Annotated in this window: 45 protein-coding genes and 1 tRNA gene (1 of these 46 running past the window's edge); 37 read left to right on the forward strand and 9 right to left on the reverse strand. The window is 69.0% G+C overall.

Going from position 1 to position 57,671, the window contains the following annotated elements; genetic code table 11:
• Positions 1–730 precede the first annotated feature (730 nt).
• From NQ036_RS10085 to NQ036_RS10100, 4 genes are all read left to right on the forward strand, one after another.
• The gene (locus tag NQ036_RS10085) at positions 731–1,738 is read left to right on the forward strand and encodes an amidohydrolase family protein (RefSeq protein WP_257058662.1); all 1,008 of its coding nucleotides are present in this window, start codon (positions 731–733) and stop codon (positions 1,736–1,738) included.
• A 282-nt stretch (positions 1,739–2,020) separates the two neighbouring features.
• The gene (locus NQ036_RS10090; RefSeq protein ID WP_257048033.1) at positions 2,021–2,755 is read left to right on the forward strand and encodes a hypothetical protein; all 735 of its coding nucleotides are present in this window, start codon (positions 2,021–2,023) and stop codon (positions 2,753–2,755) included.
• 13 nt (positions 2,756–2,768) lie between these two features.
• Positions 2,769–3,668, forward strand: coding sequence for a Sir2 family NAD-dependent protein deacetylase (locus tag NQ036_RS10095; protein ID WP_257047919.1), 900 nt, complete (start codon positions 2,769–2,771; stop codon positions 3,666–3,668).
• A gap of 9 nt (positions 3,669–3,677) precedes the next feature.
• Positions 3,678–4,229 carry a maleylpyruvate isomerase family mycothiol-dependent enzyme gene (locus NQ036_RS10100; protein WP_257047920.1) on the forward strand — a complete coding sequence of 184 codons (552 nt, stop codon included), beginning with the start codon at positions 3,678–3,680 and terminating at the stop codon, positions 4,227–4,229.
• Positions 4,230–4,289: 60 nt separating this feature from the next.
• On the opposite strand, the gene NQ036_RS10105 is transcribed toward NQ036_RS10100, so the two are convergent.
• Positions 4,290–4,976 (reverse strand): DUF1707 domain-containing protein, encoded by a 687-nt coding sequence (locus NQ036_RS10105; RefSeq protein WP_257047921.1) that lies wholly within the window; start codon positions 4,974–4,976, stop codon positions 4,290–4,292.
• Between the two features lie 54 nt (positions 4,977–5,030).
• Here NQ036_RS10105 and NQ036_RS10110 point away from each other — a divergent pair, with 54 nt between their 5' ends.
• The 7 genes from NQ036_RS10110 (at position 5,031) to NQ036_RS10140 (ending at position 15,051) form a co-directional block, all read left to right on the forward strand.
• Positions 5,031–8,705, forward strand: a complete 3,675-nt coding sequence (locus NQ036_RS10110; protein WP_257047922.1) for a DNA polymerase III subunit gamma and tau — start codon at positions 5,031–5,033, stop codon at positions 8,703–8,705.
• On the forward strand, positions 8,702–9,307 hold the full coding sequence (gene recR, locus NQ036_RS10115) for a recombination mediator RecR (RefSeq protein ID WP_306427583.1): 606 nt from the start codon (positions 8,702–8,704) through the stop codon (positions 9,305–9,307). The genes NQ036_RS10110 and recR overlap by 4 nt, the downstream gene beginning before the upstream one ends.
• A gap of 246 nt (positions 9,308–9,553) precedes the next feature.
• The gene (locus NQ036_RS10120) at positions 9,554–10,891 is read left to right on the forward strand and encodes an aspartate kinase (RefSeq protein WP_257058665.1); all 1,338 of its coding nucleotides are present in this window, start codon (positions 9,554–9,556) and stop codon (positions 10,889–10,891) included.
• Positions 10,888–11,925, forward strand: a complete 1,038-nt coding sequence (locus tag NQ036_RS10125; RefSeq protein WP_257058668.1) for an aspartate-semialdehyde dehydrogenase — start codon at positions 10,888–10,890, stop codon at positions 11,923–11,925. Before NQ036_RS10120 ends, NQ036_RS10125 begins: the two co-directional genes overlap by 4 nt.
• Positions 11,926–12,196: 271 nt before the next feature.
• Complete coding sequence (locus tag NQ036_RS10130) at positions 12,197–13,240, forward strand: metal ABC transporter solute-binding protein, Zn/Mn family (RefSeq protein WP_257058670.1); 1,044 nt, start codon at positions 12,197–12,199, stop codon at positions 13,238–13,240.
• 54 nt (positions 13,241–13,294) lie between these two features.
• Positions 13,295–14,143 (forward strand): ABC transporter ATP-binding protein, encoded by an 849-nt coding sequence (locus NQ036_RS10135; RefSeq protein WP_257058672.1) that lies wholly within the window; start codon positions 13,295–13,297, stop codon positions 14,141–14,143.
• The gene (locus NQ036_RS10140; protein ID WP_257047930.1) at positions 14,140–15,051 is read left to right on the forward strand and encodes a metal ABC transporter permease; all 912 of its coding nucleotides are present in this window, start codon (positions 14,140–14,142) and stop codon (positions 15,049–15,051) included. The genes NQ036_RS10135 and NQ036_RS10140 overlap by 4 nt, the downstream gene beginning before the upstream one ends.
• 205 nt (positions 15,052–15,256) lie before the next feature.
• Here NQ036_RS10140 and NQ036_RS10145 read toward each other — a convergent pair whose 3' ends face one another.
• Complete coding sequence (locus NQ036_RS10145) at positions 15,257–16,033, reverse strand: nitroreductase (RefSeq protein WP_257058674.1); 777 nt, start codon at positions 16,031–16,033, stop codon at positions 15,257–15,259.
• Between the two features lie 190 nt (positions 16,034–16,223).
• Between NQ036_RS10145 and NQ036_RS10150 the strand changes: the two genes are divergently transcribed.
• The 6 genes from NQ036_RS10150 to NQ036_RS10175 all read left to right on the forward strand — a co-directional run bounded on the left by NQ036_RS10150 (position 16,224) and on the right by NQ036_RS10175 (position 22,457).
• A complete protein-coding gene (locus tag NQ036_RS10150) occupies positions 16,224–17,141 on the forward strand; it encodes a metallophosphoesterase (protein ID WP_257058677.1) in 918 nt (305 codons plus the stop codon).
• Between the two features lie 172 nt (positions 17,142–17,313).
• Entirely contained in the window at positions 17,314–19,662 is a 2,349-nt protein-coding gene (locus tag NQ036_RS10155) for a transglycosylase domain-containing protein (RefSeq protein ID WP_257058680.1), read from the forward strand.
• Positions 19,663–19,837: 175 nt separating this feature from the next.
• Positions 19,838–19,996: a hypothetical protein gene (locus NQ036_RS10160; RefSeq protein WP_257047937.1), complete on the forward strand. Its 159-nt coding sequence runs from the start codon at positions 19,838–19,840 to the stop codon at positions 19,994–19,996.
• 89 nt (positions 19,997–20,085) lie between these two features.
• A complete protein-coding gene (locus NQ036_RS10165) occupies positions 20,086–20,565 on the forward strand; it encodes a RidA family protein (RefSeq protein ID WP_257058681.1) in 480 nt (159 codons plus the stop codon).
• 36 nt (positions 20,566–20,601) lie between these two features.
• Entirely contained in the window at positions 20,602–21,663 is a 1,062-nt protein-coding gene (locus NQ036_RS10170) for a hypothetical protein (RefSeq protein ID WP_257047939.1), read from the forward strand.
• 41 nt (positions 21,664–21,704) lie between these two features.
• Positions 21,705–22,457 (forward strand): MBL fold metallo-hydrolase, encoded by a 753-nt coding sequence (locus NQ036_RS10175; RefSeq protein WP_257058684.1) that lies wholly within the window; start codon positions 21,705–21,707, stop codon positions 22,455–22,457.
• 85 nt (positions 22,458–22,542) lie between these two features.
• Here NQ036_RS10175 and NQ036_RS10180 read toward each other — a convergent pair whose 3' ends face one another.
• A complete protein-coding gene (locus NQ036_RS10180) occupies positions 22,543–23,220 on the reverse strand; it encodes a Crp/Fnr family transcriptional regulator (protein ID WP_257047942.1) in 678 nt (225 codons plus the stop codon).
• A 268-nt stretch (positions 23,221–23,488) separates the two neighbouring features.
• On the opposite strand from NQ036_RS10180, the gene nth reads away from it, so the two are divergent.
• The 4 genes from nth to NQ036_RS10200 all read left to right on the forward strand — a co-directional run bounded on the left by nth (position 23,489) and on the right by NQ036_RS10200 (position 27,704).
• Entirely contained in the window at positions 23,489–24,352 is an 864-nt protein-coding gene (gene nth / locus NQ036_RS10185) for an endonuclease III (RefSeq protein WP_373566588.1), read from the forward strand.
• Positions 24,349–25,062: a CoA pyrophosphatase gene (locus NQ036_RS10190; RefSeq protein WP_257047945.1), complete on the forward strand. Its 714-nt coding sequence runs from the start codon at positions 24,349–24,351 to the stop codon at positions 25,060–25,062. Before nth ends, NQ036_RS10190 begins: the two co-directional genes overlap by 4 nt.
• A gap of 160 nt (positions 25,063–25,222) precedes the next feature.
• The gene (locus NQ036_RS10195) at positions 25,223–26,758 is read left to right on the forward strand and encodes an MmgE/PrpD family protein (RefSeq protein WP_257058687.1); all 1,536 of its coding nucleotides are present in this window, start codon (positions 25,223–25,225) and stop codon (positions 26,756–26,758) included.
• A 109-nt stretch (positions 26,759–26,867) separates the two neighbouring features.
• A complete protein-coding gene (locus tag NQ036_RS10200; RefSeq protein WP_257058689.1) occupies positions 26,868–27,704 on the forward strand; it encodes a phosphosulfolactate synthase in 837 nt (278 codons plus the stop codon).
• 158 nt (positions 27,705–27,862) lie between these two features.
• On the opposite strand, the gene NQ036_RS10205 is transcribed toward NQ036_RS10200, so the two are convergent.
• On the reverse strand, positions 27,863–28,270 hold the full coding sequence (locus tag NQ036_RS10205) for a phage holin family protein (RefSeq protein WP_257058691.1): 408 nt from the start codon (positions 28,268–28,270) through the stop codon (positions 27,863–27,865).
• A gap of 150 nt (positions 28,271–28,420) precedes the next feature.
• Entirely contained in the window at positions 28,421–30,376 is a 1,956-nt protein-coding gene (gene acs / locus NQ036_RS10210) for an acetate--CoA ligase (protein ID WP_257058694.1), read from the reverse strand.
• A gap of 263 nt (positions 30,377–30,639) precedes the next feature.
• Between acs and NQ036_RS10215 the strand changes: the two genes are divergently transcribed.
• The 8 genes from NQ036_RS10215 to NQ036_RS10250 all read left to right on the forward strand — a co-directional run bounded on the left by NQ036_RS10215 (position 30,640) and on the right by NQ036_RS10250 (position 37,736).
• Positions 30,640–32,688, forward strand: a complete 2,049-nt coding sequence (locus NQ036_RS10215; RefSeq protein WP_257058695.1) for a hypothetical protein — start codon at positions 30,640–30,642, stop codon at positions 32,686–32,688.
• Positions 32,689–32,827: 139 nt separating this feature from the next.
• Positions 32,828–33,841, forward strand: a complete 1,014-nt coding sequence (gene ssd / locus NQ036_RS10220; RefSeq protein ID WP_257047953.1) for a septum site-determining protein Ssd — start codon at positions 32,828–32,830, stop codon at positions 33,839–33,841.
• Positions 33,838–34,983 (forward strand): TadA family conjugal transfer-associated ATPase, encoded by a 1,146-nt coding sequence (locus NQ036_RS10225; protein WP_257058698.1) that lies wholly within the window; start codon positions 33,838–33,840, stop codon positions 34,981–34,983. The genes ssd and NQ036_RS10225 overlap by 4 nt, the downstream gene beginning before the upstream one ends.
• 61 nt (positions 34,984–35,044) lie before the next feature.
• Entirely contained in the window at positions 35,045–35,830 is a 786-nt protein-coding gene (locus NQ036_RS15675; protein WP_373566589.1) for a type II secretion system F family protein, read from the forward strand.
• Positions 35,831–35,839: 9 nt separating this feature from the next.
• Positions 35,840–36,478 carry a type II secretion system F family protein gene (locus tag NQ036_RS10235; protein ID WP_257058703.1) on the forward strand — a complete coding sequence of 213 codons (639 nt, stop codon included), beginning with the start codon at positions 35,840–35,842 and terminating at the stop codon, positions 36,476–36,478.
• 181 nt (positions 36,479–36,659) lie between these two features.
• A complete protein-coding gene (locus NQ036_RS10240) occupies positions 36,660–36,920 on the forward strand; it encodes a DUF4244 domain-containing protein (protein ID WP_257047957.1) in 261 nt (86 codons plus the stop codon).
• 1 nt (position 36,921) lies between these two features.
• A complete protein-coding gene (locus NQ036_RS10245; protein WP_257058705.1) occupies positions 36,922–37,356 on the forward strand; it encodes a TadE family type IV pilus minor pilin in 435 nt (144 codons plus the stop codon).
• Entirely contained in the window at positions 37,353–37,736 is a 384-nt protein-coding gene (locus NQ036_RS10250) for an Rv3654c family TadE-like protein (RefSeq protein WP_257058707.1), read from the forward strand. Before NQ036_RS10245 ends, NQ036_RS10250 begins: the two co-directional genes overlap by 4 nt.
• Positions 37,737–37,835: 99 nt before the next feature.
• Here the strand turns inward: NQ036_RS10250 and NQ036_RS10255 are convergent, their stop codons facing one another.
• Entirely contained in the window at positions 37,836–40,313 is a 2,478-nt protein-coding gene (locus NQ036_RS10255; protein WP_257047961.1) for a DEAD/DEAH box helicase, read from the reverse strand.
• Between the two features lie 36 nt (positions 40,314–40,349).
• Between NQ036_RS10255 and NQ036_RS10260 the strand changes: the two genes are divergently transcribed.
• The 3 genes from NQ036_RS10260 to NQ036_RS10270 are packed head-to-tail and all read left to right on the forward strand — an operon-like array spanning position 40,350 to position 46,781.
• Positions 40,350–42,212 carry an HSP90 family protein gene (locus NQ036_RS10260; protein WP_257058709.1) on the forward strand — a complete coding sequence of 621 codons (1,863 nt, stop codon included), beginning with the start codon at positions 40,350–40,352 and terminating at the stop codon, positions 42,210–42,212.
• Entirely contained in the window at positions 42,205–45,159 is a 2,955-nt protein-coding gene (locus tag NQ036_RS10265; protein WP_257058711.1) for a hypothetical protein, read from the forward strand. Before NQ036_RS10260 ends, NQ036_RS10265 begins: the two co-directional genes overlap by 8 nt.
• Positions 45,159–46,781 carry a class I SAM-dependent methyltransferase gene (locus NQ036_RS10270; protein ID WP_257058713.1) on the forward strand — a complete coding sequence of 541 codons (1,623 nt, stop codon included), beginning with the start codon at positions 45,159–45,161 and terminating at the stop codon, positions 46,779–46,781. The genes NQ036_RS10265 and NQ036_RS10270 overlap by 1 nt, the downstream gene beginning before the upstream one ends.
• Before the next feature lie 7 nt (positions 46,782–46,788).
• On the opposite strand, the gene NQ036_RS10275 is transcribed toward NQ036_RS10270, so the two are convergent.
• Positions 46,789–48,153, reverse strand: coding sequence for a hypothetical protein (locus NQ036_RS10275; RefSeq protein WP_257047966.1), 1,365 nt, complete (start codon positions 48,151–48,153; stop codon positions 46,789–46,791).
• An 85-nt stretch (positions 48,154–48,238) separates the two neighbouring features.
• Between NQ036_RS10275 and topA the strand changes: the two genes are divergently transcribed.
• Positions 48,239–51,121, forward strand: a complete 2,883-nt coding sequence (gene topA, locus NQ036_RS10280; RefSeq protein WP_373456758.1) for a type I DNA topoisomerase — start codon at positions 48,239–48,241, stop codon at positions 51,119–51,121.
• Positions 51,122–51,185: 64 nt separating this feature from the next.
• Here the strand turns inward: topA and NQ036_RS10285 are convergent, their stop codons facing one another.
• Entirely contained in the window at positions 51,186–51,941 is a 756-nt protein-coding gene (locus NQ036_RS10285) for a lipoate--protein ligase family protein (RefSeq protein ID WP_257047973.1), read from the reverse strand.
• Between the two features lie 68 nt (positions 51,942–52,009).
• Here NQ036_RS10285 and tmk point away from each other — a divergent pair, with 68 nt between their 5' ends.
• On the forward strand, positions 52,010–54,721 hold the full coding sequence (gene tmk, locus NQ036_RS15820) for a dTMP kinase (protein WP_257058715.1): 2,712 nt from the start codon (positions 52,010–52,012) through the stop codon (positions 54,719–54,721).
• Positions 54,718–55,878, forward strand: coding sequence for a DNA polymerase III subunit delta' (locus NQ036_RS10295; protein ID WP_257047975.1), 1,161 nt, complete (start codon positions 54,718–54,720; stop codon positions 55,876–55,878). Before tmk ends, NQ036_RS10295 begins: the two co-directional genes overlap by 4 nt.
• 30 nt (positions 55,879–55,908) lie before the next feature.
• On the opposite strand, the gene NQ036_RS10300 is transcribed toward NQ036_RS10295, so the two are convergent.
• Entirely contained in the window at positions 55,909–57,021 is a 1,113-nt protein-coding gene (locus tag NQ036_RS10300) for a M20/M25/M40 family metallo-hydrolase (protein WP_257058717.1), read from the reverse strand.
• 130 nt (positions 57,022–57,151) lie between these two features.
• Between NQ036_RS10300 and NQ036_RS10305 the strand changes: the two genes are divergently transcribed.
• Together NQ036_RS10305 and NQ036_RS10310 are read left to right on the forward strand one after the other, a co-directional pair.
• Positions 57,152–57,224 (forward strand) — tRNA-Thr (locus NQ036_RS10305).
• A gap of 122 nt (positions 57,225–57,346) precedes the next feature.
• Positions 57,347–57,671: the beginning of a universal stress protein gene (locus tag NQ036_RS10310; protein WP_257058719.1), read on the forward strand. Its footprint extends 539 nt past the window's final position; the window shows 325 of its 864 coding nt (coding positions 1–325); it begins with the start codon at positions 57,347–57,349; its stop codon lies off the right edge, out of view.

Consider the following 57,671-nt stretch of genomic DNA (forward strand, 5'->3'; position numbering starts at 1 on the left):
CAACTGGTGGCACCGTGACGACGAACTACACGGTCAACCGGTCACCCCAGCACGCCCCAAACTGAGTCAAGCGGATTCCGGGAAAAATCTACCGAATCGCTTGACAAAGAACATAGGGACACCCCCCCTCGCGCACGGACAGGAATGGCCCGGCAGATGTCGGGTCATTTTTATTTGGCGATCCTCCGCATTTTCTACCCCCAGTCCCTTATCGGGCCCGTCTACGGGGGTGTTAAGGGACCGGGGGTAGAAAATGCGTAGAGCTCCGGCTGAATGCCACCTGGATCGAACTCCGGATGTATTCCCGGAGTCCTCACATTTACGGGCACGTTACGACCTCTGGCATTCCCCGGCGTCCGGCATGTTTCACCCGAGGCGTTTCTCCTTTTCGGTTGAAGTTCCCCGCTGCAGGTGACTGCACATCGACACCCGGGTTGTGGACGTACATCCACCACTTCATCCACCCCTGTGGAAAACTCCCCTGCTGAGGCCCCAGCGTTATGCACAGCGGTGGATAGCGCTGTGGACAGAGGGTGGAAGCACGGTGGACGACGCGCCCGGACACGTTGCGAACAGGTGCTCCGAGGCGCTATTTCCCGGGGTCGATCCAGGATTGTGAATAACGTGGTTTGCGGAAATCCGCTGCTAACAATGTCGCCGCCCCTGACGTATTCGCCACCCACACTCGCTAAGCTCGCAGCAGGCTTCTGTGGAAAAGGAAAGGAATGCGATGGCGGATTCGAGCAACACCCGGAACAACGAGGAGCACAAACCGGAAGGCGCATCGGCGGACCCCCAGAGTCCGCCCATTTCCGACGCGGACATCCCGGCCTGGCTCCACGAACGGGGGATACCGGGAATCGTCGATCTGCACGTGCATTTCATGCCCGAGCGCGTTCAGGCGAAGGTCTGGGACTTCTTCGATCACGTCTCCGAGCACGATCCCGGTGCCCCGCCCTGGCCCATCGCCTACCGCCATCCCGCCCAGCAGCGCGTGCAGATCCTCCGGGATATGGGCGTCACCGCCTATACGACGCTGAACTACGCACACCGACCGGGCATGGCCGATTGGCTCAACGACTTCTCAACCGAATTCGCAGCCGCCCACCCCGACGCCATCCACTCCGGCACCTTCTATCCCGAACCGCCCGGCGCCACCCGGCCGGACCCCACCCGGCCCGGCGGCAAAGCGCCGGTCAGTGCCCGGGCCAGTGTCGCCTCGGCACTGGAAGCGGGGGCGCAGGTCTTCAAAGTCCACGTGCAGGTGGGCGATTTCGACCCGGCCGATCCGCTCCTGGACGAGGCCTGGGACCTGCTGCAGCAGACGGCGACCCCCGTCGTCATCCACTGCGGGAACGGTCCGCACGCCGGCCGCTTCACCGGCGCCGAGCCGATCCGCCGGCTGTTGGTCCGGTTCCCCGAACTGGTGCTGGTGATCGCCCATGCCGGCCTACCCGACTACCTGGAGTTCGCCCGGCTGGCCGCGGAACATCCGCACGTCTACCTGGATACGACGATGGTCGGCACCGACTATATGAATGCCCTGGCGCCGCTGCCCGCGGACTATCCGCGCGTCCTCGCCGGCCTGGCGGGCCGGGTGGTGTTGGGCAGTGATTTCCCGACGATTCCGTATCCCTACAGCCACCAGCTGCAGGCCCTTCAGCGCCCGGATCTGGGCGCCGACTGGCTGCGCGGGGTGCTGTGGACGACGCCGAGGTCCCTGCTGGGACTGGACTGACCGTCGCGCGGGCACAGGGCGCTCCACCTTTTCCACCGGTGTGCACGATGGGCACGGCCGCGCCTGTGGACAACCGGCACGATCCGGCGACTTTACTATGCACAGTTGTGGACACAGCGGTGGAAAACCCGGGTACGTGCACAGTGGGACTCCGTCGGCCAGGGCCTGTGAACAGGTGAGCCGGGCTCTCCTCAGGGCAGACCGTTAGACTTTCCGTATATGTCGAAGTCCGGCCCGACTGCGGTCGGGGTTTCGATGCCGAACCGACCGAAGGAGACAGCAATGTCCACTCCACAGGATCCGAATCAGGGCAACCAGGGATACAACGATTCCGGTGCCGGCTCCGGCAACTATTCGGGCGGCGATTATTCGGGTGGAAACTACGGTTCTGCAACGGATTCGAATGGTGCCGCCTCCGGGCCGCAGCAGTTCGGTTCGCAGAACTACGACTCCCAGAACTACGGCTCGCAGGGCGATCCGAATGCCGCTTACGGCTCACAGAACAATACCTACGGCTCGCAGCCCCAGTACGGCCAGCCCCAGTACGGTGAGCAGCCGGCCTATGGCCAGCAGCCCGACTATGGCTCGCAGCAGGCGTATGGCCAGCCGGGCTACGGCCAGGATCCCTACGGGCAGCCGGCCTATGGCCAGGACCCCTACGGATACGGCCAGCCCTATACGGTGCCCGCCGCGCCGGTCGATCCGGGCCAGACGCTGGGCATCATCTCGCTGGTCGCCTCGCTCGTGGCGCTGGTCGGCATCGGCGTGGGCCCGATCGTCGGCATCATCTGCGGTGTCATCGCCCGGAAGAAGTCGCGCGAGGTCGGCCTGCCGGACAACAACCTGGGTAAGTGGGGCTTCATCCTGGGGATCGTGTTCCTGGCAATCGGGATCGTCCTCATCATCGCCTACATCATCTTCATCATCATCATCGCCTCGGTGAGTAGATCCTCCGACGGCTATTCACAGTACGACTCCCTGCTGACCGGTATCGCCGGCCTGGCCGGCCTGGCCTGAGGCGAAGCCCGCGGTGCCCATCGTCAAGGATCCGCTGGCGGGCATCCCGGCCGCCGCCCCCAGCCATCCCGATGAGGAGATCATCGCGGCCCTGACCGCGCGCCCGGCCCACGACTGGGTCGTGGTGACCGGGGCCGGGTTGAGCACGGATTCCGGGATTCCCGACTATCGGGGCCCTGACGCGCCGCCGCGCAATCCGATGGAGTTCCAGACCTTCGTCGGTTCCGCCGCGGCGCGCGCCAGATACTGGGCCCGCAGCTATGTGGGCTGGCCCGCGATGCGGGGGTCCCGGCCGAATGCCGGGCACCGGGCGCTCGCCGCTATCCGGCCCGGAGCGCTCATCACCCAGAATGTCGACGGACTGCACGAGGCCGCCGGTTCGCACCGGACGATCGATCTGCACGGGCGTTTGGACCGGGTGGTCTGCCTGGACTGCGGCGGGCTCTACGACCGCGACTGGGTGCAGGACGAGCTGACCCTGCGCAATCCGGGGTTCGCAGCCGCCTGCGCAGCCGAGGAACTCGACATCGCCCCGGACGGGGACGTCGAACTCGAGGACACAGCCGGTTTCGAGCCCCTGCCCTGCCCGGTGTGCGGAGGGCCGTTGAAGCCCGATGTCGTCTTCTTCGGGGAGTCGGTGCCCAAACCACGTGCCCAGGCGGCCACCCTGGCCGTCGATGAGGCCGGTGGGCTGGTAGCCGTTGGAACCTCGTTGGCGGTGATGAGCGGCCTGCGGCTGGTACGTGCCGCCGCTCGGGATGGCAAGCCCGTGGTCATCGTCACGGACGGGCCGACCCGTGCTGACGCGCTGGCGGACTACCGATCGGTGAGCCGGGCCTCGGCGTTCCTGAGCGCCTGGGCTGCGGCGATCACAGGTGCACCGGGGCGTGCCAAGACGGCGTTCACGCTATAGCCTGGGTGCATGGTCAACTACGCCCGTGCTGAACGATTGGCCCTGGCGGCTGCGCTGCGCCGTACGGGACCCGACGCCCCGACTCTGTGTGAGGGTTGGGATGCCTCGGATCTGGCGGTGCACCTGGTGGTCCGCGACCGCTATCCCAGCGCATTGCCCGGCAACGCCGCACCGGAACTTGCCGCGCGGGTGCCGCTGCTGGAACGCCGTGCAGCCGCCCGCGAGGCCGAGCTCAAGGCGCTGCCCTGGGATCAGCTGGTGGGGATGGTCGCCGCCGGTCCGAAACGCCGCAGCCTCGCGGCCTGGGGCCCTGTCGATCGCCTGATGAACACCGCGGAGTACTTCGTCCACCACGAGGACATCCGCCGGGCCGCGGACGAATGGGTGCCCCGGGCGCTACCCGCCGATGAGGAGGAACAGCTGGGGCGGATGGTCGGCCTGCTGCGCCGCCGGATGGTCGGCAAGCCGGGTTATGCCGAGGTCGAGGGTCCCAACAGCGAACTGCTGCTGTACTACTTCGGCCGGCAGTCGGTCGCCCTGGTCAAACCGGTCAAGGCCTAGCCGTATTTCCCCGCTGGGTTGTTTCGCCGAGGCCGTGGCCCCGGTGGTTGGGCCATCCGGCTACCCGAGTTTCCTGCGCTCCCAGCGGTTGGGATGACGGACCCGCAGACTCGACATTCCCAGTGAACCGGTGACGACGATGGCAGGCTGTCCAGGTTCTGGCTGCCGGTTCACCGTGCTCTTTTTCGAGCCCCAGCTCTTGGCGACGGCATCGACGTCGACGCCCCAGCCCTCGGGCACCACGATGACGCCAGTGCCCGCTGCGCCCTCGACCTCGATGTCGATGCGGCCCAGCGTGTTGCGGACCCGGGTGAAGTCCAGGTGCACCGTTGAGGCGCTGAGTTTGATGCGCATGAAGGGGACCGTCTTCCAGTCGCCCGTGAGCTCTTGGTCGTTCCAACCCGCGTTCAGAACCAGCGGGTCCGCGGCGGAGTAGCCGGGGGCTCCGGCCTGGCCGGGCATTGGGACCTGCCCGGGAATCCGCTGGGCGGGGATGGAGGGTTGGAGCTGTTGTCCGGCGACCTGTGCTGAGGGCGGTGGGGTGGGCAGATCGGCGACGATCGGATCGAGCTCCAGATATGTCCGCGCTGCGTCCGCGGCTTCGATCCTCTCCTCGAGTTCATCGGTGGTGATACGTCCCTGGCCGGCGGCCTCGCGCAGGGTTTCGATCACCGCATCGCGTTCGGCATAGCCGATGCGCAGCCTGCGGGGATCGCGGGAAACGGGCGGTTCCGGGTTCGAGGACATGGTCCCATTGTGCCGTGTCCGACCCGTGTCAGCCCAGCCCGGTAGCCTAGTACCGTGTCCACAGCTCTTTACCGCAGATACCGTCCCGAAACCTTCGAAGAGGTCATCGGGCAGGAACACGTGACCCGTCCGCTGCAGATGGCCCTGGCCAACGGGCGCGTCAATCACGCGTACCTGTTCTCCGGCCCGCGCGGCTGTGGCAAGACGACGTCCGCGCGCATCCTGGCCCGCTGTCTCAACTGTGCCAAGGGCCCTGCGCCCACCCCGTGTGGGGAATGCGCCAGCTGCCGCGACCTGGCCACCGGCGGCCCCGGTTCGCTGGACGTGGTGGAGATCGACGCGGCCAGCCACAACGGCGTCGACGATGCCCGCGACCTACGCGAACGCGCGGTCTACGCGCCGGCCCGCGACCGCTACAAGGTGTTCATCCTCGACGAGGCGCACATGGTCACTCCCCAGGGTTTCAACGCCCTGCTGAAACTGGTGGAGGAACCCCCAGCGCATGTGAAGTTCATCTTCGCGACCACCGAACCCGAAAAGGTCATCGGCACCATTCGCTCGCGCACCCACCACTACCCCTTCCGGCTGGTCCCGCCGGAGATCATGGCGAACTATCTGGGTGAGCTCTGCGCACGGGAGAACGTCCCGGTTGGCAAGGGCGTGCTGCCCCTGGTGGTGCGCGCCGGCGGCGGTTCGGTGCGCGACTCGCTGTCCGTGCTCGACCAGCTGATGGCCGGCTCCGGTCCAGACGGGATCGACTATCACACGGCGGTGGCCCTGCTGGGCTATACGCCGGAATCCCTGTTGGGCGACATCGTGGACGCCTTCGCCGCAGGCGATGGAGCCGCCGTGTTCAGGGTCATCGACCGGGTGGTGGAATCCGGGCAGGACCCGCGCCGGTTCGTCGAAGACCTGCTGGAGCGCTTCCGCGACCTCATCGTGCTGGCCACGGCTCCCGATCAGGCGACGGCGATGCTGCCGGATGCGCCGGCGGATCGCTTGGAGCGCCTGGTAGCCCAAGCCCAGGCCTATGGGATGGCCGAACTCTCACGGGCCGCGGACCTGCTCAACGTGGGCCTGTCGGAGATGACGGGGGCGACCAGCCCACGGCTGCAACTCGAACTCATGTGCGCACGCGTGCTGTTGCCCGGCGGTGAGAAGACGCGCGGGGCCCTGCTGTCGCGCCTGGACCGGATGGAACGGCGCATCGGCATGGGCGCGGCCGGAAACGTGCCGGGCGCCGCAACCGGTGTGCCGGGCGGTGCGGCGGCTGGCGTGCCCGGCGGCGCTGCGGTGGCCGGTGGCTCCTCGATGACCGGTGGGACCGGGTCCGCACAGCAAGCGGGACGGGCCCAGCCGGCACAGCAGGCGGCGCAGAGCGGACCGGCGCAGAACGGCCCGGTCCAGTCCGATCAGGCACGGCCGCGCGGTGCGCAGGGCGGAGTAGCCGGTCCGGCTCCCTCACACGAGGGCCGGCACTACGATTCGCTGGACGACATCGCCGACTTCGCCGCCATGGCGCAGTCCTTCGCGACCGAGGACCTCGGCGGGTCCGCGCCGGCTCCGGCACCGGAGCAGGGCCGGCCGCAGGAACAGGGCCCGGCCAAAACGGCACAGGCACCGGCAGGACGTGCACCCGGACAACAAGAGGCGCAGCCGGGCCGGCAGCCCGCGCAATCCCGACCGCAGGAACGAGGCGAGCAGCGGGACTCCACCCGCCAGTCCCTGCACCAGTCCGAAGGGCGTGCTGCGCAGCAGCCTCCGTACCAGCGTTCGGCGCCGCAGCCAGGGCAGCAGCCCACACAGCAGGCTGCCCAGCAGGAGCCGCAGCGGCAGCCAGAACCGCCGCGGGTGGACCCCTCGCATCCGCAGGGATCGGCGCCCACCGCCGCACCGGCTGGACGGCCGGCAGCGCCCGCCGCGCCTGCAGCAGAAGCCGCAGTATCCACAGCGTCGGCTGCACCCGCACAAGCAGCTGCGCCCGGCATTCCCGGTGGCAATGAGATCGACGCGATCCGGCGCAACTGGCCCAATATCCTGGACGCCCTGGGTCGGCGCAGCCGTCTGGCCCGCGCGATCCTGAGCAGTAACGCCGTGCCCTTGGCCGTCGCATCCGGAACCCTGCAGCTGGGCTTCAACAATGAGGGATCGGCCCACAGCTTCGATCGCAACGGCAATGACCAGCGACTGGCGGAGGCCATCTTCGACGAACTGGGCATGAGGGTGAGCGTAGCCGTCGGCCAGGTGGGCATCGACCTCGACGCACAGCGTGCGCAGGCCTCCGCCGGCGGGCAGAACACCGGCTCCGGTGCGGGCCAGAACCGGCCGCGCGGTGGGCAGGAATTCGGCCCCGGCGCGGGCTTCGCGGGCCGGGCGGGGGAATCCGCACCCGGCAGCGCGCCCACGGCAGGCCAGCATCGGCCCAGCCAGGACGAGATCGATGCGGTCGTCGGGCCGCGCGCCATGGACCGTGAACCCGTCGACCACGAGAAGTTCTGGCAGACCCCACCCCAGGATGGGCCCTGGGCTCCCGCCTCCGGTCCCGGCACAGTGGACCCGAGTCCAGCCCCCGCCGGCCGGCGGGATCAGCGGCCCCAGCAGCCCGGCGGACCGCAGGCGCCACAGCGCGAAGAGCGGCAGCCCGGACCACACCGTGCCGAGCCCGAGGGCTCCGATCAGGAGGCGGACCCAGCCGGGCCGGCCAGCACGCCTGCGGGACCGGGAAGCCGGGCGGAGGTACAGCCCGTAACTGCCCCCTTCGCCGATGACTTCGAGGTTTTCGGCGAGGTCGAGGACACCCCGGTCGGAACTTTCAACGAGCCGACCACCGAGCCCTCCAACGAGCCGACTGCAGGCACCTTCGACGAGCCCCAGACCTCGGCCGGTTCCGGAGCAGTCGACGTGCCGGCTCTGGTAGTGCCACCGCCGGCGGACGTGGACTTCGAACCGTGGGATGAAGACTATGCGGACGCGGCCTATCCGGATGCTCCCGCGGGCGAACCTGCCAACGAACGGCCTGCGGAGACCCCCGGAGACCAGAGCGCGCCTGCAGCGTCGGCAGTTCCCCCGGCGGACGATCTGGACTTCCTGGGCGCATATGCCGACACCTCGATCAGCTTCACGGGGTATCAGCCGGATGGGGGCACGGCCGGGTGGGACCGGGCCGACAACGGTTTCGCGACCGGGCCGGGCACAGGCCCCGGGGCCGGCGGCGGCCGGGGGAATACCCAGGGCACAGGTGGCGCTTACCCCCAGGGGACTCCTGCGGGCGACCTTCCGGGACAAGCGGAGGATGAGTCCGAATACGGCCGCGACAACGGTTCAGGTGCCGCAGGGTTCGCCCACGGCCGGGGACCGGGGCCGGGCAGCTCGTACGCCTATCGGCACGATCATGCGGGCTCCGGGGGGCCCGGGCAGCAAAACGCGAATCCATTCGCAGACCTCGCCGCCCGGCACGCCAAGGGCAAGCGCTCCGGTGGGCAGCAGGGCGGCTCGCAGGGTCAGTACCCGGGCGACCCCGGCTACACGGGGGACTCCGGATATCCGGGTACCCCCGTGGGGCCGGGCCCCGGCCAGGAGGCACCCGGCGCGGGCTACATCAGCCCCGACGAGGAATATATGAACGTCGACCCGGAGAACGACCTGGACATCAGCGAGACCGGGGAATTCGGGGTCCCGGTGGTTGAACGGCTGCTGGGCGGAGTGGTGATTGAGGAGATTAGAGAATGAGCATGGCGTACGAGGGTGCGCTGGCGGACCTGGTCGAGGAATTCGGCAAGCTGCCGGGGATCGGGCCCAAGTCCGCCCAGCGCCTGGCCTTCCACATCCTGCAGAGCGATTCGGCCGAGGTCGCAGCCCTGGCCCACGCGCTGACTGCGGTGAAGCAGCGGGTCAGTTTCTGCACCATCTGCGGCAATGTGGCCGAAGGGGACACCTGCCTGATCTGTCAGGATCCCCGTCGCGATCAGACCATGATCTGCATCGTGGAGGAGTCCAAGGACGTCGTGGCCCTGGAACGCACCCGCGAATACCGGGGCCTGTACCACGTGCTCGGCGGGTCGATCGATCCGATGCGCGGCAAGGGCCCCGATGATCTGCGGATCAAGGAACTGCTGCCGCGCCTGTCCGACGGCACCGTCACCGAATGCGTGATCGCCACCGATCCGAACCTCGAGGGCGAGGCCACCGCCACCTACCTGATCCGGCTCCTGGGCACGCTGGGCATCAAGGTGTCCAAGCTGGCCAGCGGCCTGCCGGTGGGCGGCGATCTGGAATACGCCGACGAGGTCACCCTGGGTCGGGCGCTGCAGGGCCGGACCGCGGTCGGCTGAGCCGGAGGGCCGCGCCGCCTGCGGGCGGTAGTGCCAGCCGCGCCGTCGGCGGTACCGCCGGCTGCCGATCCCGTCTCGCGGCCACCCGGCAGGAAAATTTCCTGCCGCGGTTCGAGGCGCGGACGGCCACCTCGGCCCCGGCGGGGTGCCCTCATACAATGGACGATGGAATGGACCACGGAGCCATTCCGCACGGGTCCGGGTCCTCACCCCCGGTTCCCCGCTCCCACCTAGGAAAGTGAACGCATGAGCCTAGTCGTTCAGAAGTTCGGCGGATCGTCGGTGGCGGATGCTGCCAGCATCAAGCGCGTCGCCCAGCGCATCGTCGAATACCGCAAGGCCGGGCACGAGGTCGTCGTGGTGGTATCCGCAATGGGTGACACAACCGACGATCTGATCGATCTGGCCCAGCAGGTTTCCCCCATGCCGCCTGCCCGCGAACTGGACATGTTGCTGACCGCCGGTGAGCGCATCTCGATGGCTGTGCTGGCCATGGCGATCGCCAATCTGGGCTTCAACGCGAAGTCCTTCACCGGTTCGCAGGCCGGCATGATCACCGACGAGTCCTTCGGCCGCGCCCGCATCATCGACGTCACCCCCGGACGCATCCGTTCGGCCCTGGACACGGGCAATATCGCGATCGTGGCGGGCTTCCAGGGCGTGTCCCAGACGACGAAGAACATCACCACCCTGGGCCGCGGTGGTTCGGACACGACCGCAGTCGCCCTCGCAGCGGCGCTGAACGCCGATGTGTGTGAGATCTACACGGACGTCGACGGCGTGTTCACCGCCGACCCGCGGATCGTACCGGCGGCCAGCCGGATCGAGACGATCACCTTCGAGGAGATGCTGGAGATGGCGGCCTCGGGCGCAAAGGTGCTGCACCTGCGCGCGGTCGAATACGCCCGCCGCTACAATGTGCCGATCCACTGCCGCTCCAGCTTCTCGCACAACCAGGGAACCTGGGTGACAGACGATCCGATCCCGGCGGAATTCCGTCCCCGCCGCAAACCGGGCGCACTCACCCCGGAAGGTACCGACACAGAAGAAACGGACACCACTATGGAACAGGCAATCATCTCCGGCGTCGCGCACGACCGCTCCGAAGCCAAGCTGACCATCGTCGGCGTCCCGGACATTCCCGGCAAGGCCGCGCAGATCTTCACGATCATGGCCAAGACCGAAATCAACATCGACATGATCGTGCAGAACATCTCCACCCGCGACCCGGGCCGCACGGACATCTCCTTCACCCTGCCCGCCTCCGACGGAGCCAAGGCGACGAGGGCCCTGGAGGACGCGAAGTCCGAAATCGGCTTCGACCATATGCGCTACGACGATCAGATCGGCAAGCTGTCGGTGATCGGCGCGGGCATGCGCAGCCACCCCGGTGTCACCGCCAAGCTGTTCGAGGCGCTGTCGGACGCCCACATCAACATCGACATGATCTCGACCTCGGAGATCCGCATCTCCGTGGTCACCCGCGCGGACCTGCTGGACGAAGCGGTGCGCGTGGCCCATTCCGCCTACGGTCTTGATGCCGAAGAGGTCGAAGCGATCGTATACGGAGGTACCGGACGATGAGCTCACTGAAGATCGGCGTCGTCGGCGCCACCGGCCAGGTGGGTGCCGTGATGCGCACCCTGCTGGCGAACGATCCCGGATTCGACATCGAGCAGATCCGCTTCTTCGCCTCGGCCCGTTCGGCCGGCAAGCAGCTGGACTTCAAGGGCACCCCGATCACGGTCGAGGACGCGGCCACCGCGGACCCGAGCGGGCTGGACGTGGCCCTGTTCTCCGCCGGCGGAGCCACCTCGAAGGCGCAGGCCCCGCGCTTCGCCGCGGCCGGCGTGACCGTGGTCGACAACTCCAGCGCCTGGCGCCAGGACCCGGAGGTCCCTCTGGTCGTCAGCGAGGTCAACCCGGGCGCTCTGGACGACATCCCCAAGGGGATCGTCGCCAACCCGAACTGCACGACCATGGCGGCCATGCCGGTGATGGCGGCCCTGCACCGGGAAGCCGGGTTGAACAGGCTGATGGTCAGCACCTACCAGGCCGTTTCCGGTTCCGGACTGGCCGGTGTGGACGAACTGTACGGCCAGCTGGAAGCCGGACTGCCCGATGCCCGCGGCCTGGTGCACGACGGTGGAGCCGTCACGCTGCCCGCCCCGCAGGTCTACGTCGAGCCGATCGCGTTCAACGTCCTGGCCTTCGCCGGCAATCTGGTCGACGACGGCCTGAATGAGACGGACGAGGAGAAGAAGCTGCGCAATGAGAGCCGGAAGATCCTGGGGATCCCGGAGCTGCGCGTGGCCGGCACCTGCGTGCGGGTACCCGTGTTCACCGGCCACGCACTGTCCGTCCATGCGGAATTCGACCGGGACATCACCCCGGAGAGGGCCCGCGAGGTCCTGGCCCAGGCGCCCGGCGTGGTGCTCGACGAGGTCCCCACTCCGCTCAAGGCCGCCGGTGCGGACCCCAGCTTCGTGGGCCGGATCCGCCAGGACCAGTCGGCCGAGGGCAAGAAGGGCCTGGTGCTCTTCATCGCCAATGACAATCTGCGCAAGGGCGCGGCGCTGAACACCGTGCAGATCGCGGCCCTGCTGGCCCAGCGCTGACGGGATCCGCATTCCGGACTTCAGGGGCCCGCTAAATGATGATCGTGCCTCCACGGCGGCCTCGATCATCATTTAGCGGGCCTCTATTTTATGGTCGATCACGGTATGCGCGGATGTGCATATTTTGATTAGTGCATATGCACCTACATGAGTACGGTGGAACCAACGTCGAACGACGGCCCGCCACCATGCGCAGTGAATGCGCGCGGTGGCGGGCCGTCTGCATTCAGCCGGACCCATAAGCCGGCAGACATATGAGAAAGCAGGTTCCATGAAGGCCTCATCCAGTGCATCCATCCGACTGCGCAAACCAGCCCGGTTCGCGGCCATCGGAGCCCTCAGTGCATCCGCTCTGCTCTTGGCGGCCTGCGGTTCCGCCCAGGCGGGCTCCGCGTCCGGCGGTTCGGCGGACTCCGGGAAGCTCACGGTCGTGACCTCGACGAACGTCTATGCGGACATCGTGAAGAACGTCGCGGGCGACGATGCCGACATCACGGCCGTCATCGACGATCCGAACAAGGATCCGCACGACTACGAGGCGACCAGCGCCGACCAGCTCAAGGTGTCCAAGGCCGACCTGGTGGTTGAGAATGGCGGTGGCTACGACGCGTTCATGACCTCCATGATCAAGGCCGCGAACGTCGACCCGATCGTGGTGGACGCCGTTTCGGTCTCCGGCCTGCCGGGCTCCGACGGCGTGGGCAATGAGGGCCACGACCACGGTGACGAGGGCCATGATGAGGAGGCCCACGAGCACGGCGACGAGCACGGCGAGGAAGGCCACGAGCACGGCGAGTTCAACGAGCACGTCTGGTACTCGGTGCCGACAATGGTGAAGGTGACCGACGCGGTGGCCAAGGCGCTGGGGGAGAAATCCCCGGACAACGCCGCTGCCTTCACCAAGAACGCCGATGCCTACAAGTCCAAGCTGCAGGGGCTGGAGGACAAGGCGGCCACGGTCAAGAAGGACCACAACGGTGCCAAGGCCGCCGCCACCGAACCCGTGCCGCTGTGGCTGTTCGGTGATATGGGCCTGCACAACGCCACGAGCGAGGACTTCCTCGAAGCCGTCGAAGAGGGCGACGACGTGCCGCCGCTGGTGCTCAAGTCGGCTCAGGACCAGATCTCGAAGAAGCAGGTCAAACTGCTGGCCTACAACACACAGGCCTCCAACTCCCAGGCCGACGCTCTCAAGGACTCCGCCGAGAAGTCGAACGTGCCCGTCGTCGACCTGCGTGAAACGATGCCGGCCGACACAGATTACGTGACCTGGATGGGCGGCAACATCGACGCCATCGACAAGGCCCTGGGCTGATCCGCCACGTCCACTGGGACTACGTCCGTGACAACGCTTGGGTACAGTGATCAGGTGAGTGGAAACCAACCCCCTATTCTGCAACTGCACGACGCGCAACTGCGCTTCGGCGAACGCGTCCTGTGGCACGGCCTGAACATCGACGTCCACCCGGGGGAGTTCATCGCGATCCTGGGCCCCAACGGTTCGGGCAAGACCTCGCTGCTGAAGACCCTGCTGGGCCAGTACAGGCTGCATTCGGGCACCGTCGAATTGAACGGACACGAAGTCCATCGCGGGGATCCGGACGTGGGCTATGTGCCCCAGCAGCGGGGAGTCGACCGGGATACCCCGATGCGCGCCCGCGACCTGGTGGGTATGGGCATCGACGGACACCGCTGGGGCACCGGCTGGCCCAGCCGCTCCAAGCGCCGCCAGGTGGACGAACTGCTGGTGGCCGTGGGTGCCCAGGACTATGCGAACGAACCGGTGGGCACACTGTCCGGCGGGGAACTACAGCGTCTGCGCCTGGCCCAGGCGCTGGCCAGCGATCCGAAGATCCTGCTGTGCGATGAGCCGCTGCTCAGCCTCGACATCCCACATCAGCGCCTGGTCGCCCACCTGCTGAACGAACAGCGCAGGCAGCGGGGGACCTCGGTCCTGTTCGTCACGCACGAGATCAACCCGATCCTGCCCTATGTCGACCGCGTGCTTTACATCGCCGGCGGCCACTTCCTGGTCGGAAAACCGGAGGACGTCATCACCACAGAAGCACTGTCGGACCTGTTCCAATCACCCGTCGAGGTCGTGCGCGCGGCCGGGCGGCTCATCATCGTCGGCGGCGAGGACGGGGCACCCGCCGGCGGGGCCGCGGTGGCCGCCGGGACCTCGGCCACGGCCACCGGCACGGGTGGTGCGCGATGATCGACTTCCTATCCACCTTCTTCGCCTCCTTCACCTTCGACGACTACGGCGAACTGGTCCACCTGCTGCGCAACTCGCTGTTCGCCGCCGCCCTGCTGGGGATCGTGGGCGGACTGGTCAGCGTCTTCGTGGTCACCCGCGATATCGCCTTCGCAGTCCACGGCATCTCGGAACTGTCCTTCGCCGGCGCCTCCTTCGCCCTGCTGGTGGGCGCCGATGTGGTCTACGGCTCCATGGTCGGCTCGATGCTGGCGGCCCTGCTGATCGGCGTGCTGGGCGTGCGTTCCTCGGAGAAGAACTCGATCGTCGGTGTGCTCATGCCCTTCGGCCTGGGCCTGGGCATCCTGTTCCTGGCCCTCTACGATGGCCGCGCGGCGAACAAGTTCGGCCTGCTGACCGGGCAGATCGTGGCGATCACCCCGGATCAGGTGCGGGTCCTGGTGATCTGCGCGGTCATCGTGCTGGTGGTCCTGCTGGTCATCTGGCGCCCGCTCATGTTCTCCTCGATCGACCCGCAGATCGCCCGCGCCAAGGGCGTGCCGGTGGGGGCCCTGACGATCGTCTTCATGCTGGTGTTGGGCCTGGCCGTGGCGCTCAGCGTCCAGGTGGTGGGTGTGCTGCTGGTGCTCGCACTACTCATCACGCCTGCCGCCGCCGCCACCCAGGTGTCGGCCAATCCTGTGGTGGTGCCACTGCTGTCGATGGCCTTCGCCCTGGTCTCCAGCGTGGGTGGAATCCTGATCGCCCTGGGCGCGCCCAGCGTGCCGATCAGCCCCTTCGTCACGACGATCAGCTTCCTGATCTACCTGGTGTGCCGGTCGATCGGCGCCGTACGGATGCGCCGCCACACCCGCAAACTGACGGGCCGCCAGGCCGACCTGGACCGCCACCCCTCCCTGGCCGGCTGAACGGAGGCCCGAGCGCGGTCGGGTGTTCCTGAGGGCTGACCCCACCCGCCCCCGCTCCTTCGTCGGGGTCGCGAACGTAGGGCGGTGTCACAAAAGGCAGGCTTTTCGCCGGGTTAGGCGGAAGTTCATGACACCTATCGGCCGTTCGTGCCCGATGCGGCACTCGCAGGAACGCTCAGACACTGTCGAAAGTCCTACCCGACGCTCAACCCACCCAGGTCACCAGTTCGTCGAGCCCCTGCCGCGCGGTCCGGTAGCCGTTGACCGGGGCCTCGGAGTCGGGGAAGCCCAGGGCCACCGCGCACACCACCAGGCGATCGTCGTCGAGTCCCAACTCCCGGCGGATCACATCGGAGTAGCCGGCCGGAGCAGCCTGGGGCACGCCGGCCACGCCGCGCGCCTGGGCCGCCAGCAGGAGCGACTGCAGGAACAGCCCGCAGTCCAACACCCCATAGGTGCCCAGCGTTGCGGTGGTCGTCAGGATCGCCACCGTGGGGGCTGCGAAGAAGTCGAAGTTCTTCAGCATTTCGCGCCCCGAGGCCTCCCGGTCACCCTTGCGCACGCCCACCGCATCGTAGAGCTGCCAGCCGGAAGGACGCCGGCGCTCGCGGTAGACGCCCTCGAAGGACGTGGGGAAGGGGATGTCGGGAGTCTCCGGCAGGCCCTTGGCCAGCCGTTGCCGGGCGGCGGTGGACACCGCACCGCGCAGTTCCCCGGCCGCGGCCCCTTCGAGCACGTGCAGGTGCCAGGGCTGGGTATTGCACCACGATGGCGCATGCGAGGCGGAGGCGATGATCTGGGAGATCGTCTCGTGGGGGACCGGTTCGGGGAGGAACGCCCGGCAGCTGAAACGTTCCGTCAACAGCCGGTCGAGCACCTGGGCGGCATGGTCCCGGACGGCATCTTGCGCGGTGTCGTCCCCGGTGTCGTCGGCAGCCGTGCGGGGGAGGGGATTTAAGGTGCTGTGCTCCATTGCGGTCATGGACCCAAGTCTCATCGACAGCCCGCACAACCGCAATCCGACCTCGGATGGCGGGCGTTTTCGAACATGGGCAGAGGGAATGCGCCAGGACCCCGGCCGGCGGGTGAAGGCTTGAGAGCCGCAGAGCGCGGGCCGAATCCCGTGGGAATGATTCAGCGCCTTCGAATCCCGCCCGGGTACACTCCCGACGGTGAGCACAACCCGAAATCTGCTGGCCGCCGCCGGCACCCTGGCCCTGACCGGCACCGCCGTGGCCGGCTGGTCCCTGTTCGTCGAACCGAACTGGTTCCGCATCCGTCGCTATGAACTCCCCCTGCTGCCGGCCGGGTTCACCGGCACAGACGGCACCGGCACAGTCCGCATTCTGCACATCTCCGATCAGCACCAGACCACCTGGCAGCATTGGAAGCCCCGCTGGATCCTGGGCCTGGCCGATGAGCTCGACCCGCACCTGGTGGTCAATACGGGTGACAACTTCGGCGGCCAGACCCTGGACATGGTGCTGGACTCCCACGCCCGTCTATTGGAGCGCCCCGGCGCCTTCGTGCTGGGGTCCAACGATTACTTCGCCCCGCACTTCAAGAATCCGCTGAAGTATCTGGACGGTCCCTCGAACAAGCGGTCGAAGTATCCGGCTGTGCCCGATCTGCCCGTTGAGGCCTTCGTCGGCGCCTATCGGGACGCGGGCTGGAACCGGCTGGACAATGCCGCAGCCCTGGTCATGGCGAACGGGGCGCGGATCGCCATGTCCGGCCTGGGCGACGCCCACATCGCCCTGGATGCCGACCACGCGCCGGCCTTCGCCCCGGACGCCGATGTCCGCATCGGCGTCACCCATGCCCCCTATCAGCGCGCCCTGGCGAAGCTCTCGGCCGTTGGCTCCCAGCTGATCCTGGCCGGGCACACCCACGGCGGCCAGGTCTGCATCCCCTTCTGGGGGGCGCCCGCGACCAACTGCGATCAGCCGCGCGATCGGGCCCGCGGCCTGTTCCGCTGCCTGGACAGCTGGGTGGAGGTATCGGGGGGAACCGGGGTCTCCGCACTGACCCCGGTGCGCTTCGCCTGCCGGCCCGAGGCCTCGCTCATCACCCTGACCACCGCGGGCTGATGCTCGGGGTCGGCCCGCGACGCGCCAGCCCGCGGCGGTCAGGCGGGTCAGGCCGCGGCACCAGGCGTGCCGGCCCGCGGCCGGGGCACCGGCCGTTTGCCGTTCGCGAACCTGGGTGTGGGCTGCGCACGGGCTCCACGCTGGTTTTTCCGGACTTCGCTAGACTTGCGCCATGGCTTCTTCTGTGTCTGACACCAAAAAGGGTGGGATCCGCGCATTCATGCAGTTCCTGGCCGTCTCGGTGATCGCCGGCGTCGTGTCCGCCGGCCTCGCCATCCCCGTCGTGGGGGTGGGCACCGCCGGTGCCCAGGCCGGGGTGGACGTGTTCAACGCCCTGCCCAGCGAACTGGACCCCCGCCCGCTGGCGGAGAAGTCCACGATCCAGGCGGCTGACGGCTCCACGATCGCGCAGTTCTACTGGAAGAACCGCGAAGAGGTGCCACTGGACAAGATCTCCAAGCCCATGCAGGACGCAACGGTGGCGGTCGAGGACTATCGGTTCTTCGAACACGGCGGCGTCGACCTGCAGGGCATCGGGCGTGCCCTGGTGCACAACCTGGTGTCGACCAATCAGCAGGGTGGTTCGACCCTGACTCAGCAGTATGTGAAGAACGTGCTGACGGAGGATGCGGAGGCCGAATTCGGACCCGATGACCCACGCGTTGCAGAAGCCACCGAGGGTGAGGGCGTGGCCGGCTATGCGCGCAAGCTGCGCGAGGCGAAGCTGGCCATCTCGGTTGAGAAGAAGTTCCCCAAGGAGGACATCCTCAACCGCTATATGAACATCAACAACTACTCCGGTTCCCCGCGCGTCTACGGTGTGGAGGCCGCCGCCTACCGGTACTGGGGCATCGACGCCAAGGACCTGGACGTGGCGCAGGCCGCGACCCTGGCCGGCATCGTGAAGAACCCGTCCCTGTACAACCCGGAGCGCAATCCGGAGGGGACGATCAACCGGCGCAATGTGGTGTTGGGGCTGATGCTTCAGCACGGCAAGATCGACCAGAAGGAACACGATAAGGCCGTCAAGGCCAAGTTGAATCTGAAGCTGCACGAAACTCCCAATGGCTGCACCACCGCCAAACGCGGGATGGGATTCTTCTGTGACTACGTCTCCGAGATCTTCAAGGAGGACCCGGTCTTCGGCAAGACTCCACAGGAACGTGCCACAGTGCTCTCCCGCGGTGGTCTGACGGTCAAGACCTCGATCAACCCGAAGATGCAGAAGGACGCGGTCAAGGCGATTGAAAACCGTGTGCCCACCGGTGACAAGTCCGGTGCCGGCCATACGGTCGTGTCCGTGGAACCGGGGACCGGCAAGGTCCTGGCGATGGCCCAGAACCGCAAGTACACCGCCACCGAGGGTGGGAAGAAGTACACGAAGACGGCCTGGAACTTCAATGTTCCCAAGCAGTACAACGGCATGAGTGGTTTCCAGGTCGGCTCGACTTGGAAACCCTTCGTCTTGAGTGAATGGCTCAAGGAAGGCCATGGCCTGGGCGGTACAGTCAACGCCAACCGGCGTAATTTCCCCGCCGGTTCCTGGAAGTACGAGGGGTGCCGCGGGGCGCAGGCCTCGTGGAACCCGAGGAACGCCGGTGACGGCGAGGCAAGGGCTTCGATGTCGGCTCTGGAAGCGACAAAGCACTCGGTGAATACCGCCTATGCCGCCATGGGCAATCAGCTCAATATGTGTGGCATCCTCAAGACGGCCGAGGACCTGGGCGTCAAGTACGGCAATGGCGATGGGCTGGAGGACGCTCAGAAGCAGTGGGCCATGGTCAATGGCAAGGCCAAGAAGGTCGATACATACCCGGCTATGGGCCCCTCGTCGATTCTGGGCGTGGCGGAAGTCGCCCCGATCGATATGGCCAGCGCTTATGCCGTGTTCGCCTCCGGCGGCACCTACTGCAAGCCCTCGCCGATCGTGTCCATCAAGGACGTCAACGGCAAGAAGGTCGACGCGCCGGACCCCGACTGCCACGAGGCGATGGATCCCCAGGTCGCCAAGTCTGTGGCCTGGGCGCTAACCCAGGGCTTCAGCGGTGGTACCACCCGTGGGCTGGGCATCGGTGTGCCCGCCGGTGCCAAGACCGGTACGACCAACTTCGAGGTCGGTTCGACCTGGCTGTCGGGCTTCACCAAGAAGATCTCTACCTCCGTGTGGACCGGCAACCCGGATGGGGTCAAGGACTGGCGCAAGAACTCTAAGGGCAGTGTGACCGGCCAGATCTTCGGTGCGACGATCTCCGGTAAGACGTGGAAGTCGTATATGAGCAAGGCGGTCAAACACACGTCCGGCAATACCGGTTTCTCCCGCGGAGACATCAGCGCATCGTCCGGGAACGGTGGTGCCAATAATTCCTCCGGCCAGGATGACGAGGACACAGACGACCAGCAGAACGAAGACGATTCCGATCAGGACAAGCCGGACGACAAGGCCAAGCAGGACGACGACAAGTCCGATCAGAAGGACAAGGACAAGAAGCCCGAGGGCGGCTACGGCCTGGGCGGCAACTGACAGCCGTTCGGCGGTCCTTGCCGGGGGGTGGAGTCGCCCAGCAGGTGGCCTCCGATTCCGTGTCCGATGCGTGGTCTAGGATATCGGGTGTAGGCGTCTGGCCCCTGGCCTTGGACGCCGCCAGCACAGCCGGTGCCGCCGTGTGGCCGCCCGCCGACAACGCGAAGGAGAGCCCATGCAGAAGTGGGAGTACGTCACCGTCCCCCTGATGATCCATGCGACCAAGCAGATCCTGGACACCTGGGGCGACGAGGGCTATGAACTGGTCACCGTCATCCCCGGCCCGGACGGCAATGGCCTGGTCGCCTACCTCAAGCGGCCCAAAGAGGCCTGAGCCGGTCCGGTCGTAACTCCGGTCCTGCAGCGGCCCCCGGCCGCGGCCTCGGTCCCGCACCCACAGCCAACCAACCCTAGGAGAATCCCATGAGCCTGGTCGAAGGACGTCTCAAAGCCCTTGACATCACCCTGCCGGAAGTCGCCGCACCCGCCGGCGTCTACGTTCCCGCCAAGCGCGTGGACACGATGGTCTACACCTCCGGCCAGCTGCCCTTCGCAGACGGCAAGCTGCTGCACCCGGGCGTGCTCGGAGCCGATGTGACGGTGGAACAGGGCTACGAGGCCGCCCGCCAGTGCGCGCTGAACGCCCTGGCCGCCCTGAAGTCCGTGATCGGCGACTTCGACCGGATCGAGGACATCGTCAAGGTCACCGGCTTCGTCGCCAGCGCTCCCGGTTTCACCGAACAGCCCGCCGTCATCAACGGTGCCTCGGAGATCATCGGCGAACTGTTCGGCAAACCCGCCGGCGACCACGCGCGTTCGGCCGTGGGCGTGGCCGCCCTGCCGTTGGGCTCCTGTGTCGAGGTCGAGATCCAGGCGCGTTTCCGTATGTCGGCGACGCGCTGAACCGTTCGCGGTCCACACTGAGGCGCTGAGGCGACCATGCCGGCCCGGGAGTTCCCGATCTCCACCGAACTACGACAGGTGGTCGATCTGTTCTCCCGGGCCGGCGCGCGTCCGCACCCCGACACCCCCAAGCCCTATGCCGGCGCCGTGCTGCTGCGCGACACCCCGGATGGGCTCGAGGTCTTCGTGACTCGGACGCAGACCGACCCCGGTATCGCCGATCCGGGGCGCTGGTCCTTCCCCGTCGCCCCCACCAGGGCAGGCGACGCCGTGCGCGCGCCCCTGTCCGCTTGGAACGCCGCCGACTGTGCGCGCGCCCTGCGGGTGGACAACCAGGCCAGAGCACTGAGCTACTTCACCGCGGCGGCCCGCGTCCTGCTCATGCGCATGGGCGTTCTGTTGGCGGCCCTGCCCAGTGGCCGCCTGGCGACCGCGGAGGACTTCCCCTGGTTGGAACGGGGCCGGACGGCAGTGGAGGACCGCAGGCAGAAGTTCATCGGCCTGCTGCGCAGCCAGTCGATGACACTGCGGCTGGACATGCTGCACCCCTGGCTGCGCTGGGTCAACACCGAATGGCAGTTGCGGCGGATGGACACCGTCTACTTCACCCTGGCCCTGCCCCATGGCCAGCGCGTCCGCTTCCGACCCGTGGGCGATGCGTGGGGCGGGTGGCTGTCCCCGGCCGAGGTCCTGGCCCGGGCAGATGCCGCCGCCCAGGAGGCCGGCGCCGGACCCAACGAGTTCATCTCCCTGCCGACCCGACTGATCTGCGAATCCCTGTTGGACACCCGAACAGTGGGATCGGCGATGCTGCGCGTGCGCGATCTGACTCCGGTGCGACCCGGGCTGGTGCACCGCGGCAGCGAGTGGCTCATCACTCTGGACCCGCCGGCCGACCCCAGCGACCGCGGGGCACTGCGCTCCTTCGAGCCGGTTGACCCCACCGGTACGGGAGCCGAGGAGGACGATGACGCCGCGACCCTGACCGGCGGCGATGAGTTCGACGAGGAGGAGCCCTTCGCCGACGATGAGGCCGCGGAACTGGAGGCCGAGGCCGACGACGCGGACCGTGCCAACTCGCAGACCTCCGAGGACTGATATCCCGGACCGCTCAGGTCACCTGGCGTAGTCTGGGACACATGCGGATCACTGCCGATAACCCCACGCCGATGACCCTGGACGGCACCAATACCTACGTCCTGTTCGCAGACGACGACGCCTCGGCGCTGTTGATCGACCCGGGACCGGAACTACCGGCGCACAGGGACGCCTTCCTGGCCGCGATCGGCGGGCGCAAGCTGGTCGGCATCGTGCTGACCCACCAGCACTGGGACCACTCCGACATGCTGGCCACCATCGACCAATGGGCCCCGGATGTCCCCGTCTACGCGGGGCTGCGGCGTTTCGCCCGGCACACCGCGCCGGTGACCGACGGACAGCAGGTGCGGTTCGGACCCGGTCGCGGCGACACCGTCGAACTCATCGCCACCCCGGGGCACACCGCGGACTCGATCAGCGTGCTGCACGGGGACACTCTGTACTCCGGTGACACCGTGTTGGGCCGCGGAACCACGGTGGTGACTCATCCGGAGGGCTCTCTGGCGGATTATCTGGACAGCCTGGGGTCGCTGCTGGCGATGGCGATCGCCGGCCAGTTCACGGTGATCGAACCGGCCCACGGTCCTACGGTCACGGATCCGGTGGGGTGGCTGGAGTACTACGTGAATCACCGGCAGGAGCGCATCGGTGAGGTCGAGGCGGTCAGGGCCCAGGGCGCGACGAGTGTGCAGGCGATTGCGGACATCGTGTACGCGGAGGTGCCGGACAATGTGCGCCCGGCCGTTGAACAGATCGTGCGCGCTCAGCTGGAGTACCTGGATAGCAGGGCCTGAACGCGTAAACACGCCGTTCCCCCAAGAACCTGCCCCTGTAGTGGGGTGTTCTTGGAGGAACGGCGTGTTTGTTGTGCTGGGTCGCTCAGTGCGCGCGGTTGCGCAGGCGGTCCATGTCGAGGATGACCACGGCGCGGGCCTCCAGACGGATCCAGCCGCGCTGGGCGAAGTCCGCCAGCGCCTTGTTCACGGTTTCACGCGAGGCGCCGACCAGCTGGGCCAGTTCCTCCTGCGTGAGGTCGTGGGCGACCAGGATGCCGTCGGGAGCGGGCTTGTTGAAGCGCTCCGAGAGGTCGATCAGGGCCTTGGCGACACGGCCGGGGACGTCGGAGAACACCAGGTCGCCAACGGTCTCATTGGTCCGGCGCAGGCGCTGGGCCAAGGCCTTGAGCAGGTTCATGCCGGCCTGCGGGCGTTCGGACAGCCAGTTGAGCAGATCCTCGTGCTTGAGGCTGAGCAGTTCGGTCTGGCTGACCGCGGTGGCGGTGGTGGACCGTGGGCCCGGATCGAACAGGGCCAGTTCGCCGACGATTTCGCCGGGCCCCAGCACGGTCAGCAGGTTCTCCCTGCCGTCTGACGATTCGCGCCCCAGCTTCAGCTTGCCGCTGGAGATGATGTAGAGCTCATCGCCGCTGTCACCCTCGTGGAAGAGCACGGTGCCGCGGCGCAGGCTGCGCGGCTTCATGAACTTCAAGAGGGCACTGGTGGATTCGTCGTCAAGACCCGAAAACAGTGCGGCGCTGCGCACTACCTCTATGTCCACGTGGATACCTCCGTTAATAGCTTTCGATCCGCGAGCGCGAAGGATACTACCACGCGCACCGATCCAACGCTCATGATCACTTACTGGTACTAATCTACCCGGTCAGTGCGAACAATCACAGGGTGGGGGTGACTGTTCCGACGACTGCGCGCGGCTGCGGCATCATCGCTGCCCGTGCGCGGCATCGCCGTCGCCCGGCCGTGGCACCGGATGCCCAGGTGGGCGGTACTCCACAGCATCGGTGTCCGGCACCGCGTATCCTTGACGGGTGTTGACGCTCGCTGAAAAATCGGCCAGGAAGTTCTCCCGCGAGACCCCGTTGGGACGCAAGCGCAGGGCCCGGAAGATCAATCGGATCCTGGCGGCCACGTATCCCTATGCCCATGCCGAACTGGATTTTCGCAATCCCTTCGAACTGCTGGTGGCCACCGTGATCTCCGCCCAGACCACGGATGTGCGGGTCAACCAGGTCACCCCGGAGCTGTTCTCCCGCTACCCCGACGCCTTCGCACTGGCGGCTGCCAGGATCGAGGACGTCGAGTCGATCATCCGCCCCACCGGGTTCTACCGGGCCAAGGCGAAGAACATCGTGGCACTGGCGAACAAGCTCGTGACCGACTTCGACGGCGTCGTCCCGGACACGGTGCGGGAGCTGACGACCCTGCCAGGGACGGGCCGCAAAACCGCTTTCGTCGTCATGGGCAATGCCTTCGGCATGCCGGGGCTGACGGTGGACACGCACTTCGGCAGATTGGCCCGCAGGCTGGGCTGGAGCGCGCAGGAGGACCCCGTGAAGGTCGAGGCCGACGTCGCCGAGCTGTTCGAACCACGGGATTGGACGATGCTGTCCCACCGGTTGATCTTCCACGGACGGCGGATCTGCCATTCCCGCAAACCGGCCTGTGGAGCGTGTCCGATCACCGCGCTGTGTCCCAGCTTCGGCATCGGCGAGGTCGACCCGCAGCAGGCGCGGGCCCTTTTGACCTATGAGATGGCGCCGGGGCGCGAGGCCGAGTACGCACGCCTGTGCGCCGAGGCGGGGCAAACCGCGGCCTCCGCACGCGGCGCCGCGAACGGTACCGCGGCCGATTCTTCCGCGCCGGGCGCCTCGGGAACGGGGGAGGCGCAATGAGCCTGCACCTGCCAGACGATCCCCAGCCGGATCCGCTGTTCTCCAGCCTGCGCGGCGTGGCGGGGCGGTCCCTGTCGGGTTCGTGGCTGGCCGCCCGGCCGGCACCGGCCGCCGGCGCCAGGGCCGCCAGCGTGCTCATGCTCTTCGGTCGTGGGACCCAGGCTCCGCGCACACCGGCGGGCCGGGCGGAGCTCGAACGCCTGCACGGCCTGGGCGTGGGGGATGTGGACGTGGTGTTGCTCAAGCGCGCCAGTACGCTGCGCAAGCACGCGGGCCAGGTGGCCTTCCCCGGCGGCGGTCGCGACCCGGAGGACGCCGATGCTGTTGCCGCGGCTCTGCGCGAGGCCTGGGAGGAGACTGGCGTGACGGCCGGCGGGATCAGGGTGGCCGGTTCGTTGGAGCCGGTCTATGTGCCGGTCTCGCGCTTCGAGGTCACGCCGGTGCTGGCCTGGTGGGAGACGCCCATGGACGTGCGGGTGGTGGACCGGGCGGAGTCCCAGGAGGTCTACCGGGTGCCGATCGCGGATCTGGTGGCTCCGGGCAACCGGGGCCGCTATGCGGTGCCGGGCTCGCGTTTCTACACGCCCGCCTTCGACGCCGGGGTGCTGACGGTCTGGGGTTTCACCGCCGGACTGCTGGACTTCGCCCTGGATTCGGCCGGCTGGGCGCGGCCCTATGACAAGCGCCGGGCGATTGAGATGCGCCCCTGATTTTGGTTGACATCGAGATATTTTTGGTGAGGTAGGTCACTTAGGGGTTGCTAAATAAGCCATACCTATTAGATTAAGGAACGTAGATGTTACCTAAATCTATGGGCCCTTGATCGGTAGCTCTACGACAGCACAGAACATGCACTGTTGTGGAGGACCAATGACAACCATCGACGCAACACCGAACACGGCAACACCGAACGCCGCAGCACCGAAAACGGCGACAGCCGGAGAAACGGGCACAGCCGCCCCGGCCTCGGCCACTCCCGGCACCGAGGTCCAGCAACTGGCCGCCTTCGCAGCCAGTGCCGAGCTGGACGACATGAGCCCGCAGGCGCTCGAACAGCTGAAGATCCGGGTGCTCGACACCCTGGGCGTGGCCATCGGCGCACTCGACGCGGAACCGCTCAAGGCGATCCGCGGACTGCTCGGCGATCTCGAAGGGGATCGTGCGACCGCCCCCGCCGCGGCCGGCACCGAGTCCGGCGGCAACCTGGGGAGCCTGCGCTCCACCCTGATCGGCGGGGGATCGGCCAGCCCGGAGCGCGCCGCCTTCTACAATTCCGCACTCAGCCGCTACCTGGACTTCATGGACGCCTATCTGGCGCCCGGGGAGACCAACCACCCCTCCGATAACTTCGGAGCCGTGTTGGCGGCCGCGGAATCCGCCGGGGCCAGTGGGAAGGAACTGCTGACCGCCTTCGCGGTGGCCTACCAGATCCACACCCGCCTGTCCGATGTCGCGCCGGTGCGCGCCCGCGGCTTCGACCACACCACGCAGGGCGCCTTCGCGGCGGCGGCAGCGGCCGGGCGTGCCTTCGGACTGAGTGCCGGACAGATCGCCAATGCCGCAGCGATGGCGGGCACGGCGAACGTGGCCCTGCGGGTCACCCGGACCGGGAACCTGAGCCACTGGAAGGGCCTGGCCTATCCGCACGTGGCCAAGGAGGGAACCTGGTCGGCCATGCTGGCCGGCCGCGGCATCACCGGACCCGAGGAGGTCTTCGAGGGCAATAAGGGGTTCAAGGACTCCGTCGCCGGGGACTTCACGATCGACTGGTCCGCCGAGGACCTGGAATCGGTGGCCAGGACCATCATCAAGAAGCACAATGCTGAGATCCATTCGCAGTCGGCCCTGGACGCCGCTCAGGAGATCCGCCGGATCGACGAGTTCCACCCGGAGCGGATCAAGGCGGTGCGCCTGCAGACCTTCGACGTCGCCCATTCGATCATCGGCGGCGGCGAGGAAGGCTCCAAACAGCTGGTGCGCACCAAGGAGGAGGCGGACCACTCACTGCCCTGGATGCTGGCGGTGGTCCTGCTGGACGGGGAGCTGAACCCGGCCCAGTACGAATCCTGGCGCATCACCGCAGACGACGTGCAGGACCTGATGACCAAGGTGACGATCACCCCGCGCGATGACTTCTCCGCCCGCTTCCCAGCGGAGATGCCGGCCTATCTGGAGGTCGAACTGGACGACGGCACCGTGCTGCACGCCGAGGCCGACGCCTACGACGGCTTCACCACCCAGCCGCTGGACTGGACGGGGGCCAGGGCCAAATTCGACGCGGTCGCCGGCCCCTTCACCACGGGGCGACAGCGCGATGAGATCGCCGAGGTGGTCCACGGGTTGGAGCACCACACGACCGCCGACCTCACTGCACTGCTGGCGGGCGTGTCGACCGAACGGCTGTGAGCCGGACCCCGGCACCAGGGCTCGGATTCGCCGTCCGCACCCCGGCCCGAGCAGTACAGAACATCAGAACACCGAAACATCAGAACACCAGAACACACAAGGAGACATCATGAGCAACGCCATCGACTTCGACACCTCGTTCAACTTCGTCCCGCGGGCCTACCGGCCGCAGAAGCCGCGCAAGGTCGGCATGACGGAGATCCGCGCCCCCTACTACTCCACCTACGGCACCCGGCACATGCAGGACGTGTTCGATGTGGCAGGCAACTGGATCGACGGGATCAAATGGGCAGGCGGCTCGTTCAGCCTGGTGCCCAAGGAGCAGGTCCGGAAGTTCAGCGACATCGCGCATGAGAACAACGCCTACGTGTCCTCCGGAGGCTGGATCGAAACGGTCCTGCGCTACGGCCCCGACGCCGTCGACCAGTACCTGAAGGAGGCCAAGGAGGTCGGCTTCGACGTCATCGAGATCTCCACCGGCTTCATCATGCTGCCGACCTCCGGCCTGGAGCGCCTGGTGGACAAGGTCGTCAAGGCCGGCCTGAAGGCCAAGCCGGAACTGGGCATCCAGATCGGCTCCGGCGGCGACTCCGGCGAGGCCGAACTGGCCGCGGAGACCAAGAAGGACATCGGCGACCTGGTGGACCGCGGCAAGCGCGCCCTGGACGCCGGGGCCTCGATCATCATGATCGAGTCCGAGGGCATCACGGAGAACGTCACCGAGTGGAACACCGCGGCCGCTGCCTCCATCATCAACGGCCTGGGCCTGGAGAACATCATGTTCGAGGCCGCCGACGGACCCGTGTTCGAGTGGTACGTGAAGAACTACGGCAATGAGTGCAATCTGTTCGTCGACCACAGCCAGATCCTGCAGCTGGAGGGTCTGCGCCAGAACATCTGGGGCAATAAGTCCACCTGGGGCCGCGTCATCAACCCCGCCCCGTGATCGCCATGACGCTGGCGGTGGCCGCCGCGGCCGCCACCGCCGTGTTCATCGTCCACGACACCGCCGACCGCGACTGATCCGGCGGGCCGCACAACAGCACAGGGCCCCGCACCACGTTTCCGTGGTGCGGGGCCCTGTGTGTGTTCAGCCCTGTGTGCTCAGCGGCGCGGACCCGAGGGGTTGCGCACCGCACGGCCCAGCTGGCGGAATGCCCGCTTGGCACCGGCGATGGCGCCGGTCGGGGTCGGGTTGCCCTTCTTCAGCAGAGGCACGGCCACCAGCACCAGGACGACGGCGATGACGACCAGCAGGGCGAAGACGACCAGGAAGCTCAGCCACCAGGGCCAGCCGGCGCCCTCGTGCAGGGCGGCCGATACGCAGAACAGTGCTGCGAAGGACGACATGAACAGCAGGAATGCCGCAGCGCCCGCCAGGCCGCCGCCGATGCCCAGGTTCTTCGCGCCTTCGATGGCCTCGGACTTGGCCAGCGCGGTTTCCTCCTGGGCCAAAGCTTGGGCGTCCGACTTGATATCGGTGATCAGCTCGGAAAGGGACCGTTCGGCCATGTGGATGACTCCTCGTACGGGGTGCGCGGGATACGGGCCGCCGGGGCCCGCGCGGGCGCGGGATATATGGTTTCGCTGAGTCCAAGCCTAGCCGGAAACCCCCGCGCCCGCGTCAGGTGGTGGGCACAATCGTGTGACGATGCCCGCGACTCAGGCCTGCGAGTCGCGCACCTCACGGGCGATCGTGTCCATCACCGAGGCGTCGGCCAGGGTCGAGGCGTCGCCGACCTGCTTGCCCTCGGAGACGTCCTTGAGCAGGCGGCGCATGATCTTGCCCGAGCGCGTCTTGGGCAGTTCGTCGACGATGTAGACCCGCTTGGGCTTGGCGATCGCACCGATTTCGTGGCCCACATGGGCCCGCAGTTCCTCGACGGTTTCCGGCCCGGACTCCTTGCCCCCGCGCAGGATGACGAACGCCACCACGGCCTGCCCCGAGGTGTCGTCGGCCGCACCGACGACCGCGGCCTCGGCCACGGAGGAGTGGGAGACCAGGGCGGACTCGATCTCCGCGGTCGATAGGCGGTGCCCGGAGACGTTCATGACGTCGTCGACGCGGCCCAGGAACCAGATGTCGCCGTCCTGGTCCTTGCGCGCGCCGTCTCCGGCGAAGTACATGCCGGGGAAGCGCGACCAGTAGGTCTCCTTGAACCGCTCCGGATCGCCGTAGACCCCGCGCAGCATCGCCGGCCACGGTTCGGTGATGACCAGGTAGCCGGCCTCGCCGTTGCCCACCGGCTTGCCGTTGTCGTCGACCACGTCCACGCTGATGCCGGGAATGGGACGCTGGGAGGAACCGGGCTTGGTCGCGACCACGCCGGGCAGTGGGGCGATCATATGGGCGCCCGTCTCCGTCTGCCACCAGGTGTCGACGATCGGCGCCTTCTCATGGCCGATGACCCGGCGGTACCACATCCAGGCCTCGGGATTGATCGGTTCGCCCACGCTGCCCAGCAGCCGCAGGGAGGACAGATCGTACTTCGCCGGAACCTCTTCGCCCCACTTCATGCAGGTGCGGATCGCGGTGGGGGCGGCGTAGAGGGTCGTGACCCTGTACTTCTCGACGATTTCCCACCAGCGTCCCTGATGCGGGGTGTCCGGGGTGCCCTCGTACATCACCTGGGTCATGCCCATGGACAGCGGGCCGTAGGCGATGTAGGAGTGCCCGGTGATCCAGCCGACGTCGGCGGTGCACCAGTAGACGTCCGATTCCGGCTTCGCGTCGAAGACGTACTTCATGGAGTACGTGGCCTGCGTCAGATAGCCGCCGGAGGTGTGCAGGATGCCCTTGGGCTTGCCCGTGGTGCCGGAGGTGTAGAGGATGAACAGCGGGTGTTCGGAGTCGAATGCCTGCGGGGTGTGCTGCTCGGACTGGCGTGGGACCACATCGTCCCACCACAGGTCGCGGCCCTCGACCCAGTCGACGTCCCCGCCGGTGCGCTTGACGACCAGCACGTTCTCAACCGGGGTGTCCCCGGGGGACAGTGCCGCGTCGACGGTGCCCTTGATGTTCGAGGCCTTGCCGCGGCGGTAGCCGCCGTCGGCGGTGATGACGAGTTCGGACTGGGCGTCGAGCACGCGCGAGTGGATCGCGTCGGCGGAGAAACCGCCGAAGATCACCGAGTGCGCGGCGCCCAGGCGGGCGCAGGCCAGCATGCTGATGACGGCCTCGGGGATCATCGGCAGGTAGATCGCAACACGATCGCCGGCCTTGACCCCCAGTTCAGTGAAGGCGTTGGCGGCCTGGGCCACGGCCGAGGTCAGTTCGGCATAGGTGTAGGTGCGGGTGTCGCCGGGCTCGCCTTCGAAGTGCAGGGCGACGCGGTCGCCGTTGCCCGCGGCCACGTGCCGGTCAAGGCAGTTGTAGGCGACGTTGAGCTTGCCGTCGGGGAACCACTTGGCGAAGGGCGCATCACTCCAGTCCAGGGTCTGGGTGAAGTCGGTTTCCCAGTCGATGAGTTCGCGGGCCTGCTTCGCCCAGAAGCCGAGGCGGTCGGCCTTGGCCTCCTCGTACAGGTCCTGGGTCCCGTTGGCCTGTGCCACGAAGGCCGCCGGCGGCGGGAATTCCCTGGTTTCGGTGGACAGGGTTTCGATATTCTGTTCGGCCACTTTTCATACCTCCCGGCATCGTTGATGGGTGTTGAGGTGGTGCTTCCGCTGCCAAGGATACTCGTTTCGCAGTTGCAGCCATGTTGCGCGGGCCTTGCTTGCGCCGTGGTGGTCCATGTCTCTTTCAATACGTTTGACCGGGCGCGCTGCGGCGAAGGATGAGAGGATGGAAGTCGGCAAGCCGCCAATCGGGCGGGACAGCGGAGCCGTCGCCGGTGCCTGGCGCCGGTGGCGACCGAATGCGATCCGAGGAGAGTCATCCCATGAGCACTCCGAACCAACCCGGCCCTCAGGGATCGGGACCACAGCAACCAGGGCAGCCGTATCCGGGTCCCGGCCAGGACGGCCGGCAGTACTCCGGGCAACCGGGACAGGCGGGACAGCCCCAGTACGGTCAGCCGGGTCAGCCGGGGCCATACGGGCAGCCCGGAGCAGGGCAGCCCGGACCCGGACCATATGGTCAGCCGGGACCGGGACAGCCCGGACCGTGGGGCCCCCAGCCCGGACCCGCGCCCTATGGGCCGCAGTCGGGCCCCTATGGCTCACAACCCGATCCCTATGGCGTCCAGCCCGGCCAGCCCCAGCCCGGGCAATGGGGTCCGCAACCGGGCAATCCGGGACAGCCCGGACAGCCGGGGCCCGGCCAGCCCCATGCCGGCCAGCCTGGTCCGGGCCCAGGACCCGAGGGATTCGGCCCACAGGGCCCCGGACAGCAGCCGCTGGTCGGTTCTCAACCCGCCCCCGGGCCATACGGCTCCCAGCCCGCGCAGTACGGTTCGGCTCCCGGCGGCTTCGGCCCGGCCGGGGCCTCGCCGGTGGGCTCGCAGCCCGGCGCACAGCCCTATCCCTCGGGCCCCCAGGGCTACCCCTCGGCGGGCGCGCCCTATGGCCCCGGTGGTTCGGCGGGCCCCGCCGGGTTCGCACCGATCGCCACTCCACCCAAGCCCAAGCAGCCCGGCATGCTCTTCGGCTCCTTCTCCCTGCGCGATCTGCTGTTGTGGATCGCAGGGCTGTTAGCCCTCCTGTCGCTGGTGCTGCCGTTCCGCCGCTTCTCCGTGGCCGGCAACGCCTACTACGACGGCTTCAGCGAGTCGACATTCATGTGGCACTGGAACGTCGTCTACCTCAGTGCGATCGTGTTGGGCGCGCTTCCGCTGATCGCCGCCGCAGTGCTCTCGCTGTTGAACAAGACGGCTGCGGGCTTCCCCCGGCGCTTGGGATCGTTGGGCATCGACCAGGTCATCTCAGTGCTGACCAGTGTGTCCTTCGCGATGAATATAATCTTCCTGTTGACTTCGGCCCCGTACTTCCACATCGGCGGGTTCCTGCTGCTGCTCGGTTCCCTGGTGGGCTTCTTCGCGGGCGTTTTCACGATGATCCCGTTCTTCGCCGCGGAATTCCAGGCGCGTGAAGAGGCTCCTGCGGCGCCCAAGGCCCGCGGCTTCGCGGCCCAGCCGGCCGCACCCGGCGCGTCTGCCGCGCCGAGCGGCTCCTACGGTCCCGCCGCTCCGGCAGCCCCCGGTGGTCCCGCCGCTCCGAACGGTCCCGGGGCGCAGACTCCGGCGGGCTCCGGCCCGAACACCCCGGCCCCGCAGGCGCCGGGTGGCGGAAACGAGTGGGGCCCCTCTGCCCCGGCGTCCCAGGATGCGGGCGTCCCCGCGGCTGGGTTCCCCGGCGCCGAGGGCCCTGCGGATCAGCAGCCGGAGGCGGAGCAGGCCTCATCGGCCGCACCGTGGGGCGGCATCGATGAGCAGGCGTCTGCCGAGCAGACCGCTCCCGCCACGGACAACGGGCCGGACGATGCCACGACCTCGACCGAGGCCGAACAGCCGGCCGGGCAGCAGTCCGCCGAGCAGCCCGCTGTCACGGACGATGCGGCCGATCGGCCCGACCCCGAGGCGACCCTCGCCTTCAATCCGCTGCGTGAGGACTCCGCTTCCGCCGCTGATCCGGGTGTGACCGCCGCCGCGGATTCCGCTGACCGGGCCGAACCCGGTATCGGCATCAAGGCGCAACCGACCGCCGCCCAGCAGGCCGCCGAGGCCTCGGCGGGCGAACCGGCGGCACAGGCCTCGGCCGCGGACCAGGGACCTGCCACGGCCCAGCCGGCCGCGGGCGGGCAGCCCTTCTGGTTCGCAGTCGGCACGGTACGCCCCGCGGTGGACCCCGGCACCGGGGCGACCGTGTTCATGGTGACCCCGGGCGAATGGTTCCTGGCCCTCGAAGAGCGGCAGGGCTCATTCCTGGTGCAGAACAACGGAGACGCCCGCACCGGTGTGCTGCGCGATCTCAGCGATATTCAGCGCGCCTGATTCGGATGTGAACCGATAAGCACTCGGCTGGGGATCCCCTGCCGATCGACGCATCAGCGGCCTGTGGACGACGAGGGTTCGTCCACAGGCCGCTGATGCGTCGATGGCCGAATTCCGGGGACCGGCCCACGCTGGGGGCATGTCTCGAATCGTGCTCTTCAGCCAATTGACCAGCCTGTCAGAACACTGCGCCGCCCTGGCCGACGGCATCGGCCTGAGCCTGGACGTCCGCGCCCCCGACGCAGGCGGCTGGCAGGACGCGGTCCTGGTCCTGCTCGGCGAGGACGTCGCAGTGCGCCCGGCCATCAGCGGGCCGGCCACGGTCCTGGTATCCCTGTCACCGGCCTCGGCGACATGGGTGCTGGCGGCCAAACTGGGCGTCGACCACGTGGCCGTCCTGCCCGATGCCGCCGAATGGCTCACCCAGCGGATGATCCAGGCGGTCGAACCCGCCAGGGAATCCGCACCCACCTACGGCATCATGGCCGGCTGTGGGGGTGCCGGCGCCAGCGTCCTGGCCTGCGCGCTGGCCCGCCACGGCGCGGAATCCGGTCTGTCCACGGTACTGCTCGATGCGGATCCGCTGGGCGGGGGACTGGATCTGCTGTTGGGCTGCGAGGACGCCGAGGGCCTGCGCTGGCCGTCCCTGGCGGCCTCCCGCGGCAGGCTGCTGCCCTCGACCCTGACCCAGGCACTGCCGCGCGCCGGCGACCTGGCGATCCTGTCCTGGGACCGCCACGGCGTCGACGATCTGGCAGCCGAGGTCTTCGACACGGTCCTGTCCGCCGCCCAACAGGCCTTCGATTTAGTCGTCGTCGACCTGCCCCGGCACACGCCGATCGACCGGGTCCGCGCCTGCCACGAGGTCGTTGTCGTCACCCCGGCCCGCGTCCGCGCAGCCGTGGCGGCCTCCCGGGTATCCGCGCGCCTGGCAGGGGTCCACGCCTCCGTGGGGCTCGTCGTGCGCCAGACCGGCCGGGCGGGCCTGGACCCGCAGGTGGTCGCCCAGACCATGGGACTGGACCTGCTGGGCACCCTGCGCGATGATCCCCAACTTGCCGCCGGGGTGGACCGCGGCGACGGCCTGCCCGGGTCGCGGACGCACCTGGGCCGGCTGGCCCAGGACCTGCTGGGCCGGGTGACGGGCGCATGAACGACTGGATCGATGCGGGTGTGATCGAGGATGTGCGCACCTATCTGCTGGAGAACCCCGGACCCATCACCCCTGCCACGGTTGCCACCGCGCTGGCCGGGACCGGACGGGTGCTGGGAGCCGCAGCGGTGCTGGAACTGGTGGGCCGGGTCTCGGCACAGTTGGCAGGGGCCGGACCCCTGCAGCCGCTGCTGGACCGCCCCGGGACCACCGACCTGTTCGTCAACGGCCCCCACGATGTGTGGATCGACGCGGGCGCGGGCCTCGAACCCGTGCCCATCTCCCTGGGCACCGAATCGGATGTGCGGGCCCTGGCCGTGCGTCTGGCCGGGCTGGGCGGGCGCCGCCTGGACGACGCGGTCCCGTTGGTCGACGTGCGGCTGCCCGACGGGGTGCGGCTCAACGCCGTCATCCCACCGCTGTCGGGTGAGACCACGGCCCTGTCCTTCCGCGTCCCGCGCTCGCGCGGCTTCACCCTGGCCGAACTGGTCGACACCGGGGGTCTGGAGGCCGAGGTCGCGGACGTACTGCTGCAGATGCTGCAGTCGCGGATGAACTTCCTGATCTCCGGGGGCACGGGCACCGGCAAGACCGCCCTACTGGGGGCGCTGCTGGCCGAGGTCGACCCCGGTGTGCGGATCATCGTCGTCGAGGACTCCCGCGAACTGGTCATCGCCCATCCGCACGTCGTCCAGCTGGCCGCCCGCCAGGCGAACATCGAGGGCGCCGGCCTGGTGTCCATGGCCGACCTGGTGCGCAACGCCCTGCGGATGCGGCCCGACCGCCTGGTGGTGGGCGAATGCCGTGGCGCCGAGGTCCGCGATATGCTCACCGCTTTGAACACCGGCCACGAGGGCGGCTGCGCGACCCTGCACGCGAACACCGCAGAATCCGTGCCCGCCCGGCTCGAGGCCCTGGGTGCCCTGGCCGGGATGAGTCCCGCCGCCGTGCGCGCCCAGGCCGCAACCGCGATCGACGCGGTCGTCCACGTGCGCCGCACCGGAGTCCGGCGCCACGTGGAACAGGTCGCCGTTCCGGATGCCACCGGTTCAATGGAGCCCCTGTGGCTTGCCGGCAGGGGTTTCACCGCGGACGGACGGGCCCGGTTCCGCCGGCTGTGCGCCGAGCGGGACCGGGACTGATGGGACAACCCGGAGTGAGGATAACCGGTACTGGAGACAACAAGGACCCGAGGAGGCCACTGTGCTCACGCCCATTCTGCTGATCCTGGCCGTCGGCTGCGGAGGCCTGGCCGCCTGGCTGCTGCGCGACAGGTCGACCGAGCGCCTCCGCGCCCTGGCCCGCGGCACCGGCGGGCACCTCGGCCAGGAGACCGCCACCGGTGGAAACCGCGACGCACAAGGGGGAGCCGGGCCGGGTGGACCCACGCGGGACGGGCCCGCCGCCGTGCGAGGGCACAAGCGCCGGGACAAAGACGCAGACCCGGCCGAACCCGCGATCGCCATCGTCGACCGGTGCACCGCACTGCTGCGCGCTGGAGTCGCCCCGGCTCATGCCCTGCGCCAGGTGGCCAGGGCGGGCACCGAGCCCGGGCTGCGGACTCTGTTGGAGAAGGTGGCGCGCGCTCTGGAACTCGGGCAGGCCCCGCATACGGCGATCCGGGCCCAACTGGCCCAGGCCCGACCGGCCCCGCAGATCGCGCGCATCCTCGAGGGGATGGCATCCGTCTGGTTCGTCGCCCAGACCGCCGGCGCCCCGGCCGCCGAGATGCTGGGCCGTTACGCCGAATCCTGCCGTGCCCGGGCCGATTCGGAGCGCGAACGCGCGGTCGCACTGGCAGGTCCCCAGTCCACGGTCAGGGTGCTCACCTGGCTGCCCGTGATCAGTCTGGGCCTGAGCCTGCTGATCGGCGCCAACCCGCTGGAGCTCATCACCGGTGTGCCCGGCGCCCTGAGCCTGGTCTGCGGGGTCGCGTTGCTGTTGGTCGGGCGCGCCTGGATGCGGGCGATGCTGAAAAAAGCGGAATAGGAGACGGCCATGACCTTCGCACTGTGCTGTGCCGCGGGACTTCTCATCGCTTGCGCAGTGTGCCTGTGGGGCAGCCCCGGCCACCGGCGGCTGCGCGGCCTGCTGGCGGCTGCAACGGCCCCCAGCGTTCGCCGGGCGGATGGGGCAGATGCTCCTGCCGAGGCCGGAGGCGCCGACGAGCCGGGCAAAGCCGGTGTGGCGGGCGGAACCGGTGAGCCCGGCGGAGGCGGAACGGCTACGGACCTGGCGTTCGAACTCGAACTCGTCGCGATCTGTCTGGACGCGGGCCTGCCGACGGCGCGGGCCCTGGAACTGGCGGCGGAGTCCCGCAGCACCGCAGGAGCGGGCCTGCAGCGCCTGGCCCGCGCAGTGGCACTGGGCGAGCCCGTGGCCGAGGGCCCACTGAAACAGGTAGCCGAGCTCATTGTGTTCTCCTCGACGACCGGTGTGGCTCTGGCACCGCTGCTGCGCGGACTGGCCGGGGACCTGGGGCGGGGCGAACACCGCAGACGTCAGCTGGCCGCGGCCCGACTGGGCACCCAACTGGTCATTCCGCTTGGCGTGTGCATCCTGCCTGCCTTCATTCTGATGGGCGTGGTGCCCGTGCTGTTGAGCCTGGTGGAGGACTTCGGAGGGCTATTCGGCTGAGCGCCCGAGCAGCACCGACGCATCGGCTCCTGTGGAAGCCGGGACGACCACGGCATCATCGGCCTGTGGACGGTGGGCGGGACTCCACAGCCGCGCGAATGCCTCTGGCGGTCTGGACACCCGGTGCGCAGACTCGGAACAACCCGGGCGATCCGGCACCGGGATTCGAAAGGAGAGAACCATGAACACCCACGCAGAGAACGAGAATCCGGAACCGGCACCGGTCCTTGAACCCGATGGGGTCACCGACCCGCCGGCGCCCCGGCACGCGCGACGCCTGGCCCGGCTGCGCTCGGATCGGGGCGCGACGACCGCGGAGTACGCGATCACCACGCTGGCCGCCTGCGGGTTCGCCGCACTCCTGGTCGTCATCCTCAAGAGCGAACCGCTGCGCGATGCGATCACCGGGATCATCACGAACGCGCTGAAACTGGGCGGTTGAGATGAGCGGACACGGTAGCCCCGATCGGACCAGGACGGGAGGGACCGGAGCCGAAAGGATCACCGCGGATCGGGCCGGTTCCGCCGGTGCCCGGTCCGATCGGGGCGCCGCGGCCGCGGAGTTCGCGATGATCATGCCGGCCATCGTGCTGATCATCCTCATGGTCCTGGGCACCGCGACCATCGGCCTGACCCAGCTCCAGGCGTACGAGGCCGCCCGGGCCGGTGCCCGCGAAGCGGCCCGCGGCGAGGCCTCGAGCGCGGTGACGAAGGCGGCGCAGGCCAAAGCGGGAAGTAGCGCGGCCGTGAAGATCACCCGTGACGGCGAGTACACGCGGGTGTCGGTGGAGATCGGATTGCCCAAGAGTCTGCACTTCATCAAACAGCGCGTGGACGCCACCGCGGAGGCCCGCACGGAAGGAGGGAGCGGATCATGAGCGGGCCCGATCGGCGCGGCGTTGGATCGGGCCATGATCGTGGGTCCTCAACCGTCGTGAGCATCGGCATCATGCTGGCCTGCCTGGGTCTGATCGCCTCCCTGGGACTGATGTCGCGGGCCTTCGGCGCGAAGACCCGCGCTGACGCCCTGGCGGATTTGGTCGCCCTGGCCGCGGCCGACGCCGCTCGGGGCCGGGCACCGGGGGAGCCCTGCCGGGTGGCCAAGGAGATGACGGAGAAACGGGCGGGCGCGAAACTCGTCGAGTGCATTGCGCGTCCCGATCTGGGCCGCGTCACTGTGACCGTCCAGGTTAAGGCGCCACCGCCCTTCCCCGCGATCAAATCCAAAGCCGTGGCCGGCGGGACACTTTCCCGCTGAGTATTCCCACTGGATGATGTGAGGGACCATTGACTGACCGGTTCGCGCACATTCGAGCCCGAAAATCCGCATGAACCGGCCACTGGATGATCGACCCACTCATCGAGTGTGCAGTAGGGCGCGCAGCAGGCGTCGGGCAGCGTCCTTGTCCAGTGGATCGTTGCCATTGCCGCACTTGGGCGACTGCACGCACGACGGACAGCCGGCCACACACTCACAGGACTCGATCGCCTCGAGCGTGGCCCGCTGCCAGGCGTCGAACCCGGCGAAACCACGTTCGGCGAAGCCTGCCCCGCCGGCCTGCCCGTCGTGGACGAACACCGTGGCCCGCCCCGTGTCCACGTGCATGGCAGTCGACACCCCGCCGATGTCCCACCGGTCGCAGCCGGCGAACAGGGGCAACAGGCCGATCGAAGCATGCTCTGCGGCATGCACCGCACCGGGCAGCTGCGCCTGATCCACTCCCGCGTCCTCCAACAGATCCGGTGGCGCGGTCCACCACACCGCATGGGTGCGCAGATCCCGGCCCGGCAGATCCAGCGGGAACTCGCCCAGGACCACGCCCGTGCCGTTCTGCTTGCGCTGATACCCGGTCACCTGTTCGGTCACGACGACCATGCCGTGGTTGACCGTGGCCCCCGAGGGCAGCGTGTAGGACTCCTCGCAGGACTCCACCGTGATCTCGCTGAGCGTGCGCGCCCGCGTCGAATAGTCCACCTTCTGCCGCACCACCAGCGCCACCCGCTCGGCCAGGTCCAGCTCGCTGACCACATAGCCCACTCCCTGGTGCAGGTACACGGCCCCGGCATGCACCTGCGCATGGGAGGCGGCATCGTCGATCGTGCCCAGCAGGGTCCCAGTGGCGGCCTCGACGATGCGCACCTGCGCCTGCCCCGAACCGCGGATATCGGTCAACGCGGCAGCGGACTCCGCCTTGGCCCAGAACCAGCCGGTCGGCCGGGCCCGCAGCATCTTCGCCGCCGTCAACCCGGCCACGACCTCGGCGGCACCCGGACCGAAGAACTCCAGATCCTCGACGGTCAACGGCACTTCCTGGGCCGCCGCGCACAGGTGCCCGCCCAGCACATATGGATTCTCCGGATCGATCACCCCGGCATCCACTGGGGCGCCGAAGATGGCCTCGGGATGATGGACGACGAAGGTGTCCAGGGGATCGTCGCGGGCGATGAGCACGGCCAGCCATTCGCGCCCGGCCCGGCCCGCCCGCCCCGCCTGCTGCCACAGGCTGGCCAGGGTGCCCGGCCAGCCGCACATGACGACCAAGTCCATCCCGCTTAAGTCCACGCCCAACTCCAGCGCGTTCGTCGAGGCGACCGTGTGCAGCCTGCCACCCCGCAAGCCCAGCTCCAGGGCCCGACGCTCCTCCGGCAGATACCCACCGCGGTAGGCCACCACCGTCCCGGCCAGCTCATCGGCGACATCGGAAACCTTCGTGCGCACGGCATCGGCCAGCACCTCGGTGCCCCGCCTGGAGGCGATGAAGGCGATCGCGCCCAGGCCCGCACAGGTCGAATCGGCCAACACGTCTGCGGCCTCCGATATCGTCGAGCGGCGCACCGGGGCGTCCGCCGGCAGTGCGCTCGCCGTGGCCAGGGCTGCGGGCCCGGCGGAATCCGCCCAGGGGTCGTCGAGGCCGGCCGCCTCCGTTTCGAGTCGGGCCTCCGCCGCCGCGGCCCCTCTGGCGAAACCACCACTGTCCCCGTCGTCCGGCCCCGCGTCGGCGAAACCCGCAGCCAGCGCGGCGTCGGCGGCCGGGGTCAGGGGCGGTTCCCACAGCACGAACGTGCCCGGCGCGCGCGGTGATCCGTCCTCGGTGATCTCCACCGCCGGACGTCCGGTGAACCTGGCGAAAGCCGCGGCCGGTTCGGCCATCGTCGCCGATGCCCCGATCACGGTGGGCGCGGCACCGTAGTGGGCGGCGATCCGCAGCAGCCGGCGCAGCACCAGTGCCACATGGGATCCGAAGACGCCCCTGTACCGGTGCGCCTCGTCGATCACGATATAGCGCAGCGCCTTGAACCAGCGGCCGAACCGGATGTGGTTCGGCAGCACGCTGCGGTGGAGCATATCCGGATTCGTCAGGATGAAATTGGCGTACATCCTGCCCCAGTCCTTGTCCGCCTGGGCGGCGTCCCCGTCGTATCCCACCGGCCGCAGGCCCTTGAGTGGCAGGCTCTTCAGCGCCCCCAACTGATCGTGGGCCAGGGCCTTGGTCGGGGACAGGTAGATGGCGGTGGCCTGACGCACCGGAATGTCATCGCGCGTGCGGACCACCGCATCCAGGATCGGCAGCAGATAGCCCAGCGACTTCCCGGATGCGGTGCCGGTGGCCATAACGGTGTCGTGCCCGGCATGTGCGGCATTCGCGGCGGCGGCCTGATGGGTGAAGGGCCGGGCGATCCCGGTGCGCTCGATCACGCCCCGGACCTCGGCGTGCAGCCAATCCGGCCAGTCGGCGTACCGGGCGGAGCGGGCAGGCAGCGCCTCGAGATGCGTCACCCGATCGGCTCTGGCGCCGTGGGCGGTGAGCAGGTCGATCAACTGGGAGGAGGCCATGGGGACTATTATCCCCGCCGCCGTTAGGCTGGATGGGTGACGAACGAACTTACCCGGCCCTTCCAAGTGCATCTGCGCGGGGTCGTCGAACTCCTGTCGCGCAGCATCTACTCCGGCCCGCAGGTCTATCTGCGCGAACTCATGCAGAACGCCCACGATGCGATCGCCGCGCGCCGCGCGGCCGACGGCGGCGGATCGCGCATGATCATCACCCCGCTGGGGCCGGGGCAGGACTATCTGCAGGTCGCCGACGACGGCATCGGCCTGACCGGCGCCGAGGTCTCGGACCTGTTGGCGACCGTCGGCCGTTCGTCCAAACGCGACTTCCTGGACCTGCCCAGGTCGGACCGCCTGGGACAGTTCGGCATCGGGCTGCTGTCGTGCTTCATGATCGCAGACGAGATCACGGTGCTCAGCCGTTCGGCCGCCGGCGGTCCCGGTGTGGAATGGACCGGCCGGGCCGACGGCACGTTCACGGTCCGGGAAACGGACGAGCCCATGCCGGTGGGCACCCGGGTGCGTTTGCGCCCGCGCGGGGACGATGCGGACCTGGCCAGGGAGAAGTCGGTGTTCGAACTGGCCCGGCGCTTCGGCGAGTACCTGCCCACCCCGGTCGACGTGGTGCGCGTCGACGGCCGGGAGCAGCGGATCAACCGCGCCCCCGTCTTCTGCAATCCGGCCCAGGCGGATGCCTCGGCGCTGCTGGAGCTGGGCGAGGAGCTGATCGGCGCGCGGCCCATCGAGGCGATCCCGCTGGACGTGCCCGCCACCGGTACCACGGGTGTCGCCTACGTTCTGCCCTATGCCCCGGCACCCGGTGCCCGGCAGGCCACCCGCGCCTATCTGGGCGGGATGTTGCTGTCGGAGCGCTTGGACGATCTGCTGCCCGAATGGGGCTTCTTCGTCCGCTGCGTCGTCAACACGACCGGTCTGCACCCCACCGCCGCGCGCGAGGCGCTCATCGAGGACGCCGCCCTCGACCTGACGCGCGACGCGATCGGTGACACCCTGCGCCGCTGGGTGCTCTCGATCGCAGCCACCCGGCCGGCGGCCCTGAGCGAATTCCTGGCCATCCACCAGCTGGGGCTCAAAGCGGTGGCCGTCCACGACGAGGAACTCGCCGACCTGCTGCTGCCGCACCTGCGGTTCGAGACCTCGGCCGGCCCCGCCCTGCTGACGGACCTGGTGCGCGCCCACCCACGGCTGCGCTACACGACCAGTGTCGACGAATTCCGGCAGCTCAGCCCGCTGGCCGCCCCCGACGCCCCGCTGGTCAACGCCGGCTACGTCTACGACGAGGCCCTGCTGCACCGGCTGCCCGAAATCGTGCCGGGCGCGGTGGTGGTGCCGGCCAGCGCGACGGAGCTGGTCGACGCCCTGGCCGAACCGCCGCTGGCCGAGCGCCCGGCGGTCACCGCCTTCGAGGCCCGCTGCACCGCGGCCCTGGACGATGTGGATACCGGTGTGACGGTCCGCTGCTTCGCCCCGGCAGACGTCGCGGCCGTCTACGTCGTCGACGGCCAGGTGCTCGAACAGACGACCAGGGCCGAGGTGGCCCGGGAGTCCGGCGGCCTGTTCGGTTCCCTGCTGAGCAAGTTGGCCGCGGCCCCGGCCGGGCCCGTGGGCCGCCTGTGCCTGAACTGGCACAACCGGCTGGTGCGCACCCTGGCCGAATCCACCGGACCGGCCTTCGCACCGACGGTGCGGGTCCTCTACGTCCAGGCGCTGATGGCCGGTCGGCGCAGCCTGGAGCGCGGCGACCGGCGGATTCTGGACCGGGCGCTGACCGACATCGTGACGCTGAGCGTCGAGAGCCCGGACCCGACGGGCAACGAGAGCCCGGACCCGACTGGCAACGGGACCGGGGACGGGACCGTCGAGGGGAGCGGCGATGAGTGAACAGAACATGGGCCCGGCCGAGCTGCTGGCCCGCGTCGACGCGCTGCCCTTCGGTCCGACCGGTCGTGCGCTGCTCGACGAGGCGCTGGAACTGGTGCGGGAGGCCGGGGACGAGGAGACCGAATACCGGGTGCGGATGCGCCTGGTGGCCTTCGCCGAAATGGGCGGCGACGTCGACGGCGTGCTGCAGAACTTCGCCTGGTGCGTCACCCACAACGAGTCCGACCCACAGCGCTTCCCGACGGTGGTCGACGACTGCGATCTGCTCTGGTATTACAAGTGGATCCCTGCGACCCTGGCCACCAATCCCGCCTTCCGGCTGGCCGACGTCTCCGATGCGCTGGCGGACATGGAACAGCGCTACCGGCGCGAGGGCGTGGGCCTGTCCGGGGTCTACCAGGCGCGCTTCTCCCAGGCCTACCGGACCGGCGATCTGGACATGGCGGAGGAGTACAGGCAGCTGTTGACCATGACGCAGCGCGATGAGTACAGCCACTGCGAGGCCTGCGAGCGCGCCGAACTGGTCGACTACTATCTGGAGCGCGGCGACGAGGCCAGGGCCCTGGAGTACTACGACGAGATCCTGGCCGGGCAGTTCAGCTGTGGTGAGGAGCCAGAATCCGTGATGGCCTCGGTCCTGGTGCCGCTGCTGCACGCCGGACGCGACGATGACGCGCTGTTCGCCCACCGGGCCGGCTACCGGATGGCCAAGGAGAACGATGCGCTGCTGCCGGTGGTGGCGGCGCACATCGAGTTCTGCGCTCTGACGGGGAACCTGTCCCGGGCCTTGACCCTGCTGGAGCGCCACCTGTCCCAGCTGGGCCACGACGCCCTGGACGTCGGCGGGCACTTCGGCGTGCTGACCCATCTGCTGACCGCGCTGCGGATCATCGCGGCGGCAGGCCACGGCTCGCTGACCGTGCGCGGCTCCGACGACCCCCGCCTGGTGCCGGTGCTCGGCGAGCACTCGGGGCCCTACACGGTGGACCAGCTGGCCGAGGTCGCCGAGGCCACGGCGGATCGGATCGCCACGGCCTTCGACCGCCGCAACGACAACGGGCGCTTCCATGCGCGCCTCGACCTGGCGCGGGTCCGCGTGGGGCAGGGCCGGGACCTGCCCTTCGGGATCCAGGTGCCGCCCGCGGCCCCACAGCCTGCCGCCCAGCCGCAGGACGCCGCCGGCTGGGCCGATCTGGTGGCCTGGCGGCTGATCGACGGGGACCTGGCGGCGGCGGACCGGGCGCTGCGGGCCGCCTTCGCCCTGGACCCGGAACCCGCTGACCGGCTCTATCTATGGCAGCTGGCCTGCGAACTGCACACAATCGCGGCGGACGCCGGCGCCCTTGACGATGAGTCCCTGGACCTGAGCCGGATGGCGCGCTCGGCCGACATCGCCCACACGGTGGCGATGCGCGTCGCCGCCTATGAGGCCCTGGGCCTGCCGGTCGAGGCCGCCTTCGAGCGGGCATACGGGCACCTGGCCCTGGGCGGGCCGGACGAGGACAAGGCGGAGGAGATCGGCCGGATCCTCGAAACGGAGTCGGAGTCGACCGAAACCGGACGGGGCCGGGCACGGCTGCTGCTGGCCCAGGCCAGGAACTTCCGGGCACGCTCCGGCGACCGCTCACTCGACGACGCCACCCGCGGGCAGATGGAATCCATGGCCTACGAGTTCTACCGCACGGCGCGCCTGGTCGCAGCCGCGGCCGGCGATGCGGATGTGGTGCGCACGGCACTGACCGGTGCGGCCTGGCTGGTGCCGATCGACGCCGATGAGGGCAGGACCCAGCTCGAACTGCTCGACGCCCTGGCGCAAGCGGGCCCCCGCGGTCCGCAGATCTACGACCTGGTCTATCTGCGCGCGGTCGCAGCGGCGGAGATCGACGGCGATGCCGAGGCGGCGGCCCGCCTGGCGGGCCAGGCCGCGGACGTGGCACTGGCGCACCGTGGCCTGCTGCCCCTGCACCAGGTCACCGGATTGCGCGCCCGGCTGCTGTTCAGCCTCGACCGCGGGCCGCAGGTGGCCGCCGCCCTGCACGTGTTCAATGCCTCGGCCAGGGAGGCCGGGCAGCCGGCGGACAGCCAGATGGTCGTATGGGAGGCCGAGAGCCTGCTGGGGGCCGGAATGGCCGAGGACGCGCTGGACCTCCTGAGCGACCTGGCCGACGGGCTCGAGGCCGATGAGTCGACGCTGCCGGGGGAGACGGCCCTGTCCCAGTACTGGCTGGGGGTGGCGGCGAACGCCTGCGAGTACTACCAGGCCGCCTACACCGCGTGGCTGCGTTCCCTGCTGGTGTCCCAGGCGGCCTCCGAACAGGCCCCGGAGCATCAGGACGCGCAGTTCGCGATCTCCTTCGGCGTCAAATCGGGCAGGCAGCTGATGGACCTGGCGCTGCGCGCGGAAGAGGAGGCGGAGGCCAGGCGGTTCGCCGCCCAGGTGCTCGAGCTGGCCGCCCGCTCGGCCGATACGACCCTGCTGGTGGCGGCCAAGCGCCACGTCGGCCGGGTGCTGGGCGAACTTGGCGATGAGGCCGGACTCGAGCTGCTGCGCACGGCGCTGGAGGACTCGCAGGAGGCCGGGCTGCATCCCTGGTACATCGCCGATGCCCGCGACACCTACGGGCGGACCCTGCTGCGGCTGGGCCACACGGACGAGGCGGTGCCCCAGCTGTTGCAGGCCGCCGATGGCTATCTGGGCACCGGTGACGAGGAGAACGCGGCCTATGCCGAATACGCCGCGGCCCAGGCACTGATCGCCGCGGACCAACTCGAGGATGCGGCGAACGTGCTCTCCGGTGCCCTGGACAAGGTGGTGGGTGTGCCCGGGCCCGCGCGCACTGCGATCGCCACCGTCTACGCCGGCGTGCTGGCCACGCTGGGCCGCAATGTCGAGGCCGGGCGGATCCGGGCCTATATCGACGTCGACGAACCGATGGAGGAGGCATGATGGCGGAATCGGCAGAGATCCCGGCGGATAGCACCCCGGCCACCCCCGCGGTGCCGGAGCCGGACCGCGGCACCCTGGCCGCGCTGCGCGGCGTGCTCGCGGACACGAACTTCACCCCGGCCGGGCTGCGCGGGCACTGGGGCACCCGGATCGAGGCGGCCCTGGAGCGCAACAACGCCGCCCCGGCCCTGTGGTTCACCCGCGGGGCCAAAGCCGGACTGCCCGTGCTGGCCCGGCTGTTCGTGCTCGACGCCGGAGTCGACTGGGCCGCGGCGGAGGCGACCTTCGGCGCCGACCTGCTGCGGGACCTCGGCGGCGCCGGCCTGCTGGTCGAGGGGCCCGACGGCATCCACGCCACCCTGGACCTCAAGCCCTATGCGGTGCCCGTGGGCGTGCCCCGGTACTTCCCCGACGGCAGGCCGGCCGGCGATGTGCTCTACCTGTTCTCCGACCACGGGACGTTGACCCGCGGCGAGGTCGCGGGCGATTTCGTGCTGGGCCTGGGCGGGGCCGGGCGCACCCTGGTCGAGATCACCCCGCGCCGGCCGGTCGAACTGGCAGCCGACATCGGCTGCGGCTGCGGCATCCAGGCCCTGCTGCTGGCCAGGCATGCCCGGCGCGTGGTGGCCACGGACGTCTCCGAGCGCGCCCTGGCGATGACCCGGCTGGGCGCGGGCCTGGCAGGGCTGGACAATATCGAGACTCGGTTGGGCTCGCTGTTCGAGCCGCTGGACGAACCCGTGGACCTGCTGGTGTCCAATCCGCCCTTCGTCATCACCCCGCAGGGCCACACGCAGACCCTGGAGTACCGCGACGGCGGGAAGCCCGGCGATGAGCTGATGCGCGCGGTCCTCTCCGGCGCGCCGGAACACCTGCGTCCCGGGGGACAGACGGCCTTCCTGGGCAACTGGGAGTCCGATCCGCTGGCCTGGATCACCGCCGACGACACCGACGTGATGATCATCGAACGCGAACGGCTCGACGCCGTGGCCTATGCCGAGACCTGGATTCGCGATGGCGGGGTGCCGCGTGCCTCACGGCGCTGGAACGCCGACACGGCCGCCTGGCTGGAGGACTTCCGGGCACGCGGAGTGTCCGAGGTGGCCTTCGGCTGGGTGCGCATGCAGCGGGCCGAGGACGGGTCGGTGCCCAGTGGGAGCGCCGAAAGTGCAGAGTCCGGCGAGACAGTCGGTGTGGGCGAGCCGCTGCGCCACCTGGAAGTCATCAGCGGGCCGCTGGGCGCGAACAACGCAGGGCTGGCACTGCACCTGGACACCCGGCTGGCCATGCTGCAGTGGCTGGCCGGTGTGGACTTCGCGGAGCTGGTGGGCACGAAGTTCCTACGCGCAAGCGATGTCACGGAGCACCGGCACTTCACCCCGGGCGCCGAGGAGCCGACGATGATCACCCTGGAGCAGGGCACGGGATTCGCGCGGACCTTCGACACCGACACTGCGCTGGCCGGGTTCGTGGGGGTGGCCGATGGGACGCTGACCCTGGGCCAGGTGGGCGCGGCGCTGGCGCAACTGTTGGGCGTGGACGCTGCGGCCCTGACCGCGCAGTTGGCCGAACAGCTGCACACCCTCATCCCCGCCGGCATCGTCTACCCCGCGGGGGAGTAACCCGGCGTCAGTCGCGGACCCAGTGGCCGGGATCGGGTTCGTCGCACCAGCGCCAGGTGACGGTGCGCCCCATCCGCTGGGGTAGGTCGTGCAGCCAGAAGGTCTCATCGGGATTCCACCCGGCCATGACGGTCGCCTCATTGCCGTGGCCGATCCGCTTGTCACCTGGCAGCCAGCCCATTCCGCCCACGGGCAGGGCGCGCCCCGCGGTGCGCAGATAGCCCGCCAGGCTCACGTGCACGGCATCGTAGTGTTCGGCCACCTGCTGCCAGTCCGGGATGAGCCAGCGGACATCGCGGCCGGTGGCCAGGTACCAGACATTGCGGCGGGAGGCGGAGACGTCCAGGGGGAAGCGCCGGACCAGGACGACCCAGTCCTCGGGCGTGTGGATCTCGTGGATCCGCATGGCCGAACCGACCGGGGGCAGACAGGCGGTGACCCGTGCGGTCTCCGGGTCGAAGGAATCCTCCACCAGATACAGTTCGCTGGGCCCCGGCGCCAGGGGATACGGGCCCGAGGTGGTGGTCAGGTTGCGCGGCGGGCACGACCACCATTCCCCGCCGGCCATCGCGCCGGGATCGCGTTTGAAGTGTTTGCGGTCCCGTTGTTCGGCGTCGACCGTCTGGGACCACCAGTCCAGCAGGACGGCGGTGGCCGGCTGCGGATTGAGTTCCGACTCGGCAAGGGCCCCGGAGCCGGTGCCCGCTGCGGAGTCCGTGCCGGCTCCGGTTCCGGCCTCGGCCATATCCTCGTCCTCGATCCAGTCGACGGCGAACTGCTCACCGGGATCACAGACGGCCTCCCAGCCGTGCAGCGCGCCCGAGTCCACCAGGAGCCCTGCGACCCGGCGCAGGCATGCTGCGACCCGTGGGTTCTCCGCCAGCAGATCGTCCCCGTCGGGCTCCTGCCAGTAGCGGGCGTTGTTGATCGCAATGCCCCAGGCCTCGTCGAGCATTCCGGCGGTCGCCGCCGGTGCGAATTCGCCCAGCAGCCGCAGGGCGCGGCCGAGTGCCGCACCCGCGGCGGCCGCGGACCGCTGTGGGTCGGGGTCGTCATCCGGGTCGGGGGAGAGGGCCTCGGCCGGCAGCATGCTGTAGACCAGGCCGGAGCCCGGGCCGAAGAGGCCCCAGTCGCGCGGTTCGCGCGTCGAGTACCGGACCACGGTGGAACCGGCGCCCGGATCCAGCGCATATGAGGCCTCGCCCACGGTGGAGAACAGCTCCTTCAGTTCCCTGCCGATGCGATCGAGCGGCTTCCCTGAGCCGTCGGAGTGCGCGGCGAAGACCCGGCCCAAGGCCACCTGGAGGAACTCGAGGACCAGCCTGCGGCCGCGCGGGCCGTCGAGCAGATCCGCAGCACTTAGATCAGCCATATGGCCAGCCTACCTGCGTGGAGGGTGAGTGTCCCGCGTTCGCCAAGCGGGTACCTTATATATAGGGTGGGCTGCGGACGCACCAATGCGCACCAATCCGTGTCCAAGAAAAGTCGAAAGGAACGCAGTGCCCACAACTGCTTCTCATCCGCGTCGCCTGGTCATCGTCGAGTCGCCAACGAAGGCGCGCACGATCGTCGGCTATCTGGGCGACGGCTACGACGTCGAGGCCTCGGTCGGTCACATCCGCGACCTGCCGCAGCCCTCGGAACTGCCCCCGGAGATGAAAAAGGGCCCCTACGGCAAGTTCGCCGTGGATGTGGAGAACGACTTCAAGCCCTACTACCGGGTCGACCCCGGCAAGAAGAAGAAGGTCGCGGAACTCAAGCGCCTGCTCAAGGACGCCGACGAACTCTATCTGGCAACCGATGAGGACCGGGAGGGCGAGGCGATCGCCTGGCACCTGCTCGAAGTGCTCAAGCCCAAGGTCCCGGTCAAGCGCATGGTGTTCCACGAGATCACCCCCGAGGCCATCCAGCGCGCCCTGACGAACACCCGCGAGATCGACGGGGCACTGGTCGACGCGCAGGAGACCCGCCGCGTCCTCGACCGCCTCTACGGCTACGAGGTCTCGCCCGTGCTGTGGCGCAAAGTGGGATCCGGCCTGTCCGCCGGCCGCGTGCAGTCGGTGGCGACCCGCCTGGTCGTCCAGCGCGAACGCGAGCGCATGGCCTTCGTGTCCGCGTCCTACTGGGACCTGGACGTGGAACTCAAAGCCCCCGACGGCACGGTCGCACCCAAGGACGCCGCACCCTTCCCCGCCCGCCTGACCAGCTACAACGGCACCCGGGTGGCCACCGGCCGCGACTTCGACGACCGTGGCAAGCTCAAGGCCAAGTCGGATGTGGTGGTGCTCGACGAGGCCATCGCCACCGGACTGGCCGAAGCGCTGAACGGCCCGGCCCACGATGCGCTGAGCGTTTCCGGGCTGGAGACCAAGCCGTACTCGCGCAAGCCCGCGGCGCCCTTCACCACCTCGACCCTGCAGCAGGAGGCCGGGCGCAAACTGCGGATGAGCTCGCGCCAGGCCATGCGGACCGCGCAGTCGCTGTACGAGAACGGCTACATCACGTACATGCGTACCGACTCGTCGATGCTCTCAGGGCAGGCGATCAGTGCTGCGCGCAGCCAGATCTCGGAGCTCTACGGCCCCGAATACGTGCCGAACTCCCCGCGCGTCTACGCCGCGAAGTCCAAGGGCGCGCAGGAGGCCCACGAGGCGATCCGGCCCGCCGGCGATTCCTTCCGCACCCCGGCACAGGTGTCCGGCAAACTCTCCGGCGACGAATTCCGGCTCTACGACCTGATCTGGAAGCGCACCGTGGCCAGCCAGATGGCCGATGCCAAGGGCAAGACCGCCACGATGCGGATCGAAGCGCAGCTGCCGGCCGGAGCGGACGGTGCCGAGCGCACCGCCGGCTTCACCGCCTCGGGCACGGTCATCACCTTCCGCGGTTTCCTGGCCGCCTACGAGGAGGGCCGCGACCAGGAGCGCTACGACGCGTCCAAGGGCGAATCCCGCCTGCCCGAGGTCGCCGAGGGCTCCGCACTGTCCGTGGCCCACGCGGCCCCGGCCGGGCACCAGACCGCCCCGCCGCCGCGCTTCACCGAGGCCAGCCTGGTCAAGCAGCTCGAAGAGCTGGGGATCGGCCGGCCCTCGACCTACGCCGCGATCATCTCGACGATCCAGGACCGCGGCTACGTCCGCAACCGCGGCTCCGCCCTGGTGCCCACCTGGGTCGCATTCTCCGTGGTGCGCCTGCTCGAAGGGCACTTCGGCGACCTGGTGGACTACCAGTTCACCGCCGACCTGGAAAGCGACCTGGACCATGTGGCCAGCGGTGAGCGCCGCGGCGCGGACTGGCTGGCCGACTTCTACTACGGCGACAAGTCCGCCGGCCACCCCGGCCTCAAACCCACCGTGGACGATCTGGGCGATATCGACGCCCGTGAGATCAACACGGTGCGCATCGACGACGGAGTCGCCCTGCGGGTGGGCCGCTACGGGCCCTATCTGGAGGTCACGGCACCCGCCGGCGGTTTGCAGGAGGGCGACGATCCCAAGCGCGTATCCGTCCCGGACGACCTGGCCCCGGACGAACTGACGCGCGAGAAGGCCGCCGAACTCATCGCCGGCGCCGGCGACGGGGACCGCGAACTGGGTGTGGACCCGGCCTCCGGGCACACGATCGTGGCCAAGACCGGCCGCTTCGGCCCCTACGTCACGGAGATCATCCCCGAAGCAGAACAGGGCAAGGGCAAGAAGAAGGTCAAGCCGCGCACCGGATCGCTGCTCAAATCCATGGACCTGGGCACCGTCGACCTGGACCAGGCGCTGCAACTGCTGAGCCTGCCCAGGGAGGTGGGCAAGGACGCGGACGGCGTGGCCATCACCGCGCAGAACGGCCGGTACGGGCCGTACCTGAAGAAGGGCACGGACTCGCGCTCGCTGGAGACCGAGGAGCAGATCTTCTCCATCACCCTTGAGGAAGCGGAGAAGATCTACGCCCAGCCCAAGACCAGGGGCCGACGGGCCGCCGCGGCTCCGCTCAAGGAGTTCGGCGCCGATCCGGTCAGCGAGAAGCCGGTGGTGCTCAAGGACGGCCGCTTCGGCCCCTACGTCACCGACGGGACGACGAACGCCACCCTGCGCAAGGACGATTCGGTCGAGTCGATCACCCCGGAGCGTGCCTTCGAGCTGATCGCCGAGAAACGCGCCAAGGGCCCGGCGAAGAAGCGCGGGGCCGCGAAGAAGGCACCGGCGAAGAAGACGACCACCAAGAAGACGACGGCCGCGAAGACGGAGGCCGAGAAGAAGGCCGCCCGCTCGGCCGCCGCGAAGAAAGCCGCCGCGACCCGGAAGGCCAATGCGGCGAAGAAGGCGGCCGAGGCCGCGGGCCAGAGCTGAGCACCCCCGCGCCGGCGGGGTCCGCCCCGTCGGCCCGGGCCCTCGGGTGCCCGCGCGCCGGAACTCAGCCGCGCGGCAGCCGCTGCCGGTCGTTGTACGGCCGCGCGGCGGCCAGCTCCGCCGCGGTGAAGTCGCCTGCGACCAGGGTGTAGTGCTCCCGGTATGCGGCCAGGAGTGATTCGTGCACCTGCTCGACCGTCACCTCCGGATGGATCTCGTCGATCGCCCCGCCAGTGGCCGGATCCCACTCCACACCCAGGGCCGCCTCGATGTCGGTCAGTGCCGCGCGCACCCGGGCGGCGTCCGTGACGATGATCGACGAGGAGAACAGCCAGCCGCGGTTCGTCACCCGCTGGGCCGTGCCGATCGCCTTGATCCGCCCCGCCACATTCACACTGTGCTCACCCGGGCAGTACTCGCCGGGGATCTCACCCATCTGGGCATCCACCCCCACCGCGCGCAGGGCCGCGGCGTACATCAGCCCGAACTGCGTGAACCGCTCCTGCGTGCCGGAGAGCAGATCATCGGCCGGCTCCACATGATCGACCACCAGGGAACCCTCCGTATAGACGGCGACCCGCCCGCCCAGGGTGCGCAGCGCCGGGGTCAGCCCGTGGTCCAGCGCGGCCTCGATCGCGGCGGGGAAGCCCGGCAGGAACCGGTCACGCGCGCCGAACACCGCGGTGGGCGCCGGACGGTAGATCCGCAGGGCGGCACCGCGCTCGCGGGAGCGGACCCGGTCCAGCAGGACACGGGCCAGGGACAGAGCGGTCAGGGGGTCCTGGCTGCCGATAGGCAACAGTGTGAGTTCGGGTAGCACGCTTCAAGCGTACCCATCCGGCGCGCTGTGCGGGCTCTACGTCCGTGCTGCCAAGTAGGCTTGGAGTCGTGAGTACTTTAGAGCCACCGGTGAAGCGCACGACCCTGGGCCATCTTGTACTGGAGACCAGCTCCTGGCTCGTCGTCGTGACGACGGCCGCGCTGTGCTATTGCATCGGCGGAATGATAGGGATCTCAGGGGTGCTGTGGCCGGCGCGACTGGGCGGGGTCTGGCATGCGCAGACCTCCGGCGGATTCGACTTCTCCACCGGCACCTGGTGGCTGCTGATCGCAGCCGTCGTGCTCAGCGTGGGCTTCATCGTGCCACAGAAGGTCTTCGAACAGATGCTGCCGGCGGTGCGTTCGAAGGTGCTGACCGGCTTGGGCGCCGCCACCGGCGTGGTCGCCGGGGTCTTCGCCTTCGTGCCCAGCGCCTGGCTGGGCTGGACGGCCTGCCTGCTGCTCGGCGCGCTGTTGGCGGCGGTGACCCGGCACGTCCCCCAGCTGCATCGCAAGCCGTGGCGCACTGCCGGGATCGGCGTGGGCGTCAGCCTGTTCGTCCTGGCCATCGCCCAGCTGGCGGTCGGCACCGGTGCAGCGGCCGGCACGCTGTCGTGGCTGCTGGCGCTCGGTGCCCTCGGCGTATTGGCCGGTTCGCTCCTGGTGTTCCTGTCCCCGGACGTGAACCCTGCGGATCTGCCCCAGCCCACTGCTGCGATCAACACGCGCCAGGCCCTGCCCGGCACCCGCGCGCCCGTTGACATCGCCAATCCCTGGGTCTGCCATCTGTTGGTCGCCCTGCTTGCCGCGGGCCTGGTGCTGGCCCTGCCGGTGGTCACGGAGAACGGATACGGGCTGGCCGGCTTCGCCCTGGCGGTTCTGGCGATCCTGGGCGGTTGGGCATCCGGCTACGAGGTCGGGCCGACCTTCGCACCGGGCATGTCGCGTCCGCGTCTGACATCGTTGGCACTGGTGGCGGCCGGCCTGGCCGGTGTCGGCACCGGCGTGCTGACCGAGCTCTCCGGCCTGGTGCTGATGAGCTTCCTCGCCGCATTCTGTGTGGGGGTGGGGCTGCGCGCCCAGCCCTACCCGATCAGCCGCCGCTACGGCTTGGCCGCCGGTGGCCTGCTGGGCCTGGTGCTGGCGGCCCTGCTGCCGCGTTTCGACGTGGCCTTCAATGCGGACTTCACCTGGAGCATGACCCCGGCGATGGGCACGCACATCCTGCTGGGCCTGGCCGCGATCGTTGCCGGCGTCATCGCCCTGTTCACCTTCGCCCCGCAGGGCATCCGGGGGATCGGCGTGGACCTGGTCCACGCCTTCACCCCGTTGCGCACGGCGGTGGCGCAGGCCGCTGCACAGAAGACAGGGGAGGCGGGTGTCGATGACACCGCCGATTCCGCCGAGGACGCGGCGACCACCGTGCTGTCGGCCGGGCACGGGTCCTCTGCAGACTCGGCCGCGGGGTCGGCGGCCGGGCCCGCTGCGGGTCCCTCCGCAGGTACGGCGGCTCCGGAACATCCCGGTGTCTTCATCACCTTCGAGGGGATCGACGGTTCGGGCAAGACGACCCAGCTGCGCTTGCTGGCCCAGCACCTCAAGGACAACGGACTGGACGATGTCGTATCCACCCGTGAACCGGGCGGGACCCCGGCCGGGGTGCAGATCCGGCAGGTCGTGCAGGGTGGGGATCCGGTGGCTCCGCGGGCGGAGGCACTGCTCTACGCAGCCGACCGGGCCGACCACGTGGCCTCCCTGGTGCGTCCTGCCCTGGAACGTGGGGCGGTGGTGCTCGGCGATCGCTACACGGATTCCTCCATCGCCTATCAGGCCGCGGGCCGGGAACTGTCCGCCGAGGACATCGCGGGGCTCTCGGAGTGGGCCACCCTGGGGCTCCGGCCCGATCTGACCGTGCTCATCGACGCGGATCTGGCGGCGGCGGGCAAGCGGACTGCCGAACGCGGGGAGGAGAACCACTTCGACCGCGAGGCCGACGACTTCCGCACACGCGTGCGCCGGGCCTTCCGGGAACTGGCCCAGGCCGACCCGCAGCGCTATGTCGTGATCGACGGGACGCGCGGTGTCGAGGAGGTCGCCGCCGATGTGGTGGGTGCCCTGGACCCGCTCATTGCAGCCCGGATCGCCGATTACGAGGCTCCCGGTCCGCTGGGCGATGACGCCGCGGAGCCGGAGCCGGACTCCGAGCAGGCGACCGAAACAGATTCCGAAACCGATTCCGGGGCCGGGTCTGAAACCGATTCTGAAACCGCGGAGGTCGACGAGGAGATCGAGGACCTGGACTCCGACGTCGAACTCGAGGACCTCGAAGCCGAGGTCGACGAGCTCGAGGGTGAAGTCGAACGGGATCCGGACGACGACTATCTGCCGGAATTCCTGCGTGAGGGCATGGACCCCGAAGAGGTCCACTGGGCCTCGCAGGTGGCCACTGACCGCATTATGGAACGGGGAGAGCGCGCGGCGAGGTCCGAATCAGGGGAACCGGACGGGGCCGGTGAACCGGCGGACGCGGACCCGGTGGATGTGGAGCCGGAGGATGTGGAGCCGGGGGAGGCGGAGCCCGAACCCGCGCAGCAGGCGGAGGAGGCCTCGGCCCCGGAAGAGCCGGAGGAGGCGCCCACCACGGCGCTGCGGCCCCGCTTCGATTCCAGCCGGCTGCGCGCGCAGGCGCAGATCGAACGGCAGGCCAGGGAACGACTGCGCCAGGCGAAGCTGCGCCAGCAGCAGGCCAAGAACACGCGTGAAGACGGTGACCGTCAGTGAGCGTCTGGGGTGAACTCGTCGGCCAGTCCGCTGCGATCGACGTGCTGTCCCACGCCGCGCACGCCGCGGCCACCGGTAGCGCGGGGATGACCCACGCCTGGCTCATCACTGGCCCACCGGGATCCGGTCGGTCGAATGCTGCGCGCGCCTTCGCAGCGGCCCTGCTCACCCCGGACGAGGGTGCCGCGGATACGCCCGCCGCGCGCCGGGCCCTGGCCGGGACACACGAATCGATGACCGTCATGTCCACGCAGAAGGCGCTCATCACGATCGACGAGGTGCGCGAACTGGTGGGCACCGCCCAGACGGCACCGGTCAACGCCGATTGGCGCGTGATGATCATCGAGGACGCGGACAGGATGACGGAGCGCACCTCGAACGTGTTGCTCAAATCCATTGAGGAACCGCCGCCGGCCACCGTGTGGATCCTGTGCGCGCCCAGTCCCGAGGATGTGCTGACGACCATCAGATCGCGCTGTCGCAATGTCAATCTGCGCATTCCCCCGGTCCAGGCGATCGCGGATCTGCTGGTGTCACGCGACGGCGTCGATCCGGAGCGGGCACGGTGGGCGGCCGCCGCGGCGCAGAACCACATCGGCCGGGCCCGGTACCTGGCCAGGGACCAGGACGCGGCGCTGGACCGCGAACACGTGCTGGGCATCCCCGGGCGGTTGAAGTCCGTGGGCGCGACCGTGCGCCTGGCCGCCAAGATGGTCGACCTGGCTCAGGAACGCGCGGCAGCGCGGACCGCGGAGCGCAACGCACAGGAACGCTCCCGGCTGTTGACCACCCTGGGGGTGGAGGAGGGTAAACCGGCGCCTCCGGCCCTGCGCGCCCAGGTCAAGCGCCTCGAAGAGGAACAGAAGCGCAGGGACGCCCGCGCCCGCAGCGATGAACTCGATGCGATGCTGCTGGAGTTGCTGTCGCTCTACCGCGATGTGCTGCTGTTCCAGCTGGGGCGCACCGATGGCTGGATCAACCTGGGCTCGGAGGAGCGGATTCGCAAACTTGCCCAGGACGGGGACGCCGAGTCCACCCTCAAGCGCATCGACGTGCTCGGCCTGGCGCGCCGCCGACTGCAGACGAACACCGCTCCGCTGCTGATCATGGAGGCGGCCTTCATCGGCCTGTCGAATCCCTGGCTCAGCGTGGACTGACCCGCCCGTCCCCGCGCAGGTGTGCGGAGCTCAGCCCAGCAGCTGGTCGACCAGGTGGGCGACCAGTTCGACGCGGCGCGGGATCCACTCGATCAGCGCGTGTTCGGTGTCGGCGTGCGAACCGCCGCCCACCGTGCCCAGCCCGTCCAGGGTCGGCACGCCCAGGCCCGCGGTGAAGTTCCCGTCGGAGCCGCCGCCCACCTCGACCTCGGCCAGGGCCGGATGCCCCAGTTCCCCTGCGATCCTTGCGGCGCGTTCGAACAGGGGCAGGGCCAGGGCACGCTCCAGCGGGGGCCGGTTGATCCCGCCGTAGAGTTCCAGCCCGGCCCCGGGGATCTCCGGGCGCAGCCCGTGCAGCAGGCGGTCGACCAGCACCTGTTCGTGCGCGGTCTGCGCGCGCGAGTCGATTGCGACGGAGGCCTGCGCGGGAATGGTGTTCGTGGTCGTCCCCGAGGTCATGACGGTGGGGGTGACCGAGGTGCCGTCGGCCGTCTGCCGGTCCAGGGCGGCGATGCGCAGCACCTGGGCGGCGACCTCGGTGGTGGCGTTGATGCCCTTCTCCGGTTCGACACCGGCGTGGGAGGCCCGACCGGTGATCTCCAACCGGTACAGGGCAACGCCCTTGCGACCGGTCTTCACCGCGCCCTCCCGGTGGCCTTCGCCGCTTTCGAACACGAGTGCGGCCTCTGCGCCGGCGGCCTCGGCCTCGATGATGCCGCGCGAGGACACCGAGCCGATCTCCTCATCGCCGGTGATGAGCAGGCTGACCCCGTCGAGGTTCCCGCGGCTCGCGCGCACGGCGGCCAGGGCGTGCAGGGCGATGAGGTCCCCGCCCTTCATATCGTCGGTGCCGGGGCCGCGGACCACGCCGGCGCGAATCGAGAAGGGAATGCGCTCCAGGGTGCCCAGCGGCCAGACCGTGTCGTGGTGGCCGATCAGCAAGACCCGGCGGGGGCCCGAGCCGAAGCGCCAGAGCAGGTGCGGGGCGTCACCGGGGGTCAGGACCCGCGGAGCGGCACCCAGCAGCGAGGCTCCCACGCGTGCCACCAGATGGGCGGAGCGCGACAGTGCTGCGGGGTCCGAGGTGGGGGATTCGCATTCGACCAGGGTCTTGAACTGGGAGAGGAAGAGCTCGAGGTCCATTCGTCCAGTCTACGGGGCACTGCGTCGGTGGGGCATGGCCCCGGCGCGCTGCGCCCGACTCGCCTGTGGTCGACATCTCAATTCGCAGCTTTGACCTGGAGGCAGCCGAGCCGATAGAGTTATCTGCGTTGCCGCTTTAGCTCAGTCGGCAGAGCGTCTCACTCGTAATGAGAAGGTCGAGAGTTCGATTCTCTCAAGCGGCTCGGCAATCCGAACCCCGACACCATGATTCCATGGTGTCGGGGTTCTGTCGTGCCGGCGCCTGTTAGGATCTGTTGCGTAGTGCTCTGCTGCATAGTGCAAAGGCGTAACCGGGAGGCTGTCCGTGGGCAACGACAAGTTCATCGTCGTCGGAATCGACGGATCGCAGGCATCGCGGGAGGCCGCCTGGTGGGCAATGAAGGACGCCAGGTCCACCGGGATCGAAGTCCGGTTGGTCGCGGTGGTCGACGAATCCCAGCTGGAGCGGGCGGACGCCCGGCTCGAGGAGCTGGCCGACGAACTCTCCACACACGCCCCTGAAGCGGTCTTCACCACCCTGGCCACCACCGGCGATCCGGCCGAGGTGCTGGTCGACCTGGCCGCGGATGCGACCCTCCTGGTGTTGGGCGAACACGGCAAGGACGAGGCCGAGCCCGGCCGTCTGGGCA

The organism is Brevibacterium sp. 91QC2O2 (assembly GCF_024580695.1).
In the GTDB taxonomy this organism is placed as follows: domain Bacteria; phylum Actinomycetota; class Actinomycetes; order Actinomycetales; family Brevibacteriaceae; genus Brevibacterium; species Brevibacterium moorei.

Coding starts and splice junctions, on each gene's coding strand:
- NQ036_RS10085 (WP_257058662.1), top strand. CDS start 731: ATGGCGGATTCGAGCAACACCCGGAACAACGAGGAGCACAAACCGGAA.
- NQ036_RS10090 (WP_257048033.1), top strand. CDS start 2,021: ATGTCCACTCCACAGGATCCGAATCAGGGCAACCAGGGATACAACGAT.
- NQ036_RS10100 (WP_257047920.1), top strand. CDS start 3,678: ATGGTCAACTACGCCCGTGCTGAACGATTGGCCCTGGCGGCTGCGCTG.
- NQ036_RS10105 (WP_257047921.1), bottom strand. CDS start 4,976: ATGTCCTCGAACCCGGAACCGCCCGTTTCCCGCGATCCCCGCAGGCTG.
- recR (WP_306427583.1), top strand. CDS start 8,702: ATGAGCATGGCGTACGAGGGTGCGCTGGCGGACCTGGTCGAGGAATTC.
- NQ036_RS10120 (WP_257058665.1), top strand. CDS start 9,554: ATGAGCCTAGTCGTTCAGAAGTTCGGCGGATCGTCGGTGGCGGATGCT.
- NQ036_RS10125 (WP_257058668.1), top strand. CDS start 10,888: ATGAGCTCACTGAAGATCGGCGTCGTCGGCGCCACCGGCCAGGTGGGT.
- NQ036_RS10130 (WP_257058670.1), top strand. CDS start 12,197: ATGAAGGCCTCATCCAGTGCATCCATCCGACTGCGCAAACCAGCCCGG.
- NQ036_RS10140 (WP_257047930.1), top strand. CDS start 14,140: ATGATCGACTTCCTATCCACCTTCTTCGCCTCCTTCACCTTCGACGAC.
- NQ036_RS10145 (WP_257058674.1), bottom strand. CDS start 16,033: ATGACCGCAATGGAGCACAGCACCTTAAATCCCCTCCCCCGCACGGCT.
- NQ036_RS10155 (WP_257058680.1), top strand. CDS start 17,314: ATGGCTTCTTCTGTGTCTGACACCAAAAAGGGTGGGATCCGCGCATTC.
- NQ036_RS10160 (WP_257047937.1), top strand. CDS start 19,838: ATGCAGAAGTGGGAGTACGTCACCGTCCCCCTGATGATCCATGCGACC.
- NQ036_RS10165 (WP_257058681.1), top strand. CDS start 20,086: ATGAGCCTGGTCGAAGGACGTCTCAAAGCCCTTGACATCACCCTGCCG.
- NQ036_RS10170 (WP_257047939.1), top strand. CDS start 20,602: ATGCCGGCCCGGGAGTTCCCGATCTCCACCGAACTACGACAGGTGGTC.
- NQ036_RS10175 (WP_257058684.1), top strand. CDS start 21,705: ATGCGGATCACTGCCGATAACCCCACGCCGATGACCCTGGACGGCACC.
- NQ036_RS10190 (WP_257047945.1), top strand. CDS start 24,349: ATGAGCCTGCACCTGCCAGACGATCCCCAGCCGGATCCGCTGTTCTCC.
- NQ036_RS10195 (WP_257058687.1), top strand. CDS start 25,223: ATGACAACCATCGACGCAACACCGAACACGGCAACACCGAACGCCGCA.
- NQ036_RS10200 (WP_257058689.1), top strand. CDS start 26,868: ATGAGCAACGCCATCGACTTCGACACCTCGTTCAACTTCGTCCCGCGG.
- NQ036_RS10205 (WP_257058691.1), bottom strand. CDS start 28,270: ATGGCCGAACGGTCCCTTTCCGAGCTGATCACCGATATCAAGTCGGAC.
- NQ036_RS10215 (WP_257058695.1), top strand. CDS start 30,640: ATGAGCACTCCGAACCAACCCGGCCCTCAGGGATCGGGACCACAGCAA.
- ssd (WP_257047953.1), top strand. CDS start 32,828: ATGTCTCGAATCGTGCTCTTCAGCCAATTGACCAGCCTGTCAGAACAC.
- NQ036_RS10225 (WP_257058698.1), top strand. CDS start 33,838: ATGAACGACTGGATCGATGCGGGTGTGATCGAGGATGTGCGCACCTAT.
- NQ036_RS10235 (WP_257058703.1), top strand. CDS start 35,840: ATGACCTTCGCACTGTGCTGTGCCGCGGGACTTCTCATCGCTTGCGCA.
- NQ036_RS10240 (WP_257047957.1), top strand. CDS start 36,660: ATGAACACCCACGCAGAGAACGAGAATCCGGAACCGGCACCGGTCCTT.
- NQ036_RS10245 (WP_257058705.1), top strand. CDS start 36,922: ATGAGCGGACACGGTAGCCCCGATCGGACCAGGACGGGAGGGACCGGA.
- NQ036_RS10250 (WP_257058707.1), top strand. CDS start 37,353: ATGAGCGGGCCCGATCGGCGCGGCGTTGGATCGGGCCATGATCGTGGG.
- NQ036_RS10255 (WP_257047961.1), bottom strand. CDS start 40,313: ATGGCCTCCTCCCAGTTGATCGACCTGCTCACCGCCCACGGCGCCAGA.
- NQ036_RS10265 (WP_257058711.1), top strand. CDS start 42,205: ATGAGTGAACAGAACATGGGCCCGGCCGAGCTGCTGGCCCGCGTCGAC.
- NQ036_RS10270 (WP_257058713.1), top strand. CDS start 45,159: ATGGCGGAATCGGCAGAGATCCCGGCGGATAGCACCCCGGCCACCCCC.
- NQ036_RS10275 (WP_257047966.1), bottom strand. CDS start 48,153: ATGGCTGATCTAAGTGCTGCGGATCTGCTCGACGGCCCGCGCGGCCGC.
- topA (WP_373456758.1), top strand. CDS start 48,239: ATGCGCACCAATCCGTGTCCAAGAAAAGTCGAAAGGAACGCAGTGCCC.
- NQ036_RS10300 (WP_257058717.1), bottom strand. CDS start 57,021: ATGGACCTCGAGCTCTTCCTCTCCCAGTTCAAGACCCTGGTCGAATGC.